The sequence below is a fragment of the Alteromonas sp. a30 genome (assembly GCF_026788005.1).
Taxonomy (GTDB): Bacteria; Pseudomonadota; Gammaproteobacteria; order Enterobacterales; family Alteromonadaceae; genus Paraneptunicella.
In genome coordinates, this window is sequence record NZ_JABEPE010000010.1 from 57,672 (window position 1) to 115,342 (window position 57,671).

Here is a 57,671-nt window from a genome sequence, read left to right on the forward strand (position 1 = left end):
ATTGAAGAAACGGATAGCACATTTTCAACTATTAAAATAACAGACACAAAAGAACAACTCAGTAAAAAGCTAAATTGCCCCTTAGCTGGAACAGCAGAGAATTATTTGCTGGAAGAACTCGAAAACAATAAACAGCGAATAGCTAATAGCCATATTTTATTGGTAGAAGACGACAACATTAATCAGATGGTTGTTAAACACATACTCGAAGAAGCGAATATTAGCGTTAGCATCGCTAATCATGGTCAAGCAGCTATAGATATTATTCGTGCGACACCACACGCTTTTGATTTAATCCTCATGGATATTCAGATGCCGATTTTAAATGGGTATGAGGCTACTAAAGCGATTCGGCAACTATCCAATATTAGCCCAAAACTTCCCATCATCGCCATGACAGGACATACGCAAACGTGTGAAAAGAAGAAGTGTTTAGAATCAGGCATGAATGATCACATCGCTAAGCCTATTAACGCCCAGCAAATGTATTCGTCAATTGCCAAATGGGTGTCATATAAAACCTAAGCACAAATACCAAAAAGCCCACCTGACAGGGTCATATCAGATGGGAAGGATTTGCGCTTAGGGAAGTGCGCTACGCAAAACAATACAAGAATTTATTCAGCTTGGGGTTCTGCCTCTGGCTCAGCTTCCTCAGAAGCCTTTTTCTTTAACAACAATTCGGCACGTAATTTTGACTCAATATCTTGTGCTAAAGCCGTGTGCTCTTTTAGATATTTAACGACATTGGCTTTACCTTGGCCAATTCGCTCTCCACGACAGCTATACCACGCTCCCGCTTTTTCAATTAGCTTATGCTTAACACCCAAATCAATCAGTTCAGCTTCTTTGCTGATACCTTCACCATACATGATTTGGAATTCAGCTTGCTTGAATGGTGGAGCAACCTTGTTCTTCACGACTTTCACGCGGGTTTCATTACCCACGACTTCATCGCCGTCTTTAATCGCCCCAATACGTCGAATATCTAAACGAACCGATGAGTAGAACTTTAATGCGTTACCGCCTGTTGTGGTTTCTGGATTACCAAACATCACACCAATTTTCATACGAATCTGGTTGATGAAGATACAAAGCGTATTTGAACGTTTAATGTTCGCAGTTAACTTACGCAAAGCTTGTGACATCAAACGAGCTTGTAAGCCTACATGGGAGTCCCCCATTTCACCCTCGATTTCGGCTTTCGGAGTTAACGCCGCTACCGAGTCCACAATCACTACATCAACCGCACCAGAACGAACCAACATGTCGCAGATTTCCAGTGCTTGTTCACCGGTATCTGGCTGGGACACCAACAATTCATCTACATTAACCCCTAGCTTTCCAGCATAAATAGGATCAAGCGCATGTTCTGCATCGACGAAGGCACAAGTTTTGCCAATCTTCTGTGCTTCAGCAATAACTTGAAGAGTCAGCGTGGTTTTACCTGAAGATTCAGGACCGAAAATCTCGACGACGCGCCCACAAGGTAAACCACCTATACCCAATGCGACATCAATACTCAGTGATCCTGTTGATATTGCATCAATGTCCATCGCTTGGTTATCACCAAGGCGCATAATGGTACCCTTACCAAATTGCTTCTCTATCTGTCCTAATGCGGCGGAGAGTGCGCGAGATTTATTGTCATCCATTTTCGAATCCTCTAGTTATTTCAACGCCTGAATCTATGCGGCGTAAAGATAAAACATAATTAACATGCGAAGTGCTCAAAAGCGTGAATCAAAAGATATTCAACCCTCACTTTTTCTGGTAAATTCCGTCCTTCTTCAGCTCCATGAAAGTTGGAACTTCCTTAAAGCACCTTGCGTTTGATTTCTGTTGCAGGAGTATACTGTACATTCATACAGTTTCAATACTGTATCGTCACTTTTTTATTAACTACATGATTTTCTTAGTTATTTGCTATAACTCATTTTATTTCTCCGAGTTACAACGCGTCTAAACAATACTGTAACGCGAACAAAATTGCCTTTTCCCGGACTTCTTGCCTATCACCACTGAACACTTGTTTTGTTGCGGATAAATCACCATTAGCATAGCGACCAAACCACACCGTTCCCACTGGTTTGCCCTCTGTTCCTCCTCCCGGACCAGCGATACCAGTAACAGAAATAGCCATTTCAGATTCAGCTAATCTTGCCGCGCCTTCGGCCATCTGCAATGCGACGGGCTCTGAAACTGCCCCGTATTTCTCTAAATCCATTTCAACAACGGTTAAAATCGATGCTTTTGCTTCGTTGCTATAAGTAATAAAACCTTGTTCAAACCAATCTGAACTTCCAGCAACGCTAGTAATGGCAAACCCAATACCCCCTCCAGTACAAGACTCAGCGCACGTTACCTTCCACCCTTTTCGTTTCAACGTCTGGCCTAATTGACTAGACAACGCCACTATCGAGTTTGATAAGCTCATTTAGTTCCCCTCTTTAATAACTGTGATGATTGCCGCATTATGCCAATTGCATTTTAAGAAAACAGCCATGTGGTGACTTTTTTATTCACCTAAAAATAAATACCGACTTCCACCCAAATTGACGCCGAAATTCATCGTCGAAATTGTTAGAATAGTCTCTTATTTTAAAAGACAAGAAATTAACTTCTCCATCGGTATCTCTTATGTCCCGATGCTTCAAAATAAGTGATCTGAACACAGTGGCAAACGACATTTCTCAACACACTCCAATGATGCAGCAATATCTGCGAATCAAAGCTGAGTATCCAAATACCTTATTATTTTATCGTATGGGTGATTTTTACGAACTCTTTTACGATGACGCCAAAAAAGCAGCCGAGCTTTTAGAGATTTCCTTAACAGCAAGAGGCAAATCCGGCGGTAACGCCATTCCTATGGCGGGTGTACCTTATCATGCAGCCGATAACTACTTAGGTAAGTTGGTTAAACTCGGGCAATCTGTTGCTATCTGTGAGCAAATTGGCGACCCTGCCACCTGCAAAGGCCCTGTTGAAAGACAGGTTGTACGTGTTGTCACCCCCGGTACCATTACCGATGAAGCGCTGCTAAATAATAATACCGACAACCTTTTAGCCGCCGTTACCGAGTTCAAAGAACGATTCGGATACGCCACGCTGGATGTAACAAGTGGTCGCTTTAATGTTACCCAACACTTAAGCGCCTCGGAACTTGAAGCGGAGCTAGAACGCACCAAACCCGCAGAATTACTTTATCCTGACGGCTTCATGAGTGCGTATTTATTGCAAACTATCAGTGGTGCTCGCCGCCGTCCTGAGTGGGAATTTGATTTCGACACCTCCATAACGCAGTTAAACAAACAGTTTGGCACCCAAGATCTTTCTGGATTCGGCATAAAAGCGGATGCTATGCAGCACAGTATTTGTGCTGCTGGCGCCATTTTGCAATACGTAAAGGACACTCAAAAAGCCGCCCTACCCCATATTCGTTCTATTCACGCCTTGGAAAATGACAGCATTCTGCAAATGGATGCTGCAACTCGCCGAAATTTAGAACTAACCTTAAATTTGGCAGGCGGAACAGAAAACACCCTAATTGACATAGTTGATCGTTGTAAAACATCCATGGGTCAGCGTATGTTGAAACGTTGGCTACACCACCCACCCCGCAGCCGAGACATTATTCACGCGCGTCAAGATTGCGTATCTGAGTTATTGGAAACGGGTTATTCAGACATCCAAGACGAACTCAAGCATATTGGCGATGTGGAACGTATATTGGCCCGTTTAGCCCTGCGTAATGCGCGTCCTCGTGATTTTAGCCGCCTTGCCACATCCCTTGCAGTATTACCGCAATTGCAAGAAATCTTGGCGTCAGCAAACGCTCTCAGGCTGAAGCAACTAGCTGCTCAAATCGACACTTTTCCCGAGCAAGTTGCCTTGTTACAAGAAGCCATTGTCGAAAATCCTCCCGTTGTGGTGCGCGATGGTGGGGTGATCAAAGCCGGTTACAATGCTGAGCTTGATGAACTTCGAGCAATGGCAGATGGGGCTACCGACTTATTGCAAAAAATCGAGATCCGCGAGCAAGAACGAACTGGCATCAGTACGCTAAAGGTTGCTTACAACAAGGTTCACGGGTTTTATATTGAGGTGAGTAAAGGTCAATCGCATCTTGTGCCTGACGATTATGTACGTAGGCAAACACTAAAAAATAATGAACGATACATTATCCCCGAACTGAAAGTGTATGAAGAAAAAGTATTGACTAGCCAAAGCCACGCGCTCGCATTAGAAAAGCAATTATATGATGCCTTATTCGACCTACTGTTGCCCCACCTTGATGCGCTACTTGATAGTGCCTCGGCACTGTCCGAATTAGATGTATTAGCAAATTTTGCAGAGCGGGCCGAATCGTTAAACTATCAACGTCCACAGCTTACCAACGACATGGAAATTAGCTTTTCCGAAGGTCGTCACCCCGTTGTTGAACAAAAGACTGATAGTCCGTTTATTGCAAACCCCGTGTTAATCAACGACAAACGTAAAATGTTGGTTGTGACCGGCCCGAATATGGGGGGTAAATCGACGTACATGCGACAAACTGCGCTTATCGTTCTGATGGCACACATTGGTAGTTTTGTCCCTGCTGAAGCCTGTAAAATTGGTTTGATCGATAGAATATTTACCAGAATTGGGGCTTCTGATGACCTCGCTTCAGGACGCTCAACATTTATGGTTGAGATGACCGAAACCGCCACAATTTTGAACAATGCGACGCCGCACAGTTTAGTGTTAATGGATGAAATTGGTCGAGGCACAAGCACTTACGACGGTTTATCCCTAGCGTGGTCCTGTGCGGAATATCTCATCAAGCACTTACAAGCATATTGTTTGTTCGCCACACACTATTTTGAACTAACCGAACTTGCCACGCATTACTCAACCATGGCAAACATTCACTTAGATGCCGTTGAATATGACGGCGGTATTCGATTTATGCATGCGGTACAAGAAGGCGCCGCAAACCGAAGTTATGGTATTCAGGTAGCGCAACTTGCTGGAGTACCCAAAGCCGTCATTTCCGCAGCAAAACATAAATTAAGGGAATTGGAAAAAGGGGCATTGAGCGCTTCAATTGTTAGCCCTGCACCAGCGCCAACACAAATGGACTTAATCGAGGAAACCAACCCTGCGGTGCATACACTTAAGCGCACCAATCCAGATGATCTAACGCCTCGTGCTGCACTTGATTTGGTATATCAACTTATCAAACAAGTTGAAGAATAAGCAGCCGCTTCACTATTTTCTTGCGAGGTTGTCGGTATTTACACAACCTCGCCTAATCGCAAATGCTCAAGCAAGGTTAAGAAGTCTTTAATAATGATGGGTTTTTCCAAAAAACCGATTGCACCGGCGCGCTGCGCTTCCAGTTTAATATGCTGTGAAGTATTGGAAGAGCACATCACTACTTGCGTGTGGGGTGATTTTTCCCGAATCCGACGCAACACCGACATACCATTAGAACCGGGCAAGTTAATATCAAGCAACACCAGATGGTAATGTTGATGATCAATTTTATGCATCACTTCTTGACCACCGCACACACAATCAACATTTCTAAATCCAGCCCTGCCCAATACAATCTGCATAAAGCTTCGAATGGCTTCGACATCATCGACCACTAAAACATGATTTTCACTCGATAACATTACCATACAGCCTTGCTCCGCTTAAATTGAAAACAAATAAGGCACTAGTTGCTAGTCTGACCCTGTTTAACGATAGCTTAAAAATAACGTATCGACACAATTTCAAGGCGACAACCTAAGCTAACCAACGATCTTAGCGGGTCCATACCCCATATCATTCGTTTCCAATTGAACAACGCCAAGCTCATTAGGTTAGTATTTATACCCACACAAAATGCGGTATCACTTTTTGCTTAATATCATTGGAAAACAAACGAATTTCGTTTGTCGCATGACAGGCTATCGCGTATACTGTAGCGCCATCTGTTTGGGTCTTTCGACCCGCTATATTTGCAGCACTTAGTAGCAACAAATCCAACGTCTTAGGTTTCTCAATGACAAATTATATATTCGTCACAGGTGGTGTTGTTTCATCACTCGGTAAAGGTATTGCAGCCGCATCTTTGGCCGCTATTCTTGAAGCTCGTGGCCTTAACGTCACTATGTTAAAGCTCGACCCTTACATTAATGTTGATCCCGGCACAATGAGCCCAATTCAGCACGGTGAGGTATTCGTTACCGATGATGGGGCAGAAACCGATCTGGATTTAGGTCACTACGAAAGATTTATTCGTACCCGCATGACCAAAAAGAACAACTTCACTACAGGTCGTGTGTACGAAGATGTGTTGAAAAAAGAGCGTCGAGGTGACTACCTTGGTGCCACCATTCAGGTTATTCCCCACATCACTAACGAAATTAAGCGCCGTATTCAAGCAGGGGCTGAAGGTGCAGACATCGCAATTGTGGAAATTGGCGGCACGGTGGGCGATATTGAATCTCAACCCTTTATTGAAGCCATTCGTCAATTAGGTACGGAAATTGGTCGTAATCGAGCCATGTACATGCACTTAACGTTAGTGCCTTACATGCCTTCTTCTGGCGAGATTAAAACGAAGCCAACCCAACATTCCGTAAAAGAGCTTCGCTCCATCGGCATTCAACCTGATATTTTGGTTTGTCGCTCTGAAAAAGCCCTCCCCTCTAACGAAAAGAGCAAAATCGCCCTATTCACAAACGTAGCCGAAAAAGCGGTTATCTCTTTACGTGACGCAGACAGCATCTATCGTATTCCTTCCATGCTTAAAGCCCAAAACATGGACGAGCTTGTGGTTAATCATTTTGGTTTAACTTGCAAAGAAGCTGATCTCACCGAATGGGAACAAGTGCTTTATGCGGAATCCAACCCAAGTGGGGAAGTAACGATTGGCATGGTGGGCAAATACGTTGAATTGCCAGACGCTTACAAGTCAGTAAACGAAGCATTGAAACATGCAGGACTAAAAAACCGCGTCACTGTTAACATTAAATATATCGACTCACAAAACATCGAAAGTAAAGGAACACAATTACTAAACGATATCGACGCCATTCTTGTTCCCGGTGGCTTTGGGGAGCGCGGTGTTGAGGGCAAAATTATTGCTGCCCAATATGCGCGTGAAAATAAAATCCCTTACTTGGGCATTTGTTTGGGCATGCAAGTGGCATTAATTGAATTTGCCAGACACGTTGCAAACATGGAAAATGCCAATAGCACCGAATTTAATCCCGAAACCCAATATCCGGTTGTTGGATTAATTACGGAATGGCAAGACGCTTCAGGCAACGTCGAAACGCGCACAGAAACTTCCGACTTAGGCGGTACTATGCGCCTTGGTAGCCAACTGTGTCATTTAATTGAGAACAGTAAAGTTCTCGACATGTATGGTTCAAACGAAATCCATGAGCGTCATCGCCATCGCTATGAAGTCAATAATAATTTATTACCAGAACTAAAAAAGGCAGGTTTAAAGGTTACTGGGTTATCAACAGACAAAAAACTCGTAGAAATCATTGAATTAAGTGATCACCCTTGGTTTGTTGCCAGTCAGTTTCATCCTGAATTTAACTCTACACCTCGCGACGGTCATCCTTTATTTGAAGGCTTTGTTGCCGCCGCAGCGAAACATCAAAAAGAGAACGGCTAGCAAGCCGCTCTCAGATACTTTATTGCAATTTACGATAAATGGGACTGAATAAGCATGTCACAGATCACTAAAATCATTGGTAGAGAAGTTCTTGATTCTCGCGGTAATCCAACGGTAGAAGCAGAAGTCTTCTTGGATTCTGGTAAATGGGGAAGAGCGTGTGCCCCGTCAGGTGCTTCAACGGGTTCACGAGAAGCACTTGAGCTTCGCGATGGCGATACTTCACGTTACCTAGGTAAAGGTGTTGAAAAAGCCGTTGCCGCAGTAAACAACGACATTCAACAAGCATTGCTTGGTAAAAATGCACACGACCAACAAGCTATCGATCAAATCATGATTGACCTTGATGGTACTGAAAACAAAGAAAAGCTTGGCGCAAATGCCATTTTGGCAGTGTCTTTAGCAGTAGCAAAAGCCGCAGCCGAAGATAAAGGTTTACCTTTGTATGCACATATTGCAGAACTAAACGGTACCGCGGGCGAATACAGCATGCCAGTACCGATGATGAATATCCTAAACGGTGGTGAACACGCCGATAACAACGTGGATATTCAAGAGTTCATGGTTCAGCCAGTAGGTGCATCCAGCTTCAAAGAAGCGTTACGTATGGGCGCAGAAATCTTCCACAACTTGAAGAAAGTGTTGAACGCTAAAGGCTTAAATACCGCAGTTGGCGACGAAGGCGGTTTCGCACCAAATCTTAAATCCAACGAAGAAGCGCTTACCGTTATTGTAGAAGCAGTTGAAAAGGCGGGCTACAAAATGGGTGATGACATTACTCTTGCCCTTGACTGCGCCGCTTCTGAGTTCTATCACGACAACACTTACGACTTAAAAGGCGAAGGTAAACAGTTCGACTCTAATGGCTTTGGCGACTACCTTGCAGAATTGAGTAACAAATACCCTATCGTTTCCATAGAAGATGGTTTAGACGAAAGCGATTGGGATGGTTGGAGTTACTTAACCAAAATCGTTGGCGACAAAGTGCAACTTGTTGGCGATGATTTATTCGTGACCAACACCAAGATACTAAGTCGCGGAATCGAAAACAACGTCGCTAACTCGATTTTAATTAAGTTCAACCAAATCGGCTCACTAACGGAAACCTTAGCTGCTATTCGCATGGCAAAAGAAGCGGGCTACACTGCGGTTATTTCTCACCGTAGCGGTGAAACCGAAGACGCCACCATTGCCGATTTGGCCGTTGGTACTGCTGCTGGACAAATTAAAACCGGTTCACTTTGCCGTTCTGACCGCGTTGCCAAATACAACCAATTGCTTCGAATTGAAGAACAATTAGGCGACAAAGCCGTTTATCCCGGTTTAAGCGCTATTAAAGGCCAGTAACAGGCTAACGGAATTAGCCTTGTTTCAAAACAGATTGGAACAAGGCTAACCTATTCAAGGTTAAAGCCGTTAATCTGTTAAAACAGCACTCATTGAGCGTTATTTATGCCAAACTCGCCTAAGCAAACCACCATCTTTGGCACAAGAACGCCAAGGCAAGCGTTTTATGCTGAGCTTTGTAACGCACTCTATGACAAGTCCATACAAGAAGTCGCTGAAATCCAGCTTCCTCCCAAACTATTACAACAGCGGCTCGCCAGTTTGACTTATCACGTCAACCTCGCCACGGAAAAACTACTTAATTGTTATTCTCCTTTAGAACTAGATGTGCACAATGGCAGTTGGCAAGGCTCACAAGCCTCGACGTTAAAAATAGATAATGTTGATTCAGAAAAAACCCTGAAGTGGTTAGAAAAGAATGCTGCTGTTGGGCTGAACTTACCTGTTTATATTGGTCAAACTCGAGAGCAGCATATTGAGTTAGATGTGGTAGACAAAGTCGATCACGCGAACCAAAAACTTCGACTTAACAAAAATGGCTGGTTCGCTTTTAACGGCTCTCCCATTGCCAAAATCAACGAATTAGCACCTTCCCAAGAAGCAAACACCACGCTTCTGTTAAAACCGAGCAAGGCATTTTTAACCGCGGCCGTTTGCGGGCATTGCTGGAACTACACAGGAAAAACCATTCCTCGGCGCTTGCCTTTAAGAGAGTTGTTGCTAAGTACAAGCATCGACTGGAAAACCTATAAATTAACTAAATAACGATTATTCCTTGACCTCATCCTAATTTAACGTTATCAATAACACCACTTTGGTTTCAAAACGCAAAATTTCAGCAAAAATTAACATGATTATCCTCATTCTCAACCTCCTCACTCTCATGGTAGCCAAGACTACACGGGTAGGTTGTATTTAGGTTAACGCAAATAAACAACCAACAGCATTTCAAAAACCCGTGTCTTACACGGGTTTTTTCGTTTTTAAGGTTAAATAAAATCAGGTAAGTGACTATGTCTAATCAGATATTATTGTTCGACACCACGTTACGCGATGGCGAACAAGCATTAGCCGCCAGTTTAACGGTTAAAGAAAAGTTGCAAATCGCATTTGCATTGGAGCGGTTGGGCGTAGATATTATCGAAGCAGGCTTTCCAGTGTCATCTCCGGGAGACTTTGAATCAGTACGCGCCATCGCCCAACAAATAAAGCATGCTCGAGTATGTGGTTTAGCTCGCGCATTAGAAAAGGACATTGACGCTTGTGGCGAAGCATTACGTGTGGCAGAACAATTCCGCATTCACACTTTTATCGCAACTTCCGAGATCCACGTTAGTGAAAAGCTCAGAAAATCTAACGATGCCGTTCTAGAAATGGCCGTTGCCGCCGTTAAACATGCACGAAAGTACACAGATGATGTAGAGTTTTCTTGTGAAGATGCGGGGCGTACTCACATCGATTACTTATGCCGTATTACCGAAGCCGCCATTAACGCAGGCGCAAAAACCATCAACATTCCAGATACCGTCGGTTATACCACTCCTACCGAATTTGGTGGCATCATCCAAACCTTATTCAACCGAGTACCCAATATCGACAAAGCGACTATCTCCGTGCATTGTCATAACGACTTAGGCTTAGCAGTAGCCAACTCTTTAGCCGCAGTTGAACAAGGAGCTCGGCAAATTGAATGCACTATCAACGGTATTGGCGAAAGAGCGGGAAATTGTGCCCTTGAAGAAATTGCGATGATCTTGCAAACCCGCGAAGACTTGTTGGGATTGCAAACCAATATTAATAGCGGCGAAATTTCTCGTACATCAAAGTTAGTCAGTAATTTATGTAATATGCCGGTTCAATCAAACAAGGCCATTGTCGGCGCAAATGCATTCAGCCACTCTTCCGGCATTCACCAAGACGGCGTATTAAAAGCGCAAAATACCTATGAGATTATGACCCCGGAAAGCGTTGGCATTAACAAAAACAGTTTAAATCTAACCTCACGCTCTGGTCGTCACGTTATCAAACACCGAATGCATGAATTGGGCTACCAAGATGATGATTTCGATTTAACACGCTTATATGACGATTTCTTAGAATTAGCCGACAAAAAAGGCCAAGTATTCGATTACGACTTAGAAGCCTTAGTATTCTTCGACCAAATCAAGCAAGAAGAAACTCAATACGAGCTTAAATATTTACACGCAAGCGCAGGGCAAAGCGTGATCCCTAGCGCCACGGTTGAAATGCGAATTGGTCAACAAGAAATTAAACAAGTTGCTATTGGCAGCGGGCCATTAGAAGCCGCGTATAATGCCATTCTCAACGTAACTGGCATTGAAGCCTTTGAATTGGTTGACTTCAAACTCGACTCAAAAGGTGAAGGGGCTGATGCCTTAGCGCAAGTGAGTTTAATTGGCGAATATAAAGGACGAAAATTTAACGGTGTTGGGTTATCAACTGACATAGTAGAAGCGGGTGTCAACGCACTCATTTACGTATTAAATAACACTTACTTGGCCGACAAGATCGACCAACAAAAACAACAAAAGATTGCAGGTATTTAAATGGCAACACATCACATTGCAGTATTAGCAGGAGACGGGATTGGTCCAGAAGTCATGGCTCAAGCACTTCGCGTGTTAAATGTAATTAACGAGAAATTCTCTCATGACATTACAACCAGTGCTTTTGATGTAGGTGGATGCGCCATTGACAATCATGGTCACGCTTTGCCCGATGCAACACTTAAAGGCTGCGAGCGAGCGGAAGCCATTTTGTTTGGCTCCATTGGCGGCCCCAAATGGGATAACTTACCCCTCGAACAACGCCCAGAAAGAGCGGCATTATTAACACTACGTAGCCACTTCGACTTATTCGGCAATTTACGCCCAGCAAAAATATACGCAGGACTAGAGCACCTTTCACCACTTCGCGAAGACATTGCCAAACGTGGATTTAACACCTTGGTAGTACGCGAACTAACCAGCGGCATTTACTTTGGTCAACCTAAAGGTATTGAAGGCGAAGGCGAGGAGCAATTTGCCTACGACACCATGCGTTATACGCGCCCAGAAATTCGTCGCATTGCTCATGTCGCTTTTCAAGCAGCACAAAAGCGCAATAAGAAAGTCACCTCTGTAGACAAAGCCAATGTTTTGCTTTGCAGTCGTTTATGGCGCGAAATTACTGAAGAAGTGGCAAAGGAATATCCAGATGTTGCGCTTGAACACATCTACATTGATAACGCCACCATGCAGCTTATTCGCGATCCGGGGCAGTTTGATGTCATGCTTTGCTCGAATCTATTTGGCGACATTATTTCGGATGAATGCGCCATGATTACAGGCTCAATGGGACTTTTACCTTCTGCCAGTATCAATGGTTCAGGCTTTGGTATGTACGAACCTGCGGGCGGCTCCGCACCAGACATTGCAGGTAAAGGCATTGCCAATCCCATTGCACAAATTCTATCGCTAGCGATGTTGCTTCGATACAGTTTGAATTTAAATACAGAAGCGGATGCCATCGAAAACGCGGTCATGCAAACCATGAAAGCGCGTTGCTTTACTGGTGAATTGTTAGGAGCAGATGAGCGTCATCTTGCCAAGTCCACTCAAGAAGTGGGCGACCATATTGTGAACTGTATTATCGGTTCCTAAAACTTATCAAAGTGAGGATGGTAAGAACGATAAAGACAAAACTTACTTTTCATGGATGAAAAGTCAGAGCGTACAAGGATGTACTTGCAGCGTTTTTGTCATCATCGTTCTTACCAGCCTCTCTCACAACCCTATTTTTGAGGACATAAAGCATGTCGCGCACGTTATATGAGAAAATCTGGGACGCCCATATCGTTGAGCAAGTGGGCAACGACACCCTAATTTATATCGATCGTCATCTAATCCATGAAGTTACCACACCACAAGCGTTTTCCGGTTTAATCGAAAAAGGTCGCAAAGTACGCCGCCCAGACAAAACCTTCGCTACCATGGATCACAGCATTTCTACTCGCTCATTGGCTCTTGATGCTTGCGGCGAGAACAACGCATTACAGCTACAAACCCTCGCCGATAACTGCGATAAATTCGGCATTGAGCTATTTCCTGTTGGTCACAAAAAACAAGGTATCATTCATGTTATTGCACCTGAGCAAGGTTTGATTTTACCCGGAATGACAGTGGTTTGCGGCGATTCACATACGGCTACTCACGGCGCCTTTGGCGCATTGGCCTTTGGCATTGGTACCTCTCAAGTTGAACATGTTTTTGCCACACAAACACTAAAACAGTCCAAAGCCAAAACCATGAAGGTGGAAGTCACCGGCACGCTTCCTATTGGCATTACGGCCAAAGACATTATTCTTGCCATCATAGGCAAAATTGGTCACGCCGGTGCCACAGGTCATGTTATCGAATACGCAGGCTCAGCCATTGAATCACTTTCAATGGAAGAGCGTATGACCATCTGTAACATGAGTATTGAAGCCGGAGCCAAAGCAGGATTAGTTGCCCCAGATGCCACTACCATTGCCTACTTACAAAACAAAGAACGTGTACCAAAAGGGGAAGATTGGGAGAAGGCTGTCGCCTATTGGAAAACGCTATACTCAGATGCTGACGCCAGTTTCGATACACACGTTGTCTTAAAAGCCGAAGACATCGAGCCTCAAGTCACTTGGGGTACAAACCCCGGCCAAGTCGCTAGCGTAAACAGCGCCGTGCCTGCACCACATGATTTCACCGATGCCGTAGAACAAGAGTCCACGAAAAAAGCGTTAACTTACATGAACCTAAGCCCCGGTCAAAAGTTAACTGATGTGAACGTCAGTCATGTTTTTATTGGCTCATGCACTAACAGCCGGATCGAAGACTTGCGAGCCGCAGCTCATATTGCCAAGCAAGGACAAGTCGCCGATGGCGTCACTGCTATCGTTGTACCTGGCTCCGGTAACGTTAAAGCCCTAGCAGAAGCAGAAGGGCTAGACAAAACCTTCTTATCGGCGGGTTTTGAATGGCGTTTACCCGGGTGCTCAATGTGCCTTGGTATGAACGACGATATTTTAGGCCCTGGTGATCGCTGCGCATCCACCAGCAACCGCAACTTTGAGGGTCGCCAAGGTCGTGGCGCACGAACTCACTTAGTTAGCCCGGCTATGGCTGCTGCTGCCGCTATCAAAGGGCATTTTGTCGATGTCAGAAACTTTATTAAGGAGCACTAAAATGAGCCAGAATAACCAAGGTATTCAAATAGTAACAGGGACGGCTGCACCTTTAGACAGCGCCAATGTAGACACCGACCAAATCATTCCCAAGCAATTTCTGACGTCGGTTTCAAAAGCAGGTTTTGGCAAGCACTTATTTCACGATTGGCGTTACCTCGATTTACATGAACAAGAGCCAAATCCTAATTTCGTATTGAACAAGCCAGAACATGCTGGTGCCAATATTTTGTTAACGCGTGAAAACTTTGGCTGTGGGTCAAGCCGAGAACATGCACCTTGGGCCCTAATGGACTTTGGCTTTGAAGTCATTATTGCCAATAGCTATGCCGATATTTTTTACGGCAACTGCATCAATAACGGCTTGCTGCCGATAGCTTTAGAAGACGCAGCAATAGACGCCTTATTTCAAGCGGTTCAGGCATCACCAAACACCCAAATAAATATTGATTTACCCAATCAGCAAGTGAGTTGTAACGGTATCCATTATACTTTCGAGATTGAAACACACCATAAACACAATCTCATAAAAGGATTGGATGCCATTGGGCAAACGCTGGAAGCAGAGCAGGCAATTAGTCAATTTGAAGATAAGATCCCTGCTTATTTACAGTAGTTAACCAGTAATTTACTGATTCCACTCAATCTAAAACGTTATGCTGCTAAAGAAACATTGCCAATCATATCGCGATTGGCAATACTAACGAGACAGTACATCGCCCATTTTCTTAATTTTAAAGACGCGTTATGGCAGATAATCATTTTCTTCAGATCCGCATTGATGACTTAGCGCCCGGCATGTTTGTGAACAATGTTCTTGAACAAGAGGGCCAGCTGCGCATTAAAAGCAAAGGCATCGTCAAATCATGGGACATTATCGAGAAGTTGAAAGGTAAAGGCATTTCATTGCTCGAAATTGATCCTAGTCGGAGCAGCTCCAAAGCTATTCAAGCATGGCAAGATACCACAAGCGATACCCCCACCGACTCAGATCAAGATGACTTGCACCCTCCAGCGAAAAAGCTAACAGAAGGTGAAGCACTGAACGAAGCGCAGAAGCTTTACGACCAAGCTAAACTTGCTCATAAACGCTTTTTGAAAAAAATAAAAACGGGTGAAATAGGCAACCTAGATGCATTAAAAGAAAGCGGTGCCAAAATTATCGATTCCCTTTTTGCCAACCCTTATGCCTTACAATGCCTAACCTTGATCAAAGATGATCAAGAATACTTGCTCCAACACTGTTTAAACACTGCTATTTTGATGGGCGTTTTTGCCAAGCACATGGGCTTCGATAAACAATTAATTGAAGAACTTTGTTTAGCTGGCTTGCTGATGGATACAGGCATGAGCACGGTGCCACAAGAGATTTACGACAAACCAAGAAAGCTCACCGACAACGAATGGGACATTATTCATTCTCACGTTGATTTAGGCTTGGAAATGATTCAACAAATGGATAACTTGCCGGAAACCGTCAAGAGCATTATTGTCAACCACCATGAGCGTTTAGATGGTTCTGGTTATCCTGCGAACAAGTCTGGCGACAAAATAACGATTTATAGTCGTATGGCAGCCATCGTCGACACTTACGATGCATTAACCAGCGACCGACCTTGGCGCAAAGCCCACTCTCCCACAGCAGCTTTGAAAAAACTCCTCGCGGATGATTCTGGTAAACTTGACCAGTCACTTGTTCATCAATTTATTAAGTGTATTGGGGTGCATCCAGTAGGGTCATTAGTGCGACTCAAAAGCGAACGCTTGGGCATTATTGTGCAATCGAACCCTGAAGATCCATTAAAACCTGTTGTCATGACATTTTATAGTGTCACAGCAGGACACCACACGGAAATGAAGCGATTGGATTTGGCGAAATCTCAAGATGAGATTATGTCAGGCGTGAGACCGGAAGAATTCAAAATCAATTTAAACCGTTTCTTCCGCGAAGTGTTTTTATCGAAAATTGTCTAGGGCGTGTTGTTAGTAAGCGAGATAGGCTACTTCGCTATCGGCCCATGATGAGTTAAAGCAAACTCGCCTTAAAGTCATCCTTGGATTCTCCACAGCCGCTACTCTGCGGCTGAGCGACTGCTTTTAACCTAATCGTGGCAATATCGGGTTATCTGCTTCATCCCAAAAAAAGCCCCTACATTCGAATGAGCTGTTCATTTTCCTCTTTAAAGGTTTCAAAACCGATTTGACTCTTTTTCGCTAACGCAATTGCATCGGCATAAAAGTGCTGTTGTTTATCGGTCATAAAATCTGTCAGTAATACGGTTTTAAACACCATCACTTTTTGCTCGGTTTCGATGGTGACAACAAACACTTTATCGGGAAACACAACATACAGCGTTTGCCCCATTTCGAGTTTGTCTCGTTGTTCTTGGTTATAAATCAACAACATGGCAAGAGAATGCGCCACAATTTCCAATGCTGGTTTTAAACCATGTAAATTACTACGTTGGATCAAGCGAATGAAAAAGTGCGCGTGGAACATGGCGTCTGTAGCAAGATCCACTTTTAACAACTCTTCCAAATCACCTTTTATCAGTTTTTTTGAATCTAGGGTGCTCTTTTGCACCATAATCAGTTTGCCAATTCCTTCTTCATCAAATGCGGTTGGCTCCAAATAGAAAAACGTATGTTGATAATGCCACGGATGACGCGATGGCTTTTTGTATTCAAATAAAGTGACGTTTTGATGCACGTCACGAAACGCTTTAAGAAATTGCAAAACGTGTTTCTTAGAACTGAACTCATGAGGCAATTTATAAAAAGCCGAAATCGCTTCTCGGGACTTTCTTAAATCTCGTAAAAAATAGGCTTTAGCTTCACTTTCCTGCACAGTACCTTACCTTATCCTTCTACCATTCAGACAAAGCACGCATACTAAACTCATGCCCCTGAAATGTTAAAATGACATGTTGAGGCTCAATTCTTTCAACTCGCAATTGTCCATCAATCCAGTCCCCTTCCCCCAACTCTTTGCCATTCACTTTAACCCAACGGTCTGCGGGTTCGGTAGCATAAATATGGGTACTAAACGACATTTTGGGCAAGGATGACAGTACCCACTCAGGCATATCATTAATACTAGGCACATCCGGCGCTTGTTCACTTGTCTGTTGCTTTAAATCCGCATCTAAAGGCTCTTCTTGTGCATCCACTTCAGCAACAGCTTTTTGCAATTTTTTCAACAAGGCTTTTGAGGCTTCACTGTCTTTAAGATTACTGTCGTGCACATCGGTTAATACCTTACCGTTAACCTCTTCGCCGTTTTCATTTAATAGCTTTACTTTGTTTCCCGGCTGCATGCCAAGCACTAATAGCTCTTGCTCCGGCGCTTCTTCTTCACTTTCAGAAATAGCGGCTAGTGTTTGTGCAGCGTCTTGCTTGGCCTTTTTATTTTCCTGCTCTGCTTTCGCCACTTGAGCCTGTGTTTCCATAGCATCTGAGGTCTTTAACGCTGTTTCGTCATTGTTTTCGTCATTGCTGGGGACGCCTTTCTCGTCAGCTTTTGAGGCGCTTTGCGTCAGAGTTTGCGCATCAATAGGCGCAAACCAACCACCGTTTTTCAACAATGCTCCAAAAAAGCCCAAGCCAAACCCAAGCACAATCGTGCCAACAATCAACACTGCCCGTTTACCGTAAACCTGCCATGTATCAGGAATATCTTGCGCAGTTGGCAAAAATACACTGCGATTAAACTGCTCTGACAGTTGAGAGTCCTGCAATGTCGCAGCGGCACTTGCGCTTTGACTGATATTAGATTGGAGCAAAAACTGCGTTTGTGATTGTTTACTAACCGAAACCCCAGCGGCCACAGGGGCCATAGGAGCGTTATCCAGTTCAACGGTTTGTTCGGGGTCGATCGCTAACTCTTGAACCCCCATTTCACGCAGCCCGGCAACCATGGCATCACTTGTTACCAAGCCCGACTTTCGAATGCGTACCGGCCCATTTTGCTGAGTGATTTGCAGTATCACCATGCCCGGTTTTAAATCTTCAATGGCTACTCTATGCGCCATAACCACTCCCACTCACAAAACCAACCACTAAGGACACCACAAACAACGCCACCACACCGAATACCCAAGCACGAGATTGACGCTGAGCAACCACATCTTCTCCAAGAATTTGGCTCGCTGCTGCCAAGAAAATATGCGGTTTCACCGCTAACATTTGCTTGCTCGCCGTGAGTGTTAAAGCTCTATCGCACAACAAATTAATCACTCGAGGAATACCGCCGGAAATACGATGCACCGCTTGTAATGTAGGATGAGTAAAAATGTTGCGACTGCCATTGGCCACCTGTAAACGATGAGCAACGTACTCCTTTACTTCCGGGGCAGTTAAGGGAAGTAAGTGATAACGTGCAGTGATGCGTTGTGCCAACTGTCTCAGTTCATTACGCTTCAATAGTTGTTGTAATTCTGGCTGACCAATCAGCACCACTTTTAATAGCTTCTCACGATTGGTTTCAAGGTTGGTCAGTAAACGCAGCTGCTCTAGCACTTCTGGCATTAAATGCTGCGCTTCATCAATTATCAAGACGGTATTCATGCCTGCTTGATGATTTTGCGTCAACTTACTAAGAATTTTGTCGGTGTAGTATTTCAGGCTGGATTCTTGTTGTTTGTATTCAATATCAAGCTCATCGCAAATCGTTGCTAACAGCTCCATTGCCGACAATGTGGGGTTGAGGATCATGGCAACTTGAGTTGATTCCGGTAGCTCTTGAAGCAACTTACGCGATACGGTTGTTTTACCTGTTCCCACTTCGCCAGTTAACATCACAAAACCACCGCTTTCCTTTAACCCAAAGGTTAAATGCGCCAACGCTTCTCGGTGCCGAGGGCTCATATACAGGTAATCGGGGTTTGGTGCTATTGAGAAAGGATTGTCTTTCAGACCAAAATAATTGAGATACATAACTTATTATTACCTTTACGGTTTCTTCGACCAGAATCTCACACGAGAGCGCAATTATATCTAGATTGAGGCATAATACACCTATCACTTATGAATGACTAAATAACCGTGTTCTGGTTTTTATCATCTGTAGAAATTAACGCAGACTCGCTGTAAATCCATCCATGGACGCTCCGCAACTGCTTCTCTGCGGCTGAGGGTCTAGAGTTAATTTTCCATAGATAATCGAAATACGAATCCAGCAATCATGGCAGACGCTTTCTGAATCCATTATGACAATGCAAATATTTCTTGTTGGTGGTGCAGTTCGGGATCAACTGTTACAGCGCCCCGTTTACGATAAAGATTGGGTCGTCGTTGGCGCTTCCCCAAAAGACATGCTCACCCAAGGCTTTCAACAGGTAGGTAAAGACTTCCCTGTTTTTCTACATCCTGAAACAAAAGAGGAGTATGCCCTCGCACGTACTGAGCGCAAAACTGGGTCAGGCTACACGGGGTTTGTGTGCGACTTTTCCACGGACATTACCTTGGAACAAGACCTACTACGGCGAGATCTCACTATCAACGCCATGGCGCTAGATGCAAACAATAAGCTCATCGACCCGTACAACGGCAAACAAGATTTAGACAAGCGCATTTTGAGGCATGTTTCTCCCGCTTTTGTAGAAGACCCATTACGCGTTTTGCGTGTCGCACGTTTTGCCGCGCGTTATCATCAATATGGTTTTACGCTAGCACCTGAAACCCTCGAACTTATGCAAGAACTATCGCATTCTGGTGAACTAGAGAGCCTTGCCGCCGAGCGTGTATGGAAAGAAACCGAACGAAGTTTATTGGGCGATGACCCTCAACAATATTTTGCTGTGCTAAAAGAGGCTCACGCGCTCAGCTACTGGTTTAAAGAAATAGATTGTTTATGGGGAGTGCCGAATCCACCTAAACATCACCCAGAAATTGATACTGGCGTTCATACCTTGATGGTATTAGAACAAGCGGCGAAATTATCTGATGAGCTTGAAGTGCGTTACGCCGCACTAACCCACGATTTGGGCAAAGGCATTACCGATCCGACAATTTGGCCGAGTCATACTGCACACGATGTACGGGGCGTACCGTTAGTTGAAGCCTTAAGTGAACGCTTAAAGTGCCCCACAAAAGCAAAAGACATCGCAAAGTTGGTCGCCGAGCTGCATATTCGTGTACACACCTCGTTAACGCTGAAGCCCAGCACTATCGTCAAGTTATTCGACAAAATGGACGTGTGGCGCAGAGCCGAACGCTTCGAACAAATATTATTAGCCTGTGAAGCCGATGCGCGTGGCAGAACCGGTTTTGAAGACCGAAGCTATCCGCAAGCTAATTATCTGCGTGAATGCTTTAACGCCGCTCAAAATGTGGATGTCAAAGCCATCGTTGATTCTGGTGTTAAAGGCCCAGACATCAAAGAAGCTGTGAGGCAAAAACGTATTGAGCTTGTTGCTAGCGTGACAAAACCGCAATAAAACACAATGTACAAGGGGTTTCGCTATCCCTTGTACTACAATTCTTTTATAATCCTGCCCCTTTCCTAGACCTCGACGAGTATCCAACTGTGGCAAGTGTGTTTGAGCAATTTTTATTAGACGAGAATATCTGCAAAGCGTTAGCAGAAATGGGCTTTAAAGAGCCAACCAGTATTCAAAAAGCCGCCGTCCCTGTGGCGTTAGAAGGCCGAGACTTACTGGCAAGCGCTCCCACAGGCACAGGAAAAACCGCCGCCTTTTTACTACCTGTATGCCAAATGCTATTGGATTTCCCGCGCCGCGAACCCGGCTCAGCGCGAGTGCTTATTCTTACCCCTACTCGCGAGCTAGCGATACAAGTTGCTGAGCAATGTAAACAAATTTGTCAGTACACCAATCTTACCTGTGGTGTTATTACCGGCGGCATAAACTACGGTACGGATAATAGCTTGTTGGAACAAAGTGTTGATATTCTGGTTGCCACGCCGGGGCGCTTGTTCGAACACATCAATAACGAGCGCTTTGATTGTCGAGAAATTGAAAGCCTGATTCTAGATGAAGCCGACCGGATGCTAGATATGGGGTTTGGCGGCATTGTAAATCAAATCAGCGCAGAAGCGCGCTGGCGTCGCCAAAGTATGTTGTTCTCTGCCACACTTGAAGGTAATGGCGTTAAAACCTTTGCAGAAAACATTCTCAATGAGCCAGAAGTCGTTATCGCCGAACCATCGCGCAAAGAAAGACCCAAAATTCTGCAATGGATCCACTACGCCGATACTTATGATCACAAAGTGCAACTGCTAACGCACATTTTACAGAACGACACCACTTCTGTAATTGTGTTCGTTAAAACTCGAGAACGAGTGCAACAACTGCAAAGCCAACTGCAAGGCCAGAAAATCCATAGCCTTTATTTACAAGGAGAAATGGCGCAGGATAAACGCATGAGCACGCTGGAAAAATTCAAAAAAGGCGAGTGCCAAATTCTACTTGCCACGGATGTTGCAGCCCGAGGTATCGACATCCCAAATGTGAGCCACGTTATCAACTTTGATATGCCAAGAACTGCGGATGTTTACGTGCACCGTATTGGACGCACAGGTCGCTCAGGACAAAAAGGTATTGCCATATCACTAATTGAAGCCCACGACATGGCCATGCTCAGCAAGATAGAACGTTACACAGAGCAAAAGCTGAAGCCGCAATTCATTGAAGGCTTGCGTCCTAAGCACAAAGTGGCGAGCACTAAGAAAAAGCCTAAAAAGAAAAAAGATGACAAAAAGAAGAAAAGCGCGCCTAAGGTAAACAAAAAATCTAAATAAATGCCTCTGACGACCCGTTACTTTGGTTTGTTGAGTCATCAGTAAGAAAAGTGAATTCGTATAAAAGCAAAGGTTATGACACAGATAAAACAACAAATCGTGCTTGCCACCGGAAATCAAGGCAAAGTGAAAGAACTGCAATCCATGCTTGAGCCCCTTGGCATTGAAGTATTGCCGCAATCTCAATTCGACGTGCCAGAAGCAGAAGAAACTGGCACCACATTTGTCGAAAATGCCATTATCAAAGCGCGTAATGCAGCAAAATACACTGGGCTTGCAGCCATTGCAGACGATTCCGGTTTATCGGTTGATGCTTTAGGTGGCGCGCCGGGAGTGTATTCAGCTCGCTACGCAGGCGTCGATGCATCTGACCAAGCAAATATTCAGCACTTGCTTACTCAGCTAGCTTCGACGACAGACGAAGCGCGAAGCGCGCACTTTAACTGTGTGCTGGTGTTCATGCAAAGTGAGCGAGACCCTACTCCCCTTATTAGTCATGGAAAATGGGAAGGTAAGATTCTAACCTCACCCCAAGGTGATGCAGGGTTTGGTTACGACCCCGTATTCTGGGTAGAAGATAAGCAATGCTCAGCAGCGGAATTAAGTAAAGCGGATAAAAACGCCATGAGCCATCGTGGAAAAGCATTGCAACAATTACTTCAGCAACTAAAAACACGCGCTATTTAAGCCTATGCAGTCGCCTCCTCTTTCGTTGTATATCCATATCCCTTGGTGCGTGCAAAAGTGTCCCTATTGCGACTTTAACTCTCATGGGCTGAAACAAGATATTCCTGAAGACGAGTATATTTCTCACTTGCTCGCAGATTTGGAAGAAGAGGCAAAACTGGTAGGCGACAGAGAAGTGAAAAGCCTCTTTTTTGGTGGTGGTACGCCAAGCCTATTTTCCGCGGCGGGCATTCAGCGAATCCTTCAAGGCGTGCGACAACGCGTTAACGTTAGCCAACAGGCAGAAATCACTTTAGAGGCTAATCCCGGAACCGTTGAGGCAGGCAAATTTCTAGGTTTCAAACAAGCTGGCGTTAACCGCATTTCAGTTGGTGTGCAAAGTTTTCAGGCACACCACTTATTAATTTTGGGCCGTATTCACGATCCTCATCAAGCCATCGAAGCCATTAAACAAGCCAACCAAATTGGCTTAAACAGTTTTAACATTGATTTAATGCATGGGTTGCCGAAACAAAATGCACACTTAGCTTTGGACGATTTGCAACAAGCTATTGCGCTTAATGCCCCCCATATTAGTTGGTATCAGCTTACCATTGAGCCAAACACCTTGTTCCATTCCAAACCGCCATTATTGCCAGAAGATGAAATGTTATGGGATATTCAAGAAGCGGGACAAGCGCTGCTTCAAGAAGCAGGTTATCAGCAATATGAGATTTCAGGCTATAGTAAACCAGAGCATCGTTGCCAACATAACCTTAATTATTGGCGCTTTGGTGACTACATTGGCATTGGTTGCGGTGCCCACGGGAAAATCACACAAGCGAGTCATGGTAGCATTCAACGACGAGTAAAAGTGAAACATCCAAAAGGCTACATGGATACTAAGAAAGCCTATCTGGACCAAGCATGGTTGGTAGAAGCCGACGACCTTCCCTTCGAATTTTTCATGAATCAATTCCGTTTGTTCGAAGCTTGCCCAAAGGAAAGATTGGCCGCTCATACCGGGCTTAATTCCACCACACCGGTTATTCAACAAGGTTTGCAAAAGGCCATAGATGCAGGCTGGTTAGCGGAAACCCACACACACTGGGAAACAACCGAACTCGGAAAGCGGTTTTTAAATGAGTTGCTGACGTTGTTTTTAGATTGCTAAGTTTGGCTAGAGATTTAGGATTTATTTACGACTAAGGCTTAAGGCCCAACCACAATTGCATCATAGGGTTGAAGCTGTGGGATGGACTCTCGAAGGCGCTCTTCAATATCATTCAGGCTTTCAATGCGCTCACAAAACCATTGTGCTTTTTTGCGTAAAGATCCCGTTCTTGGCTCAATGTTGCGCTCAATGTGCGCCCCCATCAATTCAAGGCGTTCATATAACTCATTGACCCGTCTTTCCATATCGGCGTCTGAGCCTGATGTTAAGCCTGCAATAGCAGATAAAATTCCGCCTAAAGAAGTATCAATGGCTTGCTCGATTTCTTCTTCTAGTTGTTGATCCACCAACTCATCAACATTTTCCAGACTTCCCGGTCCAACATAGTAGTTATCACCAGAATGGATAAATTTCTTATCAACTTTCTTCTTTACTCGTTCCAGCGCTGAGGTTAATTTTTCATAACTTTTATGATCAGTGCCCACTAAACCAATGTACACCTGCTGTACCGTATCCACGGCAAGTTTAACACCATCAACCGCCATAAGAGTCATTTGTGGCATCACCTCATGCACACTTTCTGCCAAAGCACGCACATCTTCGCGTTGTTTCTCACTTAAAGTAATCCAGTGACCGCCAACAATCAGCTGATTAAAGTCATTGATTTGATAACGTGTAATATGACCGTCAACCACACGGATGCGATTGTGATCGATAATAAATCCGTATTTTAGATCTACATTACAATCTAATGCCGCACTCACGGTTGCACTAAATAGACACGATAAAATGGTAAAAACACGTAGCAAGGCAAATAGTCTCAACTCGTTAAAAATGTAATAAAAAGTTTTCCCGAAGTATTCGGCTGGAGCATTTTGCCTTAAACAGAAGTAAATCACACCCGTTTTAAGATAAGAAGATAGAATTTTAGGATAATCAACCGAATATTAGACACAGATTTTTCCCGCTACTACACGACTTTTTCACCGGCTTTCGCCAACTTTTCGCGCAATTCATTTAGCGTCACCTCTAATGCTTCGCCACGTTTCTTATTCGTTGCCACATCGGTCATGTCATATATCATCATGCACACATAATCCACCTTTCCAACTACGTTACTAATAGGTGATATGGTTATATTTTGATACATAAAATCTTCAACCCCTGTAATAGGGCGATAATTAGGAAATTTAAAAACATAAGGGCGTTGTTCCCAAGTAATAAATGCTCGCCCCTTAAAATCAAACACCGGACGACATTTATTTCTAAACCAATTCTCTTGCAGTTCTGGAAACAAACTAAAAATGCTTTTGTCTCTTACATCACTTGGCAATTTACTACTGTGGCTTTCCATAAAGGCATTCCACACTCTAACTTTAAATTCACGATCTAGGACAACAATGCCAACATCAACGACTTGAAGCATGTCCATCATCCAATGAAACTCTGCAATATCAGACAATTGTAAATTGGTACTCATCGTGGCCTAATCCTCAAGTAAGTGAGAAAGCTTATAATTCAACACTTGCATTGATTCCTCTGTTAATAAAAGAATCAAATCACAACGCACATTGTAACCTTCAAGTCCATAACTTAACTCAATGGCAAGGGTTTTACGCCAGCGTACTTTATTGTCTGAAATTAACTCAGAAATACTTCGATGCTGACCCAAAACAATGGGATGCCCTTGGCTAAAATTTAAATCAAGCTGCCCAGATAATCCCGTTAAACAAGTACCAATTAAAATATTGGCTGCGTCCATCAACAACTCAAGTTGCAGTTGATCATCCACTTCACCTTCCACACCCAAAATGTTGGCAACATCCTCAAAGCTAGAGTCGCTTAACATAAACAGCGCTTCCCCGCATACTCCGGGGCCTATAAATCCCTGACAAATACCGGATACCTGATCTTTGAGTTCAATATCCTGCAACATCATATGCAGTTCAGAGACTTCAATTAGGTTAACGTTTGGAATAGGTAAACGCACAAACACATTTAAAATGCGGGCAAGATGGTCTCCAGCCTGTCCCATGGCAATGTTAGCCACTTCTTGATAGCAATCTCGAATATCAGTATCAAGTTTATCCACCTGAAGCGGTTCAGGGGTTTCAGGCTCTTTCGTTTGTATAATACCGTACTGACGAAGCAACTTTCGTAAAGAGCCGGCGCTTATGGGTTTTTCAATAAAATCGAGTGCACCTAGCCGCTTAACACGTTCATGTGCTTCAGGTTGTATATCTCCGCTAATGACAATGACTTTGGGAGAGAGTTCGGACTGATGAATGAACTCCAAGGTTTGGTATCCATCCATAATGGGCATATTAAGATCGAGCAGTAACAGGTCGCCTTTTCCTGCCTGCATGGCTTCAATGGCTTCTTTTCCATGTTTAGCGAAATGAACCGCCACTTCCCAATCTTCTGGAAGACATTTTGCGGCTTGTTTCCTCGCGACCATGGAATCATCACATATCAATACTGATAACATATACCAACGCTTCTTAATCAGTTAAGTTGTTGTATTAAGCTATCCCGCTCGTTTTGAAAATGACTCGTATTTGCATAACGCAGTCTATGCAAACAGTTGTTCAATAACTTTACGATTGCGATCGTCTTTTTTCACGACTTAATCCGAAGTAGAGAAAAAAGTTAGGCGTTTAGATACAGCCGCGCCTGTTTCTGTAAGGGTAGCACCATTTTTGACCATATGCTTAGCAGGATCAGTGTTATAGGATAAAAAAGACATGACATCAGAGCAGAAAATTACGTTCTTCTGTACAATAAAAATTTTCGCATGAAATGGGAAGATGTGTGTACCTGTAATGAAGTAGGCACACACAAAAAGAATATTAGGTAGTTAGGTTAGTACAGGCTTATATAACGCTGTCTTGATGGATCTTAATAAATAGGTCGCTACCAGCTTTACTGTAATCAATACGGTATTCTTTACCGTTAAGCATCTGTACAAACAATAATGTTTTTTCATCACCGAAAACATCAGCTAAAGTTGTATCAATCAACTCCATATCTAAGCGTTTCGCATCACGCTTAGTTTCTGGAATCGGACCCGTATACAACTTAATTCCTCGGTGAGTTACGATAACAACAGGATTCTCTTCACCATTTACGATAAGCAGATCCAGTTTACGCATTTTATGAATAATTGTATTTCTGCCACTCAGCAGATAGGGCTTTTCAGTCATTTATCACTCCGCCACACAAACCTATATTCTTGTTTTTGGCTATTTTTATCACTAATCTGGGGGGAAACCTAGCAAATTATTCACTTTTTATCCTGAACACAGCGACATGTATAATATTTAGCCGAAGAACACCGCTATTATGGGCATATTGTACTTACAGCTTGATACGACTTGATACATTAGGGTAAGTTTACATAACTAATTACGGCACAGTGAGAGCCCAATATCATGCTTTTTTTCCGTTTTATCAGCTTGAGCTTTACACTCGTCGCCTTGCTATTCCCATTCAATGCGCATTCACAAAGTTCCCTGCCATATAATATGACCTTAGTTGACTTCAATTCACAGCAACCTGTGCCACTGGCTCAACACCGCGGACAAGTCGTTTATATAGATTTTTGGGCTTCGCGGTGTCTGCCCTGCCGAGATGCCTTTCAATTTACGAATGAGCTCACACACACTTTCAAAAATGAAGACCTAGTAATTATTGGCGTTAATTTAGACACCGAAAGAGACAGAAGCAAAGCGTTAACATTTTTAAAAGACTATCCAGCCGAGTTTAGTCTCGTTTCTGACCCGCAGAAGCAGTTTGCCCAAAGCCTTAACGTTAATGTCATGCCAACTTCACTTATTTTTGACAAGGAAGGCCAGTTAGTTATGCGTATGGTGGGGTTTAATCGCTCCAAAGCAGAGAGAGTAAAAGACCAAATTCATCAACTCATCCACCCTGCCCCTTCTGTAACCTCCTCTTCAAAAAACGCACAACAATAGTGATTTTCTGGCACGACAACAGTCTATTAATGCCAACACGGCGGAGCTAACTTATCAACGCCTCTTGAAAGCACTGATGGCTGCCATTAGTGTCAACAAATTCACTTTCTTAATAAATTGTAACAAGCGTTCTTTTGCAGGTTAATTAACACCTATCAACATTTTCATAAGCAGGGAAATCAAGTAGGATTAAGTTATCTAAGAAGATAAGAGACCGCATCTTGTTAAATACATATAGTAAAGCCTTCCGCCTCGTATTTCCGTTATCATTTTTACTGCTTCCAAGCATGGCTTCGGCAGCTATCACTGTTGAAAAAGCGCTTACCGAAGACGAGTTCAAAGCTTGCCGTAGCGAGTTACAAAGTAAAGCGCGCAATGCTGGGGTAAAGGAAAATATCGTAAAAGACGTACTCGGACAAAGTCAGTACACGGCTAAAGTTGTAAAGTATGATCGGAACCAACCTGAATTTGTACAAACATTCCCAAGTTATTTTGGCAAGCGTGTAACCGACTGGCGAGTCAATAAAGGACGTCAGCTATACCACGAGCACAAACCGATGCTCGATAAACTCACCGAACAATATGGTGTACCAGCACATTATCTTGTGGCATTTTGGGGTCTCGAGACTAATTTCGGTAGTTACAAAGGCAAAATGCCTATTATCGATTCATTAACCACCCTAGCTTGCGATCCAAGACGCTCCAGCTTCTTTACCAAAGAATTAATACAAGCTCTGCATCTCATTGACCGAGAAAGCATTGTAGTTGAAGACATGGTTGGATCTTGGGCAGGTGCAATGGGCCATACTCAGTTTATGCCTTCAGCCTATATGAAGTATGCTGTTGATGGTGATGGTGACGGCAAAGCCGACTTGTGGAACAGCATTCCCGATGCCTTAACATCCGCTGCCAATTTCTTGAATAATTTAGGTTGGCACACGGGTTATCGTTGGGGAAGAGAAGTCATGCTTCCTGAAAATTTCGATTATCAATTTACCGGAAAGGATCAGCTTTATCCCTTAACCTTCTGGGATGAAAAAGGCTTATTAAAAATAGACGGTTCTGCACTTGGTCAATCGGATATTAAAGCGTCACTACTTGTACCTGCGGGACACAAAGGACCAGCCTTTTTGGTGTACGACAATTTCGATGTCATTATGAAGTGGAATCGCTCTGAATTTTACGCCATTGCCGTTGGCCACTTAGCCGATAGAATTGCTGGGCAAACCAAGCTCAGTAAGCCACTGCCTGAATTACCCACTTACACTCGTAGCCAGCTAAAAGGCTTACAAAGTGACTTAAACGAGCTGGGCTTTAACGTGGGCAAACCGGATGGCATTATGGGCCCCGCCACACGTAAAGGTATTCGCAACTTTCAAACGTCAGTCAATTTAACTGCGGATGGTTTCCCGTATTCTGATGTTCTTCAAGCGGTAAAAAAGGCGGTTGAAGTTAAAGCAACGGCCTCGAATTCAGGGTCCGACGCTGAGTAATTATCGTCACTAATGCGCTAACGTAAAAAGCCAGCAATCGTCGCTGGCTTTTTACGTTTATACAACCAATCTTATTACTAGAAACTGTAAACGATGGCTTTATCTAACAAGCTTTCTGGTTTTACTTTCCCATTGACACAAGATTGAATATCTTTCACTGAGAATACGTAAATTCGATCACTACTCGCTTTTTCGCCTCGATGCTCTGAATGACCAAGCCCCTCAACAATCACATTCACTTTTTCATCATTTGCTAACGCATTTAAACCGGAGCCGTAACGACAAAAAGTATCCACTAAATTCGCCTCCAGACTAGATAAGAAGCGCGTTCTCGCAGCATCTTTTTGCGCTTTCCGTTGTTCCAATCTACGCGCCTTTTCTTGGCGCACTTTAGCGGTTTTTGCCTCAAGTTCTTGTTGTTCCGCGAGGATTTTCTCTAACGCTTGATCTAACTTTGCTAATTCAGCCTGCAACTCTTTTTTCCTGTCGGCATCCGCTCGCTTAAGTTCAAACTCAATATCCCTTTGGCGTCTTACTACTTCACGTTTTTCATAGCTAATATCATGTCGTTCCAATTGCAATTCATGAAGCCGCTCTCGCAGTGACACTGGCTCAGCAACCTCAAGGTCTTCAGCATCATTTTCCGCATCAAACCCCTTACCTAAGTAAATAAACTCCCGGAGCGACTCGGGAGAGTCCAGATCGAAACCTAAATCAACACCCAGCTCACCTAAAAATCCCGTTCCTGGAATGCGCATTTTATGCCCTGTATTAATACTAAAAACCACGCCTTGGGCTTTTAAGTAAGTAGTTTCAATGCTTTTTACTTTGGTTTTCGAGTCTTTTATCGTTTGCGATAATGACGTGTTGAGTACGGTTCCCATAATATTAAGATCTTGGCTTAGCCTGTCGAGATCATTTGGCGCCGCCATTGCTGATGCGAAGAATAAGCTGCTACAGGTCATTACTAACTGTTTTTTCATGATTTTCTACTCCTTAAAAGCGCCTTGACTTAGATTTGCTTCTAATAGGTTGAGTTGGCGGGCATAATAAATTTGATCATCATTACGCTGTTGATTGACGTATTTTATCAGTTCTGCAAAATCTTCTTTCCTTTCAGTTCGATTCGAACTCAGAATGTAATCTGCCAACTGCGTACTAAACTGCTGCTGTTGCTGCTGTAACTGTTGTTGATACAAAGCCAATTGCTGCAAGTTTTCTTGATTGATGTCTTGTACTTTTGTCTCAACCAATTCTGCAATTTGTGCTTCGGTGTAGCGGTTCGCCAATCCAATTAAAACGCCATCATCTTTCAATTGAACCTGGACGTTAAGCGAAACCATACAAATGGCGGTCACGGAAGCTGCCAGCGATAACCAAGAAATGCCTGCACCTTTCCACCAAGCTCGAGGGGGCTTCTCTGTGGTAAGGGCAACATCCATTGTGGCCTCACGATCCCACTGTGGCACATCGTAATCCTGATACTGCTGTTCTAGTGTTTGCATCCGCTCATAAGTAGCCACGCGTTTGGCAAACTCGGCATCGTTTAAACATAAACGTTGAAACGTCACTTTTTGCTCTGCGTTAAGTTCACCCTCTACCCAATGGGCAAACAGAAGACTTTTATCTTGCGCTTGCATGACTGTCCTCCAAAATAATCTTTAGTTTATCAAGTGCCGTGTACAATCTGGACTTCACAGTATTGGTCGAAATATCCAACTGTTCTGCAATTTCTGCAAAAGTGAAATGTCCAAAAAATTTCAATTCAACGACCGCTTTTTGATTAATAGGTAATCCTTGCATCGCTTCTATTAATTCACGATTTTGCTGCTGGCTAATTAAGAAACTCTCCGGTAGCACCGCCTCACAAACGGGTTCATCGGTACTTGAAAGCTCCTGCATCGGTCGTTTTCTCCGGTAAAACTCAACACAACGAAAGCTCGCAATTCGAAACAACCATGCTCTGAAAGTGCCTTCCCCGCTATAATTCAAAAGACTCTTATGAACAGAAATAAACACTTCCTGCATTAGATCCAGAGCGTCATCCTTATTGCTGGTCATTCTTAAGCCGTAGTTAAACACGGACTTTTCGTATCGTTTCACCAAATTTAGCCACGCAGTCTTGTTGCCTTTAAGGGCTTTTTTTATGAGTTGTTCATCGCTTTGCTCAAACACGCTGCGTCCACCACATATCCATTTAATGGAATGAATTTTTTAATCTTGATTTATATGTCGAGACAGGATGAAGAAAAGTTTTGGAAATGTTGAGAAAAATTTAATAAAAGTGTTGGCCCCCATCAAATGACTGCATTTAAAGGGGGCTCGAATGATAAGAAAAGTAGCGCGAGGAATTAGTCCAAAACAGGAATCGGTGTAAGTGGACTAATGATTTCAGCCAATTGACGGAACAAGCGCATTCGGGTTGTGCCGTTACGCCACACTAAGCCAATCTCTCTATAGGCATTTTCTTCTGTTGGTAATGCCACTAAGTCAGAATCTTGCAATATATTGTCGTTCAGCGCTAACTCGGGCAAGAAGGTTAGTCCCATTTTGCTTGCGGCTAGTTTGACCAATGTATGCAAGCTACTTGCCGCCAGACTACTCACTTGCTCTTGATGCCTCAAACCACATGCACTCACAGCATGATCCGTCATACAGTGTTCCGATTGCAGCAAAAATACACTTTCATGAGGCAAACGCGATATATCAGGAATACCTTTTTCCAAACCACCATTTAGGTTATCCAACACCTTTTGGTTCGCAACGAGGTGAAAAGGGTCATGCCCTATAATCAATTGCTTACACCCTGGAGTTGGCATTGGAAGTGCTAACAAAAGCAAATCCAACGTCCCCTCATTGAGTTGTTTCAATAGGTTGTTGGTTGTATCTTCCTGAAGTTGTAAGTTTAACTTAGGTAGCTTCTCAGTAATTTCCCGAATCATAGGCTCGAATAAAAAAGGAGCTATAGTTGGGATCACGCCGATTTTTACCGAGCCCGCTTGCCAATCCCCCGCGTTTTGAGCAAAGTCCATTAACTCATTTGCCTGTGCAAGAAGCTGTTTGCTTCGTTCTACGACTTCTAAACCAAAAGCAGTAAATATAAAGGTCTTATGATCCCTTTCTAACAATTGCCCATTAAGCTGCTCTTCAAGATTTTGAATCGCGGTACTTAAGGTGGATTGACTCACATGGCAGTGTTGAGCTGCACGATTGAAATGCTGTTCCCTATGCAAGGTAACAAGGTAATGCAAATGCTTTAAATTTGGCCACTTCATATATGAATCCTGAAATCGATTGAACTTGAATTCTTAATTCGTATTTCCTAATCGTCAAGGAAGTAAAAGCGATTCGATTAATTAAATTTTTTGATATAGAGGTGGAGAGATATAAGCGGTAAGCATAATTACCTCAAGTGACACTATTGCATCATTTTTAATGATAAAAAATTCACCCAAACAAAAAACACTCACTGATCCGATTCGCTTATTTTGCATTCAAAACAATTATTTCCACGTTTGAACGCTTTTCCATGACGACAACTAACCGTACCAGATTTTTGTGAAATCGATAAAAAAACGGCTTCTTTTCAGAAGCCGTTTTTATTCAATTATGTATCTTTTGGATAACAAAAAGTATTGCTACAAGGTAAATATTGAACGGATGATAGTAAAGAATATGTAAGACAAAATCGCCCCTGCCGGCAATGTCACCATCCACGACAAAATAATTCGACGAATCGTGCTCATATTGAGTGCAGCAATGCCTCGAGCCATACCTACGCCCATTACCGCGCCAACCAACGTTTGTGTTGTGGATATAGGCAACCCTGTACCCGACGCAAGCACAACGGTGCTAGCTGCGGCAAGTTCAGCTGCAAAGCCACGACTGGGCGTTAAATGAGTGATGCCTTGGCCAATGGTACCAATAACACGCTGCCCAAATAATGCGAGTCCTAACACAATTCCTACAGCACCTAATGGCAAAATCCACCAGTCAAGCGCCGCTGACTGATTAATTTGCCCTTCACTGTTAACAATACTCACAACCGCAGCCAAAGGACCAATGGCATTCGCTACATCGTTTGAACCATGAGCAAAGGCCATACAACATGCTGTTACGACCATAAGTACTGCAAAAATCTTTTCTACGTTATTAAAGTTAGAAGAGCCTTTAGTTTGTTCATCAAACTGAATGCGTTTAATCGCCACTTTGCCAATGGCAAATACGATTATGGCAATCATAACGCTAATTAAGAATCCTACCTCTGGGTCTAAACCAAGGCCCACATGTTTTAAGCCTTTTTTGATTGTTACCATAGCCAAAACTAGACCTGCTAGGCCCATATAGTACGGTACATAACGCTTCGCCGCTTCAAGGGGGTCTTTTTTATCAAAGATTAACCGCTGCGCACTCATAAAAATAAGATACGCAATCACACCGGCTATGGCGGGTGTCACAATCCAAGAAGCGAAAATCCCGCCAACTTTACCCCAAGAGACAGAATCAATACCTGCACTGGTTAAGGCAAAACCGAGGATACCGCCAATAATGGAATGAGTGGTTGAGACAGGCCATCCACGGTAAGAAGCAAGGGCTAACCAGAGCCCTGCGGCTAATAACGATGAGATCATCCCAAATACCAATAATTCGGGACTGTTAGTAAAGTAGTCTCCGTCGATAATGCCTTTACGAATAGTTGCAGTTACCTCTCCACCAGCCAAATAGGCTCCTGCAAATTCAAATACCATGGCAATAATGACAGCTTGTTTAATAGTTAACGCTTTGGAACCAACAGATGTTCCCATCGCATTTGCTACGTCATTTGCTCCTACTCCCCAAGCCATTAAAAAGCCAACAACGGCAGCGAACAGAATTAACGTCGGTCCGTAAGTAGAAATAATTTCCATGTTGCTCCCTTATTCTGACAACATTACTTCGATTTTCGCGCCACATTGTTCTGCCAGCTCCGCTAGCTTACTTAATCGGCTTAATACGTCGTATAGGAATACAGCACTAACGGGAGACAATTGGTCTTCGATTTGACGCACTTGGCTCATCAATTCGATTTTTTTGTCTTCTGTCAAATCCAAAGAAACATCAAGATCACGAATCATTTTTTCAACTAATTGTGCTTCGCGGCCTTTAAATCCTGTTTCTAACAACTCATCTAATTCATTCACTACTGATTGTGCACGCTCAGTAATCACAACACACTCAGATACGAAACTAGTGAAATTTTCAATAATCTCTTTAGGAATCTCCATTTCTCGGAAGGTCACTGCCGTGGCGATTTCTCTGACACAGCGAATGCTTTGTCCTTGTTTACTCAGTAGCTCGGTAAAGTGAGTTTTACTCACGGGTAGCAAAACATTCTGCGCCAACGTGCAACGCACATCTCGTTTCACACTATCTGCGGTTTTCTTAAGAGTCGAAATCTCGCTATACAATTCTTTTGCTCTTTCCCAATCCGATGCTGACGCTGCATCAAAAAGTGGAATAAGCAATTTGCAGCCTTTTGTCACCGCCGCCATATGCTCTTTAATGGGGTTAATCGGTGATCTCGCAAACATTGCCAAAATCGGGTTCATCGTCATTTTTAAAACTCTTTACGTTTTTTACTTCGATACGTTTTTATAATGGATTACTGCTTTATGTTGCCGAGCGCTCAGAGAGCTCCCCAAACGGGTTTTCTATGTGGCGAACATTAATTCCTTCAACAGAATAAATCAGGTACTCACATATATTTTTACATCTATCTCCTATCCGTTCCATTGCGCGAAGAGCCCAAAGTACATCAAGCCAACCAGGTAAAATTTCGGCTTCTTGTTGCATGTCACTCAGCACTTGGATCAAGAGTTTCTTATACTCCTGATCAATTTTTGCATCATCTTGGTGAATTGCTTTCGCAGCATCCACATCCATCCGAGCAAAGGCATCTAAAGTGGCGCGGATCATATCTAAAATTAAGTGTCCTGTGTTAAACATTCCCGCTTTTATTATTTCCGATGAGGGTAGACTCTTAACTAAAACCATGTTAGCGATTCGTTCTACTTCATCTCCCATACGTTCCACATCAGTGTTAATTTTGACGATGGTCAAGACTAAACGCAGATCGCCAGCGATGGGATTACGCCTCGCAATAATGCGCATACATTCCTTATCAATCTGTACCTCCATATCGTTGACATGCCCATCCTCAATGACCACTTGCTCTGCAATGCGCTTATCATCATCTCTGAGCGCTTTTAATGTATTCGCTAGTTGCTGCTCAACAATGCCTCCCATTGCCAGTACCGCGTTTTTTAAATTTTCCAATTCTTGATTAAAGCGCCCGGAAATATGCGGGCTTTGACTCATTTCTTGCATCGTTGTTGTCCTAACCGTATCGGCCCGTAATATAGGCTTCGGTTTGTTGCTGTGCAGGCAAGGTGAAAATCGTATCTGTATCCGAATATTCGATCAGCTCGCCTTGGTGCAAAAATGCAGTGTAATCAGAAACCCGCGCGGCTTGCTGCAAATTGTGCGTCACAATAATCACCGTAAACTGACTTCGCAAGTCATTAATTAATTCTTCAATAAGCAGGGTCGAGATTGGATCCAATGCTGAGGTGGGCTCATCCAAAATAAGAATTTCAGGTTCGAGAGCAAGCGCCCGAGCAATGACTAAGCGTTGTTGTTGCCCAGTGGATAACAGTAATGCGGAATCAAATAAATTATCTTTAACTTCATCCCAAAGGGCTGCTTTTATCAACGCATTTTCGACGACATTGTCTAATAAACGCCGGTCAGATATGCCTTTAATTCGCAGCCCGTAAACCACATTTTCGTAGACTGAGACCGGAAATGGGTTAGGACGTTGGAATACCATGCCTACTTTCGTTCTAAGTTCGGGCACATTTTGCTTATGATGGAAGATATTCCTTTCGCCAATTATCACTTGCCCTTCGATTCGACAATCTTGATGCAAATCATTTAAACGATTAAAACAACCGATAAGTGTGGATTTCCCACAACCGCTTGGGCCAATAATAGCGGTCACTTTATTTTTGGGAATACGCATACTGATTTCATGTAGCACTTTGCGTTGACCAAAATACAGCGCCAAGTCGTTCACTTCTATCGCAATATCCGATTTCGCTAAACTGTTTAGCTTAGGCACAGTGAAAAGCGGGGAATCTAACGCATCCATAAGAAATACTCGTTAACCATTAAAAATTTGATACTGATTCCGCAATCTGTTGCGTATTCGAACCGCGATTGTATTCAATACAAGGACAACAACCAAGAGCAACATACAAGCAGCAAACATTAAGCCTGCTTCCCCGCCACCAAATTGACTGTGAAATGCGCCATCGTATATTAGTACACCTAAATGCATAAATTGGCGTTCAAGGTGGATATAAGGAAATTCAGCGTCAATAGGAAGCAATAAAGCGAACTTGACCGCTCCTAACATAAGCAAAGGGGCAACTTCTCCGGCGCCACGAGCTATCGCTAAAATCACCCCTGTCATAATCCCCGGGGTCGCCATTGGTAAGACAATCAAACGAATGGTTTCAAATTTAGTCGCTCCCAGCGCATAGCTGCCCTGTCGCAATGTCCTAGGTACACGCCTCAACCCTTCTTCCGTTGACACAATCACTACCGGCAATGTGAGTAACGCCATCGTTAACGACGCCCAAAGTAAGCCGGGCGCTCCAAACACTGCAACATCGGATTTTTCAGGGAAAATGAGGCTGTCGAGATGCCCACCGACGGTGTAAACAAAAAAGCCGAGTCCAAAAACACCATAGACAATAGACGGCACTCCCGCCAAGTTACTTACGGCGATACGGATAATAGAAACCACAGAGTTATTGGGCGCATATTCGGCCAAATAAATTGCGGCCAATACACCTAAAGGCGTTACCATTATTGTCATTAACATGACCATTAGCACCGTGCCAAATAAGGCAGGAAATACGCCGCCCGCAGTAATCGCTTGTTTAGGTGAGTCGCTAACAAATAACCAAATTTGGCTGATAAAATAGTAGAGTTTTTCGAAGATATTGGCGGCATTTGGATATTGCATATAGTGTGTATCTGCCAAAGGCACCGACATCTCTCGTCCATCTGCCAAAGACACAACCAGAGAATAACGAGATAAAGCTTGTTGTAACTCCGTCAGCCGGGAGTCCCAATGTTGATAAGCCTGAACCGCTTTGATATAAGCTGGAGCGGTTGCTTCCACTTCCCGAATACGCATTTCCGCTAATAATTCATGCAGCGGAGACAAATGCTGAACTTGAATCTCTACCACTTGCTCTCTTAATTGCTCGATCTGTTCTTGGATAACGTGAAATTCACTCGCAGATGCCATACTTGCCGGCGTTTGTATTTGTTTAGGTATCGCCAATAAAAACGACCCATCTGTCATACCAATTTTGGCTAACCTTTCAGGTTTATCCAGATAGGTGATCTGCGACTTTTCAACGACCGTCGGCTTGCCGCTATTCGCTTCCATATAGGTACTTTCTTGGAGCCAAACCCGTTTAACTTTATCACTAGCAACATCCCGATTTTGAATAATTGCATATTGCTTTCGGCCCACTAAAAACTGTTCAGCATTAGAACCTGTTTGGCCTTGTACTGATTCATTGATATTCACAAAGTAAGCAGGCTGCACCCAAAAGTGTGCTAATCCACGACTCACAATTAAAGCCACTATAGATAACAAGGCAATAATCACCAAACACACCAGCGACCCTGAAAGTATTATCGCAAAATGTTCTTTTTCTTGATCAGCCCAGAACGCTTTAATCATGACGGTATTTCTTCTTCAAACGCAAACGTAATAACTCCGCTACCGTATTGATGCCCATTGTAAACACCAACAACAACAAGGCAGTGAAAAACAACACCTGATAATGCATCCCGCCAACTTCAGACTCGGGCAATTCAATGGCTAAATTCGCGGTTAATGAGCGCATTCCTTCCATCAAATCCCATTCGGCAATTGGCGTATTTCCTGTGACCATAAGCAAAATCATGGTTTCACCGAGCGCTCGGGAAAAACCAAGCATCAGCGCAGAAACAATCCCCGGATAAGCAACTTTTAACACCACATTTAGCAACGTCTGTAATCGAGTTGCACCAAGCGCATACGATGCCCGCTTTAAAGAAACAGGCACCTCATAAATTGCATCTTCCGCAAGACTATAGATACTAGGCGCGATGGCAACCCCAAGCGCTAAGGCAATCACTACTGTGTTTTTACTATGGGTGTCTTGTTCTTCAACAAAAAATAACGATGGCACAGAGAGCGCAGTTAACGTCTGCATTAACCAAGGAACAACAAGACTAAGCAGCACAGCAAAGCCAAGTAAATAAACGAAAAAGGCAGGCAAACTGATGGGGATCGATTTGCCTGTTGTGCTAAGAATAATACGGTGAAGTAGAACCATTCCAACGGCATAAAGAGGCAAAAGAAGAATAAAACCGACAACCCCCGCTAAACTTTCTGCACCAAGAGGAAGTAACCAAATCGCCGCAATAAACCCAATGACAACGGATGGAATGGCTTCCAGCATCTCAATAGAAGGCTTTAACCATTTACGCGATTTAGACGACGCAAAATACGCTGTATAAACCGCCGCTCCCAATCCTAAAGGCAAAGCCACAAGAATAGCCAATACCGCTGCTTTTATACTGCCAATAATAAGAGGAACGACACTGAATTTGGTTTGATAGTTATCGGCTCCTGCCGAACTTTGCCATACGTAGTCTGGCTTGGCGTACCCTTCGTACCAGAGTTTAGAAAACAGATTCAATAGCGTGACACTGGATTTTGCTTTGGACACATCAAATAACCGCAACGCATGATGGTCTCTGGCAGCAAGTTGATTACCATGCCAATACAATCGAACAGAATCAGAATTCACACCTAATGATGCCCACGACTGCTGATGTAATATCTCGGCAGTCGTAAAATTCATTAACGTAATTCCCTGTTGCGACACCAAGATGCTTAAATGCATGGGCGAAATAAAGAAGACTTGATACACCTTACCAATAGCCGCTGCATCACCAGTAAATTGGTAGGCCAACTCAAACTTTACCTTATCTTCAGAGTGAGTAAACACCCACTTTTCGAATGCCTTTTCAGCTCGTTGCAGAAAGAATCCCTTGCCAGAAGGTGTCGGTGCCAAAAACACCTTTTCAGTATCAGCAACCATTGCATTATCTTCCCAGATAACCTGATTTTGCCAATTTAACAAACGTAATGAGTTGCCTTGGTGCAACATAATTTCAGCATTATCCGGCAACAAAAATATCTGCTTTACGTTTGCATAATAATGATAAACCGGTTTTTGTTGATGTTGAGGGTCAAGCCAATAAACTTGACTCGAAACGGGGTCCGAGAGCAGCAATCCCCATTTGTGCTTTTGCTGCACCAATTGCCACTGGGTTTCATCGGTTAGGATAAGGTTAGGTAAGCGCTCACTAAACACCTGTTCGAGGAAAACCGAATCCTCCATGAAAGTGATTTCTTTAACTCTCAGAATGTGGTCGCTATTTATTTGTGATAAGTAGTGATACCCCTGATATTCATGAATGACACTTCGGGTATCACACGCCGTAGGAAAACGCTGCAATTGCGTTGGATGAATATCATGTACAGCTTGCCTATAAAATACCAAACTGCAATCATCTTGGCGTAACACAAATAGGTGTTCACTTTGTGTTTGTGTTGCGTATAACCAATCTCCAGCGAAAGGCATTGTGCGTTTATCAGAAGCGACAATCTCTGGATGGCTCGCCATAGGAGATACAACGGAAATCAGATGCCACAGCAAAACCAACAATGCCGCTAGCACTAGCCACCCACCAAAATGGATCAGCCAAGAAGCATTCCTATCGCGTTTTAATCTGCGTTGCAGCTGTTTGTTAAGAGCGTGTTGTTGCAAAACGGAAACTCTAAGCTCTAATCACTGGGCGCACATTTTACTTTTGTCTGTTTTCAAATAGCCAGCAAAAATAAAACTTTTATTATTATTACCGTAGATTTATCTTTAACCTTGTTTATCCTCAAGTGATTCAATCTTTCATTTATGCTTAACGAGGAAGCTTCAATCCCTATGAAATCTTTCATCATTACCCTAGTAGGAAAAGATAAGCCCGGCTTATTGGGCGCACTGGCAGACACCGTCTATCAATTCAAAGGCAATTGGCTAGGCAGTAACTTTGCGCTGATGGCGGGGCGATTTGCTGGCTTTGCCGAAATTGAATTACCCGAAGAAAATCTCACACCATTAGAAAAAGCACTTAAACAACGAGATGATGTCGACATTACCATTAGTTCTGGCGATGAAAACCCGCCACCACCCATGCGCGAAGCTATCATAAATATTGTTGGTAACGACAAAACCGGCATTGTTCACGAAATTACTGCCGTGCTAAACAAACACAAAGTCAATATCATTGGCTTTAAATCAGAGCGTGCCAGCGCCCCTAGCTCTGGTACCCCGCTATTCAAAGCAACGGCGAATTGCTGTGTTACTGAAACTGAATCCCTTGATGATTTAGTTGATGCGCTGGAATACTTAGCAAATGATTTAATGATTGATGTCGATTTTGCTGACAAATAGCCTGTGAATTGAATGTCATTTTTTTGTCAAAAGAATTTCATATTCTTGCGACGCGTTTAAACTTAGGTTACTGATAAAACTCAATGCAAGAAATACAGCTTTACTATCCCAAAGAACTTAGTTGGTTATCCTTTAATGAGCGGGTACTGCAAGAGGCCGCAGATAAACAAAATCCGATTGTAGAGCGGATGCGCTTTTTAGGTATTTATTCCAACAATATGGACGAGTTTTATCGTGTTCGTGTAGCGGAAGTGAGACGACAAATCACCATTCATCTCAACAATGAAGATGAACAAAAAGCAGATGAAACCAAGCTGCTGCTAAACAAAATCCAAACCCGTGTTCTTTCTATGACAAAGGATTTTGACCGCATCTTCAAAGAAGTGGTTAAGCGTCTTTCCTACTACAACATTTGGCTGATCAACGCCAACGACGTGACCGAATTCCAAAAAACTTGGCTTAACAATTTTTTTAAAAACAAAGTATTACGCCATATCGCGCCGATTTTGATCGACAAAAAAACCGATTTAGTCGCACGTTTGCAAGACTCCAAAACTTATTTGATTGTACAAATTCAGCGCCATGGTAAAGCTAACCGTTATGCCGTCATTGAAGTACCAACAAGTAATGTTCCTCGGTTTATTCAAATTCCACCGGAAAAAAGCAAAAAGCGTAAACACATTATTTTGCTAGATGACATTATCAAGCTGAATCTAGAACGTTTATTCAGAGGCTTCGTTAACTTTGATGGGTTTGCGTGCCATTCCTTCAAAATGACGCGTGATGCGGAATATGAAATTCACGACGAACTAGACGAAAGCTATTTGGAGCAAATGTCTGAGAGCATGAAACAGCGCCTAATTGCCGAGCCTGTGCGCTTTACCTATGACGCTAACATGCCTGAAGAAATGATTAACTTCTTACGGAAAAAGTTAAACATTTCATCATTAGACAGTTTAATTGCCAGCGGACCTCATCGAAACTTCCGTGACTTTATCGCCTTCCCCAATGTAGGCAGAGAATATTTAGAAAACCCACCGTTGCCAGCCATTCATACGCAAGAGTTTTCTGATTACGACACCGTGTTTCAAGCTATTTCCGAAAAAGACCGTTTACTCTACTACCCATACCATCGCTTCTTACATTTAACCGAATTTGTGCGTCAAGCAGCAATCGACCCAAGTGTGCGCCACATACGCATAAACTTGTATCGCTTAGCCAGCAAGTCTCGCATTATTAACTCCTTAATTGATGCGGTTGAAAACGGTAAAAAAGTCACGGTCGTGATGGAACTCAAAGCTCGATTTGATGAAGAAGCCAACATTGAGTGGTCAAAAATCATGCGAGAAGCAAGTATCAAAGTGCTACTTGGTATTCCATCATTAAAGATCCACTCCAAACTTTGTATTGTAACGCGTGAAGAAAAAGGGCAACTCGTTCACTACTCACACATTGGAACAGGAAATTTCAACGAAAAAACCGCTAAAATCTATACCGATTTCAGCTTATTCACGCGCAATCAGGAAATTTCTCAAGAAGCGGTTAGTGTATTTGACCTTATCCAATACCCTTACAAGAGCTTTAAGTTTAAGCATTTGCAAGTATCACCACTGAATTCACGCACTAAAATCCAAAGCCTGATCCGCCAAGAAATTCAACATGTTAACGAAGGTAAAAAAGGCCGAATTTACCTAAAAGTGAATAACTTGGTAGACAAAGAACTCATTGACGATTTGTATAAGGCCAGCCAAGCCGGTGTAAAAATCAAAGCCATTATTCGTGGCATGTGTAGCTTAATCCCCGGAATCAAAGGCATTAGCGACAATATCAGCATTATTAGCATTGTTGACCGTTTCTTAGAACATCCGCGCGTTGCCGTTTTCGACAATGGTGGCGACCCTAAAGTCATTATTTCATCGGCAGATTGGATGACACGTAATATGGATAACCGCATTGAAGTAGGCTGCCCAATTTACGATGAAGATTTAAAACGTCGAATTATTGATATTTTTGATATTCAGTTTAAAGACACCATGAAAGCTCGCATCATCGATCAGGAGCAATCGAATAAATACGTGCCTCGGGGTAATCGTAAGAAACTTCGCTCTCAAATGGAAATATACAATTACCTGAAAGAGTTGGAGGATGAAGCGGATACCTCAGATGATGAATTGCATGAAGTGTAAAATGCGTTATAGTGCGCCACATGTTAGATCATAATTCGGCGCTATGACTGAATTCGAAAATGCCCTAGAAAGCGTACCGAGCCGCGAGATTTCCAAAGTAGCGGCTCTAGACATAGGCTCTAATAGTTTTCACCTTGTTATTGCGCGAATCGTTGCGGGTTCCGTACAAATCCTGCATCGGGTTAAACAAAAAGTAAGGCTTGCGGACGGACTCACTGAAAATAACCAGCTCAGCGAAGAAGCCATTCAACGTGGTTTAAGCGCGCTAGAAGCGTGCAAAGAAAGCATGCAAGGCTTTGAGCCAGACACCGTTCGTATTGTTGCTACTCACACGTTACGACTTGCCAAAAATGCGCGAGAATTTATCAACGCCGCTAGAGCAATCCTTCCCTATCCGGTCGAAATTATTTCAGGCGTGGAAGAAGCTAGGCTCATTTATCAAGGCGTGGCCCACACTCTGGTCTCTGAAGGAAAACGCTTAGTCATTGATATAGGCGGCGGCTCTACAGAGTTTATTATTGGCGAAGGTTTTGAACCTATTCTCACCCGTAGCGTACAAATGGGCTGTGTAAATTACACCAACCAATTTTTTTCCAGCGGAGAATTAACCGACGCGAGCTTTGCCTCGGCAATATTAGCGGCGCAGCAACATATTGAACTGCTCACCGATAAATATTGTGCGCTCGGCTGGACCCACGCCTTCGGCAGTTCCGGCACCATCCGCACTATCGCGTCTTTGCAAGCCGAGGTAATGGAAAATAGTGAGGGTGAACATCTTCCTGACATAACCCGCGAAGGCTTAGAGGAACTCATTAAACGCTGTTGCGAATATAAAAAGATAAAGAAATTAGGATTTGAGCAACTCAGTGATGACAGAAAACCCGTTTTAGCCGCAGGACTGGCCATCTTGATGGGGATTTTCAAAAGCCTGAAACTTAAGTCGCTAACATACTCACCCGCCGCTTTGCGTGAAGGCGTCATTTATGAAATGGAAGAGCGCTTACAACACCACGATATTCGCCAACGCACAGCACATAGCATTGCAACTCGCTATGACGTCGACACAGAACAAGCTATTCGTGTACTCAACACCACAAGGTATTTGTACGAGCAATGCAAATCACCGTGGGACATCAAAAACGCCGAATTGAAAAGTTTGTTAGGCTGGGCTTCGTTATTACATGAAGTAGGGCTGCAAATTAACTCGAGAAGTGTGCAAAAGCATTCTGCTTACATTCTCAGAAATGCAGACTTACCGGGCTTTAATCAAGAACAACAGGCTCTTCTAGCGACCCTGGTAGCTTGTCACAGAAAGAAAATTCGTTCAGAAGAAATTCCACATTTTCAACAATTCAGTAAAGACGAAACGTACAAACTTATCGCACTATTACGCATAGGCGTTTTACTTAATCTACATCGGCAGGATGATTTCTTACCTGAATTTCAGTGCCAAGCAAAAGCGGAAGCATTAACCTTACACTTTCCAAAAGATTGGTTATCCGATTCTGGTCTGCTTGCTGCCAACCTTGAAACCGAAGCGCAACGTTTAAAGAGCATCGATATTCAATTGTTTTTGAACTAGCACTGTTCCCTCCATGAGCAGTGTATAGTGTATCTTTATCGATTCAATTTCCTTCAATTACTCAATCTCGTTATTTTGCGCTTCAGCGATTACTTTTCGCAAATTAACGCTCTAAAGACTATTGTTTACCTTCTCTATATACACTGTTTTTAACGTTATTTTTCTAGTCTCTGCTGCTTTCTCGAGAGCGCCCACATTTCGACCGTTTCTATCCGTTCAGAAATGTGAAGTAAAATAATCACTATTGTCAGATAAAAAATAAATATTACAAATACTGAAGAATACTAGATTAAATATCCTAATGAACATTCTAATCGATGTTTTTTGGACTAAAACGTTTTAATGACCATATAAAATGAAAACGGTTCACTTTTTTTACCAACTCATTAAAAAATCGTTGTTTTTTGTTAGCGTTAAAACTATAAAGATCACCTGTCCAAATGAGAGTTTGGGCAGACACCAAGGAATTCACAAAAAATGCCGAGAAATTTCTTTCTTGCTAAACGCCCAAATGGCGAGATGATCTTTTCATCAAAGCGGCTAGAAAATTAAGTAATGAAAACCATTGGGGACACACAATGAAAATGCAACTATCAAGATTGTCTAAAGGCATTCGACTGGTCACTGCTGCCTCTTTAACAGCATCCATGACCTTAGCGCTTCCAGCAATGGCACAAGAGCCTAGTGCGGAAGATAACTCTGTGGAGAAAATTGCTGTTGTTGGTACACGTTCAGCACCAAGATCAATTGGTGACTCACCTGTACCTGTAGACATCATCTCAGAGGAAGAGTTCCGTAACCAAGGTTCTACCGATTTAGTATCCATGATGCAGTCGGCGGTTCCTTCTTTTAACGTTAATGATCAACCTATCAACGATGCTTCAACGCTGGTTCGCCCTGCCAACTTACGTGGTATGGCTTCCGACCACACGTTAGTATTGGTCAACGGCAAGCGTCGTCACCGTTCAGCCGTTATCACCTTCTTAGGTGGTGGCTTGTCTGACGGTGCCCAAGGCCCTGATATTTCAACTATCCCTTCTATTGCACTTAAGCAAGTTGAAGTGCTTCGTGATGGTGCTGCGGCACAATATGGTTCAGATGCCATCGCGGGTGTTGTTAACTTCGTATTGAAAGATGACGCAGAAGGTGGTTCTTTCGAAGCACGCTACGGCTCTTACTATGAAGGTGACGGCGATACTCAACAGTATTCAGGTAATATCGGTTTACCTTTTACTAACAACGGTTTCGCTAACTTCAGTTTTGAGTATCGCGAAGCCGATGACACGGTGCGCTCTGTGCAACGTGATGACGCCGCTGACTTAATTGCTGGTGGCAACCAATTCGTTAGCGACCCAGCTCAAATATGGGGTAATCCAAAAGTTGACGATGACATTAAGTTTTTCGCTAACCTTGGTTTAGAACTTAACAACAACAGCGAAGCTTACTTATTTGGTAACTATGCAACTCGCGACGTTGATGGTGGTTTCTACTATCGTAACCCTCACACACGTGGTGGTGTATATGACGGTGGATTCTTATCCGAAGACACAAATGGCGATGGTGTTGTTAGCGAAGGCGAAGGCTCAGCATTGTTACTTGTTGGCGACTTAGATGGCGTTGGTACTGGTGTAGAATGTCCGTTTGTTCGTATTACAGATAACAACGTGCTGGACGATGCAGATTACGGCCTAATTTCTGACGGCTCTACTGCCGTTGGTCAAAACTGTTTTGCATTTAACGAATTATTCCCTGGCGGCTTCACACCTCGTTTCGGCGGTACAGTTGAAGATATGTCATTAGTATTCGGTACACGAGGTGTGCTAGATAACGAAGTGTCTTACGACATCAGTTTCTCATTCGGTGAGAACGAAGTTGATTTTTCAATCCGTAACACCGTAAACCCATCTTTAGGTCCAAATACGCCAACTGAATTTAGCCCTGGTCGCTATACTCAGGAAGAAAAAAGCTTCAACTTAGACCTATCAAAACCATTTGATGTAGGGCTTTCTGAGCCACTATTCCTAGCCGGTGGTTTCGAATATCGTCGTGAATCGTACGAGTCAGTTGCTGGCGATCCGCAGTCTTATGAGGTTGGTCCATTAGCTTCTCAAGGTTTCGGTATCGGCTCAAACGGCTTCCCTGGACTAAGTGCTCGCTTCCAAGGCGATAACTCTCGTCGCAGTTATGCTTTCTATCTAGACTCTGAAATTTACATTGCGGAAAACTTCCTACTAGGCGCAGCAATTCGTTATGAAGACTTCTCAGACTTTGGTAACACAACCAAAGGTAAATTGTCCGCACACTGGCAGTTAACTGATAGCTATGCATTGCGTGGGGCTTACTCAACGGGCTTTAAAGCACCGACCATTGGTCAGAGTAATGTACGTAACGTAACAACGGCATTTAGCCCTACAGGCTTAGTTGACCGCGCCACGTTACCGCCTACCGATCCTATTGCGATTCAAAAAGGTGCTACGCCGCTTGAACCAGAAGAATCCACTAACTGGAGTCTTGGTTTCGTAGCGGAATTCGATAGCGGCTTATTCGTGACTGTCGATTACTTCAACATTGAACTAGAAGACCGTATCAGTACCACATCAGGTATTCGCTTAACGCAAGAAGATATTGATACGTTACTAGCCAATGGCGTAACGGATGCTTCCAGCTTTGGCGAAGTAAGCTTCTTTACCAACGACTTTACCACCACAACCGAAGGTGTAGACGTTGTAGCCAACTACAACATGGAAATGTTTGGTGGTGATACTCGCTTCGCACTTGCCTACAACTGGACAAACACTGAAGTTGATGAAGTTAAAACGTTTGAAGTGAATGGCGAAACCGTCAGAAACATCTCTGACGAGCGTATTCGTATGTTGGAGGATAACCTACCACCAGTGCGTTACAGCTTAACAGCGAACCACACAAACGGTGACTGGCGCTTCTTAACGCGCGTTAACTACTTCGGTAGCATTTTCGAAGATCACTTGGATTCAGCCCTACCAATCGACAAAATTGGTTCTGAATTTACTGTTGATTTAGAAGTTGGCTACACCTTCAACGACAGCCTAACGTTTGTTGTTGGTGCGAAGAACGCATTTGATGAAGAGCCGGATCGCAATGAACTATATGACACAGAAGTGGCTGGTTCATTGTACCCAACAACTTCACCGATTGGCATTAACGGTGGCTTCTATTATGTTAGAGGCATTTACACCTTCTAACTTAAAAACGATTTGAAAAGGGGCGAAAGCCCCTTTTTTTTACCTCAAACCTCACAAACAAATTTACTGACGCCGCTTTTTTCTATACCTTACCTATATCCATTTATTTTACCTATTGTGTAAATTGCTTCTCTGTGATTAAACTAAGGTTCCGCAACCTCAATAAATACGTTATGGCTAAAAAATCAGAACTAGTGGATGTGTTTCTGAACTACCGCACTCAATTAAGAAGAGCGGTAAGCGGTATTGTTAAAAGCGACGATATTGATGATATAGTGCAGGAAACATTCATTAAAAGTTACGAAGCTGACTTAAAACAAAAAATTGAATTCGAGCGTACTTATATGTTGAGAACCGCTCGTAACCTTGCAATAAACCATGTTTCCAAAGCGTCTGAACGTAGCAACATCTCCATGGAAGATTGTCACGAATACGACACAAACTTGATGGGAACACAATTAGAAACGCTTTTTGAAAGCAAAGAAAGATTCTTCCATTTTTGCCGTGCAACCGACATGCTTTCCAATGAAGTGAAAAGAGTCTTCATACTTAAGAAAGTTTACGGAATGAGCCAAAAAGAAATTGCAGCGCATATCGGCATTAGTGAAAGCATGGTTGAAAAGCACGTCGCTAAAGGGCTACAAAAATGCTCCAATATCTTAGAACGGTTAAATTTGCTATCATCTAAGCGACAACGCAAAGCCTCAAAAAACCCAAATTGTACCGAGGCAACACCTATACCAACGCCATAAACCCAAAACAACATGAACAATAGCTCATTAATAGAGACTAAAGAAAAGATACGAGAATTAGCGAGCTTATGGATAAGCAGGATGGATAGAGGGTTGAGTCAAGAAGAACAACTCGCTTTGGATAAATGGTTAAATGAATCAGAAACTCACACACAAGAGCTGATAAATCTTGCCGTACTATGGGACAACCTAAGTTCATTAAGCCGGTTCCGATAATGCCCCTCTTTGCACCCTATTAAAAAACCGCCTTTCAGCGGTTTTTTGTTCTATCCGTCACCAGCAAGCTGAACCTAGGAAGAAAGCTCTGCTTCTAAACGTGCCTGCGTTTGCTTTTCGCCGTTAACAAACTGCTTCCACTGCTGCGCCATTTTCCTACTGGATTTATGCTTTTCTGCTTCTGCCAGTGCGTTTAGCGCGGCGTTGTATTCTTTCTTATTGTACAACGCCATACCAATCACCAAATGCGATACACCGGGATTACGCAACCCTCCTTTATCAAGGGCTTTTTGCGCGCGAACAATGGCTTGGTCCCACTTCTCTTCATTTAAGAAGATTTGGCTAAGTTGTGCATCTAGCTCTCCATCAACAGACAGGTCCGCCGCCGACAACATTACAGGTACGGCTTTCTCACTTTCCTTCGCCGCAGCCCAGCACTGAGACAAGAAGCGTAAATTACGTAAGTTCTTATCAAGCTTGCCACTATCCATTGCGTCCACCATTAAACGAGCGGCTTTGTAAGGCACTTGGTGATAGTAATAAAGCTGAGCGAGGTTAAACATGTCCGACCCCGTTTCAATAAAGCCTTGCTGATACGCCGACTCCATTACCGCAAGCTGCTTCTTCTCTTCACCAATTTCGCCATACATGCCACCTAACTGAATCCAGTATTTAGGTTCATTGTAGTGACGCACTAGTTTTACTAAAATCTCAGTCACCTTTTTAGGCTGCTTTAGCTCGTAATAAATGGCGCGTTGTAAAATGTACCAGTTTTCTTCGGCGACACCTCTTTCAGGGTCCGCTTCAACCAGTTCAACGGCTTTATTAATATGTGCTAACGCTTCCTTATAGTCCTTTTGTTGGTAACGTGCTTGCGCTTTTAGCAGATAATTCTTAGGTGGAATATCGCCCGCGTTAATGGATTCCCAGCGCTCAAGATACTCAATGCTCTTATCATAGTTGCCACGCATCAAGTTAAGCTGCGACAAACTAAACAATGTGCTTTGTTCAAACGACTCTGGGATCGGCTGCTGTTCAACTACCAACGCAAAAGAGTCGATGGCTTTATCGTAATCTTCTGCGTTGTAGTAAATAAAACCATAGAAGTTATACATCATGGCTTTTTCGTAGCTGTTCATCGATGCGCTTTTGTCTTTGACTTTATTCAGTACATCAATCGCCGCGGCAGTATCACCTCCGTCTCCTAATTTTTGTGCTCGAGCTAACTGCTCATACACTCGAGCCCGCAGAGCAGGCGTGCGACGCACTTTGCGCTTTGGCTTTGCGTCTTCTTCCTGAGCGAAAGCGTATCCTGCATCCCCTAAAGGAATTACTGCTGGGGAAATAGATAGCGCCAACACCGCGCTAACCACTGACATTGCCGGTAATAGGAATTTCATTTCTGATTAACCTCCCATCTCAAACACAATACGGTTTTGGACACCCGACACATCTGTTGGCTCACCATTCACCACCCGCGGCTTATATTTGAACTTCAAAGCTGCATCAATTGCTGCTCGCTCAAAAATGCCTTCGGGATTGGCTTCAACCACAAAAGGATCTTTTACTGAGCCCTGTTTGCTTACGGTAAATTCTACAATGACGTAACCTTCAATTCCGCGCTGTTGCGCACGTCGAGGATACACAGGGGCAACTTTAACGATAGGCAGATACTCGCCATCGCCGGACTCAAGAGCCAAGCCACCATCCAATGAGACATCCGCGCCAACATCGGCAGAAAAGTCGACCGAGTTGCCTTCTGAGTTAGGTGATGCAGAATCGAGCTGAGGTTGATTCATTTGTGGTGGCGGCTCTTTCGGTGGAGGCGGCTTACGCGGTTTACGTTCTTTCTTCTGAACCGCTTCTTCCTTCTTCACGCGAACAAAATCCAGCACACTGCCTCTCGGTGGATCGGTCAATGCGCTATCACCACTTTTGATCAACGACTGCATTACATAAAAGAGTGCTAGGGTAATCCCTAAACTTAACACTAACGCAATCAATATACGGACCATAATTACTGCTCTGCTGCTGCGATTGAAACATCGTAGGCACCGGCTGCACGAGACGCATCCATTACCTTAATTAGCGTGTTAACATCGGCTTTCTTATCCGCTTGAATCACCACAGAACCTTGTGGGTTTTCTGCTTTCAAACGCTCGATGTTAGCCTGAACCGCGCGCTGGTCGATTTTACGCTTGTTGATCCAAATTTCGCCTTTATCTGAAATCGCCACCAAAATAGTTGCTCTTGGTTTTGATACGGCGGTAGACGCTTCTGGCCGGTTAACATCAATACCCGCTTCTTTTACAAATGAGGCGGTTACAATGAAGAAGATCAACATGATGAATACAACGTCCAACATTGGCGTCATATCAATGGTTGCTTCCTCTTCTTCCATCAGGTTTTGAAAATGCTGTTTCATTTTGTATCACCTACCCTTTTGGGTGTATGGCTCGCCTAGCGCAATGCAGGCGAGGAAATAAACTGTGCTTAACTTTCTCTGTCTAATTGCAGCGCATCTTCTAAATGCATGCGTTCAGACTTACTGGTACGTGTTAACCATGTTGAGGCAAACACGCCGGACAAAGCGCCGACCATTCCCGCCATCGTTGGGACAGTCGCTTTTGACACACCTGCCGCCATTGAGCGCGCATTGCCTGACCCTGAAATCGCCATGACATCAAATACTTCTATCATGCCGGTCACAGTTCCCATCAACCCCAGCAGCGGACAAAGCGCCACCATCGCTTGAATAACAGGAATCGAATTTTTCAGTTGTAAGTCCAGTCGAGAGATAAACAGTTGACGAATTTGCTCTGCGTTCCAAGAGCTTCTGTCTTTGCGGGCGTACCAGTTGGCAATCGTTTGCTCTTTCAGCTTGCGATGCCATACAAAAAAGTACATTGCCCGCTCTAAAATGAGTAACCACATGATGAAGATTAAGACACCGATGGCCAGTAGTACCTGACCACCTGTTTCGGTAAAATCTCGTATGGCTTCTAAAAACTCAATGAAGAACATGGCTTTTCTCCTTCGGCTTACGCGTTTTGCTCAGCACGTTCGGCGATAACTCCAGCAGATTGTTCTTGTAAGATGCCAACAATAGCTTTACTACGTGTGCTTAATAAGGCGTACAACAAGGTAGTAGGTATAGCCACAACCAAGCCAAGTACGGTTGTTACCAAGGCAGTTGAAATACCACCCGCCATTAATTTCGGGTCGCCCGTACCAAACAAGGTAATCGCTTGGAAGGTTTTGATCATCCCCGTTACCGTACCTAATAAGCCCATCAACGGCGCAACAACAGAGATGATTTTCACCACGGTGAGAGAGCGCGTGAGTTTTGGCATTTCGCCTAAAATGGCTTCGGTTAAATGTAGCTCTAATGCTTCTACGTCGGCTTCTGGGTGCTTGTCACGCACTTGCATAACTCGGCCAAGCGGGTTGTCTGATGTAAAAGTAGTTGATTTTAACTGACGGTCTACTTTGAGCTTGATAAGTGTCAGCGAGATTAAACGCTCAAGAGCTAATAACAAGCCAATTGCGCCCACTGCTAGGATGATGTAACCCACTGTGCCGCCTTGCTCTACACGCTCTTGCAATGTTGGAGCTTGTACCAACAAACCAAGAATGGAGCCACCTGTTGGGTCTAAGCCAAATTTTACAAACTCGCCGTTAGACGCTTGTAACTCAGCCGCGCTGTCGCCGTAGCGAGCCGCAGGTTGACGAATCAATTCAGCAATCGTACCTGTTGCGCCGTTGAAGTCGAGGTATTTACCATCGGCAACCAAAGCGAATGGACCAACACGAACAATGTCTTTTTGAACCTTGTTACCACCCGCTTCTACTACGTCAGTTGTGAATCGAGAGATTTTGCCGGATTCGGTCATTTCACGTTGAATTTCAAACCAAACGCGCTCAATTTCTTCAATTGAAGCCAGCTTTGAACTTGTTCCCATTGACTGTGCAAGCTCATCTAGGAATACATCACGTCCGGGTAATTCTGCGGAAATTAATGAATTGTGGAATTTGTTTTTAGTGTCGCCAGATACTTGCTGAAGCACACCAAACAATTCTTTTAATGAACCCAAGCGCTTGGTTAACGACTCATTTAAGTCGGCAATTTTGAACTCATTTTCTTCGAATTGCGTTTCCAAACGCTCACTACGATTTAATTCGTTGTTACGCGTTTGTGCCGCTTCTGCCAACATGCGATCTTGCTCGGAAACCTTCTGAGCAAACTCTTTTTCGCGTGCTGCGTTTTGTTTATTTTGCTGGTATTGACCTTCTTCCAATTGCTTAAGCAAGCTATCAAGGTCTAGGGCGGTGTTTTCTGCCATTGCGCTTGTTGTGACAACCGCACCAAACACTGTCGCTGTAATTAATTTAAACAAGTTTTTCATGATGCTGGTTCCTTACTCGGTAATCGCCACAGGCAACGTCAACAAATCTGGGGCCATTTGCTTCTTCGCCATACGTAAGCCTTTAGTGACTTGCGTACGATAGCTAGAAGAAAGCTCTTCCCACTGTTTGGTTTGTTTGTTCCAAACACCTTGTTTGCTGGCATCACGAGTTTGATAAAGCAAAATAGTGCGACCAACACGCAAGAAGTCGACTTCACGCTCTTGGCCTTCAACGGTTAACAAACCTGAGTAAGCTTCCATTGAACGCCCATAATCCATCTCAACTTGGTAGGCTTCCATCACACGACGGAATTTTTCAGACACAGAGACATCGGCGCGATCCATCATGTCGCGTAAATCCGCAATACGCTTGCTGCGTTCTTCTGGTAAGAAAGGTATGTCTAACGAAACGAATTGCGCTAAACCGTCGATCATTCGCAACATTAAAGGCGTGATTTGTCTTTCGATGACACTGACTTCATCAATTGACTTGTTAAGGTCTGCCATTTCTTGAACTTGGTTGCGGATTTGCTTTTCAAGCTGACCGTTATAAACGCGCAAACCATCGGTTTCTTTGTTGATGGTTTTAAACTTCTGGATCTTACTTTCGATAGTATCCGTTAACCCGTTGATTTTTTGTTGTGAGCTTGCGGCGGATTCGTTGATCTTTGACGCAGCTTTAACAACAGGCTTCAGATACCCATCTTCTTGTGCGATCCCTGTATTCGCAAACGCTAAGCTAGCAGCGAGTACAGCAACTGGGAATGTCTTGGAAAGCTTCATATACCTTACCCTAAACGTGATGTTTACATGGCAGAACGCCTAAAATTTCTGGGCGCAGTTTAGGGGGGCTCTGTGACAGTTTTATTACATTTAGATAAGCAGTTAGTGAAAACTCAAGAGCCTTAACTTATAGGCCTTTGAGCGCAAGCGCTATAGCGAATATTACACTTTTGTGTCAAATACAAAGCCCTGCGAAAATTGCAGGGCTTGTGATATGTGAAGGGATTCTGGTCAACGCCTTTCGTTAAAGAAAGTCTTGAACCGTTATGCCGATTTTAAGCCTTTCGCAATTGCGGTTTAGAATTGGCGTTTGTAAGACACACTGAATCCAATACCGCGCGTTTCAGAACGTAAAGTCACGCCTTCGAATTGCAATTCTTTATCTTCATCAAGAATATTTTGCACCTTAAACTTCAACGTAGAATTGAAATCGGGGTAGTAGGTGTAAACCAAATCTAATGAATGGAACGGTTGCTCAAAGCTGTCATCGAAAAAGTCGATGCCCGGTATGATAATACGCTCACCAAACACGTTATACACCAATGAAGCAGAGTGGTTGCCATCGTCAGAATCGTAACCTACGTTCATGTTCAATACGTATTCAGAGTGACCTGTTAAGCGACGCTCTAAGTTAGTGATAGAAGCAGAAACACCGGTTTGCTCAACAATGTTTTGTCTGTCTAAAGTAATTTCAGAATCGCTTAAGGTTAAGTTACCGCTAACAAACAAGTTATCCCAAATACCGTCATTGCTGATAAAGGTTAAATCCTGTAAGAATTCCACTTCCACACCATACACTTCACCGGTTTCTGCGTTCGCGATACGCACTAATGGCGGGCCATCCTGTGCTGGAGACTGAACCGATTCGATGGGGTCTATCATATCCTTGTAGAATAAAGCCACAGATAAGTTGTTACCTGTATCGGAGTACCATTCCCAACGAATATCGTAGTTTTTAATAGACGTGGTTCTTAGGCCCGGCGTTCCCCCGACTGGGAAGTCGGTCAATGGGTCGATATACGTAGCCGCAGACACTTCACGAATATCCGGGCGCACAACAGTTTCACCATAGCCAAAACGCAACTGCATTTCTGGGTTGATGGTGTACGTTAACGCCAATGATGGGTAGAAGTCGTCTTCCACAAATACCAAGCTTTCTAATTCGCCGTCTGCAACATCAAATTGATTGGTGCGCGGATCGAACGGCGCAACCGCTTGACGATAGTCTTCCCAACGTACACCACCACTGAATCGCCACTTATTGTTAAAGAACAAATCGGCTTCAAAGTAATACGCATCAATTTTCTGGCCTGAAGCGTAATCATCGCCGGGGATTGTGGTATCGGTTAGCAATGGCACAGTAGAAAGTTCTGCGTTATCAAGGAACGAATCACTGAAAATATCACCGAAACGATGGCCTTCTAGGTCAGATGAATTTGCGATACCACGGGTGTTGACGTCGAAGCGGCGGTTTTCCGCTTTACGTGATTTGGTGACAAAATCAGCACCGACTTTAAACTCCATTTCCCAGTTTTCGATTGAAACAGGGTAGTTAAGATTCCAGCCGTAGTTTTCAACACGGTCGTGCAATACTTGGAATTGATAACGCGCAGCAGTACGCGCATTAGTCAACGAGCTTTCGTTAACGCGATCGTAAATGCCATCTAGGTTTTCATCATCAAGTAAGAAACGCACGGTAACATTACCCGGCGCTCGACGGCTTGAGCGGCCTAGCGAGTAGTACCAGTCAAATCCGGCAAAATTGAAATCGGTAAAAGTGTGTTGACCGCGCACTTGGTTGGTAAATAACTGACGTTCTTCGTAAACCACTTCGTATTCACGAATTCGTTGGTTATCAATCAACTGAATATTATTGGTATTACCAATTTTGTCTTTTAGACGATCATTAGTATCGTTAAGAGCAACGGTACTGAAATCGATGCGGTGATGGCGCTTGTAATCGATACCAAAGTTCGCCATGCCTGACCATTTAACCGAATGTTCGGTGTTATCAACTTCATCGAAGAAACGCACTAAAACGATTTCATCACCGTTACGTTGTGGTTGCTCACCTAAATATTCTTCGGAAACCGTCCAAGTATTATCGTAACCACCCGCAATCAGAAAGCCATAACGAATGTCGTCATTGAAATCAAAACGGTTACCCGCTGAAAAGCCAAAGCCGTAATCTGGGTCAACGCTTTGCAATTCTGGATCGTAGTTACGGTTCACATCTTTTAAAATGCTTCTTGCCTCTTCAACCGACACGTTATCTAAAAACTGTAAGCTGTCCCAACGATCAACGATGGACTGTGGCGCAGCGCGTGTGCCATCATCTTCACCGTTAAAATCACTGCCGCCGTCATATTGAATCGCGTCACCGAAGTTATCGGAATTACCACCTAACTTTGCGCTCAAATTAAAAACGAAGTCATCTGGGATGGTTTTCAAGCGAATATCAACGTTACCGCCACCAAATGCCGCAGGCATGGAGGGTGAGTAAGATTTTTGAACCGATAAGCTTTCGATAATGTCGGACGGGAATAAATCCAACGGAATAACCGAGCGTGTCGGGTCAGGACTTGGTACAGAACTGCCATTTAATTGGGTACTTGAATAACGCTCACCCAGTCCACGAACGTAAATAAATTTTCCATCAACCAATGTTAAACCAGTTACACGACGCAAGGCTGCTGCCGCATCGCTGTCACCCGTACGAGAGATTTGCTCAGCGCCTAAAATATCTGCAACAAACGCTTGTTCTTTACGTTCTTGCAAAACCGCCGTTGCGCTGCCTTTTAGTCTTGTACCTACTGCGACAACTTCTTCAAGAATTTGGTCTTCCTCTTGCGCCTGCAAAGCCACAGGTTGAGAGCCTATGCCTGCAATAATGGCCAAAGTAATCTTAGCGAGAGGGTACCTTTTCACACGCGTAGTCATTTGTTACCTCATGAGAAATCGAATACTAAAAATTTCAGGCGCTTTTTACGACAAGTGCGCTGCAACCGCAACGCACTTTTGTCTTTTATTTGAAAGCGCTCTGAGGCTTACTCAAGACCGACTGTCCAACCAGCTGTCCAGTTATTACCCGCTTCAACCGCACCAACGAAGGTTACGTCGTCGAAGAAAGTGTCGCCAGAGAAGTCTTTCGCTGTGCCTTGATAAATGGTGAAGATACCGTCTAACACTGCGGCGCGATCTGCGGCGACAGCATTGTTAGTTTGGGTATTCAAGAACCAGCTTTCTAGGTCAACTGCGCCCGTTGCATTCTTGAAGTTTTCGCCGTTTTCACAGGCGATAACAGAGTTAGTGAAAGTAATCGTACCGTCACCTAAGTTCGCTTGGCTTTCTGCAATGTTTTCCACTTCGAAACATTCACCCATGCCCGCAGGACCCGTAATCACGAAGTTAGCGAGTTGTGCGCCTGTACCTTCACGAAGGTAAACACCCTCTGAATCGTCTTCACCGTCGAAGTTGTTACCAATGATAGTCATGTTGGCAATTGACGGGTTAGATTGAGGTTGAATGTCTGGTGTTGAGCCATCGTTATCCGCTTCGATAGCACGGTTTGCATCAGAGTCATCAGATGCTT

Annotated in this window: 49 protein-coding genes (2 of these 49 cut by a window edge); 21 read left to right on the plus strand and 28 right to left on the minus strand. The window is 43.6% G+C overall.

All coding sequences use genetic code 11. From position 1 onward, the window contains the following. Nucleotides 1-525, plus strand: the 3' portion of a protein-coding gene (locus tag HJG39_RS11275; protein WP_268409250.1) for a response regulator. It extends 240 nt beyond the left edge of the window; only the last 525 of its 765 coding nucleotides appear in the window; its start codon lies off the left edge, out of view; it ends in the stop codon at nt 523-525. Between the two features lie 92 nt (nt 526-617). Here the strand turns inward: HJG39_RS11275 and recA are convergent, their stop codons facing one another. Beyond that, a complete protein-coding gene (recA, locus tag HJG39_RS11280) occupies nt 618-1,655 on the minus strand; it encodes a recombinase RecA (protein WP_268409251.1) in 1,038 nt (345 codons plus the stop codon). 296 nt (nt 1,656-1,951) lie between these two features. Next, nucleotides 1,952-2,437: a CinA family protein gene (locus tag HJG39_RS11285; protein ID WP_268409252.1), complete on the minus strand. Its 486-nt coding sequence runs from the start codon at nt 2,435-2,437 to the stop codon at nt 1,952-1,954. 203 nt (nt 2,438-2,640) lie between these two features. Here HJG39_RS11285 and mutS point away from each other — a divergent pair, with 203 nt between their 5' ends. Beyond that, a complete protein-coding gene (mutS, locus tag HJG39_RS11290; protein WP_268409254.1) occupies nt 2,641-5,244 on the plus strand; it encodes a DNA mismatch repair protein MutS in 2,604 nt (867 codons plus the stop codon). 38 nt (nt 5,245-5,282) lie between these two features. Here the strand turns inward: mutS and HJG39_RS11295 are convergent, their stop codons facing one another. Next, complete coding sequence (locus HJG39_RS11295) at nt 5,283-5,672, minus strand: response regulator (RefSeq protein ID WP_268409256.1); 390 nt, start codon at nt 5,670-5,672, stop codon at nt 5,283-5,285. Nucleotides 5,673-6,040: 368 nt separating this feature from the next. Here HJG39_RS11295 and HJG39_RS11300 point away from each other — a divergent pair, with 368 nt between their 5' ends. The 8 genes from HJG39_RS11300 (at nt 6,041) to HJG39_RS11335 (ending at nt 16,214) form a co-directional block, all read left to right on the plus strand. Continuing rightward, entirely contained in the window at nt 6,041-7,672 is a 1,632-nt protein-coding gene (locus HJG39_RS11300) for a CTP synthase (RefSeq protein ID WP_268409258.1), read from the plus strand. A gap of 54 nt (nt 7,673-7,726) precedes the next feature. Continuing rightward, nucleotides 7,727-9,019 carry a phosphopyruvate hydratase gene (gene eno / locus HJG39_RS11305; RefSeq protein WP_268409260.1) on the plus strand — a complete coding sequence of 431 codons (1,293 nt, stop codon included), beginning with the start codon at nt 7,727-7,729 and terminating at the stop codon, nt 9,017-9,019. 105 nt (nt 9,020-9,124) lie between these two features. Further along, on the plus strand, nt 9,125-9,784 hold the full coding sequence (locus HJG39_RS11310; RefSeq protein ID WP_268409262.1) for a hypothetical protein: 660 nt from the start codon (nt 9,125-9,127) through the stop codon (nt 9,782-9,784). 248 nt (nt 9,785-10,032) lie between these two features. After that, a complete protein-coding gene (gene leuA / locus HJG39_RS11315; RefSeq protein ID WP_268409263.1) occupies nt 10,033-11,586 on the plus strand; it encodes a 2-isopropylmalate synthase in 1,554 nt (517 codons plus the stop codon). Next, nucleotides 11,587-12,681: a 3-isopropylmalate dehydrogenase gene (gene leuB / locus HJG39_RS11320; RefSeq protein WP_268409265.1), complete on the plus strand. Its 1,095-nt coding sequence runs from the start codon at nt 11,587-11,589 to the stop codon at nt 12,679-12,681. 152 nt (nt 12,682-12,833) lie between these two features. Then, complete coding sequence (gene leuC / locus HJG39_RS11325; protein WP_268409267.1) at nt 12,834-14,240, plus strand: 3-isopropylmalate dehydratase large subunit; 1,407 nt, start codon at nt 12,834-12,836, stop codon at nt 14,238-14,240. Between the two features lies 1 nt (nt 14,241). After that, nucleotides 14,242-14,856: a 3-isopropylmalate dehydratase small subunit gene (gene leuD, locus HJG39_RS11330; protein WP_268409269.1), complete on the plus strand. Its 615-nt coding sequence runs from the start codon at nt 14,242-14,244 to the stop codon at nt 14,854-14,856. A 131-nt stretch (nt 14,857-14,987) separates the two neighbouring features. Next, on the plus strand, nt 14,988-16,214 hold the full coding sequence (locus tag HJG39_RS11335) for an HD-GYP domain-containing protein (RefSeq protein ID WP_268409271.1): 1,227 nt from the start codon (nt 14,988-14,990) through the stop codon (nt 16,212-16,214). 175 nt (nt 16,215-16,389) lie between these two features. Here HJG39_RS11335 and HJG39_RS11340 read toward each other — a convergent pair whose 3' ends face one another. The 3 genes from HJG39_RS11340 to HJG39_RS11350 are packed head-to-tail and all read right to left on the minus strand — an operon-like array spanning nt 16,390 to nt 19,175. Continuing rightward, entirely contained in the window at nt 16,390-17,088 is a 699-nt protein-coding gene (locus HJG39_RS11340) for a hypothetical protein (protein ID WP_268409273.1), read from the minus strand. A 19-nt stretch (nt 17,089-17,107) separates the two neighbouring features. Beyond that, the gene (locus HJG39_RS11345) at nt 17,108-18,271 is read right to left on the minus strand and encodes a general secretion pathway protein GspB (RefSeq protein WP_268409275.1); all 1,164 of its coding nucleotides are present in this window, start codon (nt 18,269-18,271) and stop codon (nt 17,108-17,110) included. Beyond that, nucleotides 18,261-19,175: an ExeA family protein gene (locus HJG39_RS11350; RefSeq protein WP_268409276.1), complete on the minus strand. Its 915-nt coding sequence runs from the start codon at nt 19,173-19,175 to the stop codon at nt 18,261-18,263. The genes HJG39_RS11345 and HJG39_RS11350 overlap by 11 nt, the downstream gene beginning before the upstream one ends. Nucleotides 19,176-19,453: 278 nt before the next feature. Between HJG39_RS11350 and HJG39_RS11355 the strand changes: the two genes are divergently transcribed. The 4 genes from HJG39_RS11355 (at nt 19,454) to hemW (ending at nt 23,839) form a co-directional block, all read left to right on the plus strand. Beyond that, a complete protein-coding gene (locus tag HJG39_RS11355) occupies nt 19,454-20,677 on the plus strand; it encodes a multifunctional CCA addition/repair protein (protein WP_268409409.1) in 1,224 nt (407 codons plus the stop codon). A gap of 98 nt (nt 20,678-20,775) precedes the next feature. After that, the gene (gene srmB, locus HJG39_RS11360) at nt 20,776-21,999 is read left to right on the plus strand and encodes an ATP-dependent RNA helicase SrmB (protein WP_268409410.1); all 1,224 of its coding nucleotides are present in this window, start codon (nt 20,776-20,778) and stop codon (nt 21,997-21,999) included. Between the two features lie 84 nt (nt 22,000-22,083). Then, nucleotides 22,084-22,686 (plus strand): XTP/dITP diphosphatase, encoded by a 603-nt coding sequence (locus tag HJG39_RS11365; protein ID WP_268409412.1) that lies wholly within the window; start codon nt 22,084-22,086, stop codon nt 22,684-22,686. A 4-nt stretch (nt 22,687-22,690) separates the two neighbouring features. Then, entirely contained in the window at nt 22,691-23,839 is a 1,149-nt protein-coding gene (hemW, locus tag HJG39_RS11370; protein ID WP_268409278.1) for a radical SAM family heme chaperone HemW, read from the plus strand. 38 nt (nt 23,840-23,877) lie between these two features. Here hemW and HJG39_RS11375 read toward each other — a convergent pair whose 3' ends face one another. From HJG39_RS11375 to HJG39_RS11390, 4 genes are all read right to left on the minus strand, one after another. Then, nucleotides 23,878-24,603, minus strand: coding sequence for a YggN family protein (locus HJG39_RS11375; RefSeq protein ID WP_268409280.1), 726 nt, complete (start codon nt 24,601-24,603; stop codon nt 23,878-23,880). A gap of 206 nt (nt 24,604-24,809) precedes the next feature. Continuing rightward, a complete protein-coding gene (locus HJG39_RS11380) occupies nt 24,810-25,319 on the minus strand; it encodes a PAS domain-containing protein (RefSeq protein WP_268409281.1) in 510 nt (169 codons plus the stop codon). A gap of 6 nt (nt 25,320-25,325) precedes the next feature. After that, nucleotides 25,326-26,327 (minus strand): response regulator, encoded by a 1,002-nt coding sequence (locus HJG39_RS11385; protein WP_268409282.1) that lies wholly within the window; start codon nt 26,325-26,327, stop codon nt 25,326-25,328. Nucleotides 26,328-26,712: 385 nt separating this feature from the next. Further along, nucleotides 26,713-27,042, minus strand: coding sequence for a hypothetical protein (locus HJG39_RS11390; protein ID WP_268409284.1), 330 nt, complete (start codon nt 27,040-27,042; stop codon nt 26,713-26,715). Between the two features lie 228 nt (nt 27,043-27,270). Here HJG39_RS11390 and HJG39_RS11395 point away from each other — a divergent pair, with 228 nt between their 5' ends. After that, nucleotides 27,271-27,813, plus strand: a complete 543-nt coding sequence (locus HJG39_RS11395) for a TlpA disulfide reductase family protein (protein WP_268409286.1) — start codon at nt 27,271-27,273, stop codon at nt 27,811-27,813. A gap of 287 nt (nt 27,814-28,100) precedes the next feature. Continuing rightward, nucleotides 28,101-29,306 carry a lytic murein transglycosylase gene (locus HJG39_RS11400; RefSeq protein ID WP_268409414.1) on the plus strand — a complete coding sequence of 402 codons (1,206 nt, stop codon included), beginning with the start codon at nt 28,101-28,103 and terminating at the stop codon, nt 29,304-29,306. Between the two features lie 77 nt (nt 29,307-29,383). On the opposite strand, the gene HJG39_RS11405 is transcribed toward HJG39_RS11400, so the two are convergent. From HJG39_RS11405 to HJG39_RS11450, 10 genes are all read right to left on the minus strand, one after another. Beyond that, on the minus strand, nt 29,384-30,289 hold the full coding sequence (locus HJG39_RS11405) for a hypothetical protein (protein WP_268409288.1): 906 nt from the start codon (nt 30,287-30,289) through the stop codon (nt 29,384-29,386). Nucleotides 30,290-30,295: 6 nt separating this feature from the next. Further along, a complete protein-coding gene (locus HJG39_RS11410) occupies nt 30,296-30,946 on the minus strand; it encodes a hypothetical protein (protein WP_268409290.1) in 651 nt (216 codons plus the stop codon). Next, complete coding sequence (locus tag HJG39_RS11415; RefSeq protein WP_268409292.1) at nt 30,930-31,481, minus strand: RNA polymerase sigma factor; 552 nt, start codon at nt 31,479-31,481, stop codon at nt 30,930-30,932. Before HJG39_RS11415 ends, HJG39_RS11410 begins: the two co-directional genes overlap by 17 nt. A gap of 176 nt (nt 31,482-31,657) precedes the next feature. Further along, the gene (locus tag HJG39_RS11420) at nt 31,658-32,581 is read right to left on the minus strand and encodes a hydrogen peroxide-inducible genes activator (protein ID WP_268409293.1); all 924 of its coding nucleotides are present in this window, start codon (nt 32,579-32,581) and stop codon (nt 31,658-31,660) included. Nucleotides 32,582-32,944: 363 nt separating this feature from the next. Further along, nucleotides 32,945-34,213, minus strand: a complete 1,269-nt coding sequence (locus tag HJG39_RS11425; RefSeq protein WP_268409294.1) for an inorganic phosphate transporter — start codon at nt 34,211-34,213, stop codon at nt 32,945-32,947. Nucleotides 34,214-34,222: 9 nt separating this feature from the next. Continuing rightward, a complete protein-coding gene (locus tag HJG39_RS11430; RefSeq protein WP_268409296.1) occupies nt 34,223-34,900 on the minus strand; it encodes a TIGR00153 family protein in 678 nt (225 codons plus the stop codon). 55 nt (nt 34,901-34,955) lie between these two features. Beyond that, nucleotides 34,956-35,672 (minus strand): phosphate signaling complex protein PhoU, encoded by a 717-nt coding sequence (phoU, locus tag HJG39_RS11435; protein WP_268409298.1) that lies wholly within the window; start codon nt 35,670-35,672, stop codon nt 34,956-34,958. A gap of 10 nt (nt 35,673-35,682) precedes the next feature. Further along, the gene (gene pstB, locus HJG39_RS11440) at nt 35,683-36,495 is read right to left on the minus strand and encodes a phosphate ABC transporter ATP-binding protein PstB (RefSeq protein WP_268409300.1); all 813 of its coding nucleotides are present in this window, start codon (nt 36,493-36,495) and stop codon (nt 35,683-35,685) included. Nucleotides 36,496-36,507: 12 nt separating this feature from the next. Then, nucleotides 36,508-38,109: a phosphate ABC transporter permease PstA gene (pstA, locus tag HJG39_RS11445; protein WP_268409302.1), complete on the minus strand. Its 1,602-nt coding sequence runs from the start codon at nt 38,107-38,109 to the stop codon at nt 36,508-36,510. Next, the gene (locus HJG39_RS11450) at nt 38,102-40,252 is read right to left on the minus strand and encodes an ABC transporter permease subunit (protein WP_268409304.1); all 2,151 of its coding nucleotides are present in this window, start codon (nt 40,250-40,252) and stop codon (nt 38,102-38,104) included. Before HJG39_RS11450 ends, pstA begins: the two co-directional genes overlap by 8 nt. 171 nt (nt 40,253-40,423) lie before the next feature. Between HJG39_RS11450 and HJG39_RS11455 the strand changes: the two genes are divergently transcribed. The 5 genes from HJG39_RS11455 (at nt 40,424) to HJG39_RS11475 (ending at nt 48,674) form a co-directional block, all read left to right on the plus strand. Beyond that, complete coding sequence (locus HJG39_RS11455) at nt 40,424-40,933, plus strand: glycine cleavage system protein R (RefSeq protein WP_268409305.1); 510 nt, start codon at nt 40,424-40,426, stop codon at nt 40,931-40,933. Nucleotides 40,934-41,016: 83 nt separating this feature from the next. After that, nucleotides 41,017-43,119, plus strand: a complete 2,103-nt coding sequence (ppk1, locus tag HJG39_RS11460; protein ID WP_268409306.1) for a polyphosphate kinase 1 — start codon at nt 41,017-41,019, stop codon at nt 43,117-43,119. 43 nt (nt 43,120-43,162) lie between these two features. Beyond that, nucleotides 43,163-44,701, plus strand: coding sequence for an exopolyphosphatase (ppx, locus tag HJG39_RS11465; protein ID WP_268409308.1), 1,539 nt, complete (start codon nt 43,163-43,165; stop codon nt 44,699-44,701). Between the two features lie 578 nt (nt 44,702-45,279). After that, nucleotides 45,280-47,922 (plus strand): TonB-dependent receptor plug domain-containing protein, encoded by a 2,643-nt coding sequence (locus HJG39_RS11470; protein ID WP_268409310.1) that lies wholly within the window; start codon nt 45,280-45,282, stop codon nt 47,920-47,922. A gap of 173 nt (nt 47,923-48,095) precedes the next feature. Further along, a complete protein-coding gene (locus HJG39_RS11475) occupies nt 48,096-48,674 on the plus strand; it encodes an RNA polymerase sigma factor (RefSeq protein WP_268409312.1) in 579 nt (192 codons plus the stop codon). A gap of 290 nt (nt 48,675-48,964) precedes the next feature. Here the strand turns inward: HJG39_RS11475 and HJG39_RS11480 are convergent, their stop codons facing one another. From HJG39_RS11480 to HJG39_RS11515, 8 genes are all read right to left on the minus strand, one after another. Further along, nucleotides 48,965-50,290, minus strand: coding sequence for a tetratricopeptide repeat protein (locus tag HJG39_RS11480; protein WP_268409313.1), 1,326 nt, complete (start codon nt 50,288-50,290; stop codon nt 48,965-48,967). Nucleotides 50,291-50,296: 6 nt separating this feature from the next. Beyond that, a complete protein-coding gene (locus HJG39_RS11485) occupies nt 50,297-50,905 on the minus strand; it encodes an energy transducer TonB (protein ID WP_268409315.1) in 609 nt (202 codons plus the stop codon). A gap of 2 nt (nt 50,906-50,907) precedes the next feature. Further along, nucleotides 50,908-51,315 (minus strand): ExbD/TolR family protein, encoded by a 408-nt coding sequence (locus HJG39_RS11490; protein WP_268409316.1) that lies wholly within the window; start codon nt 51,313-51,315, stop codon nt 50,908-50,910. Between the two features lie 68 nt (nt 51,316-51,383). Continuing rightward, nucleotides 51,384-51,914: a MotA/TolQ/ExbB proton channel family protein gene (locus tag HJG39_RS11495; protein ID WP_268409318.1), complete on the minus strand. Its 531-nt coding sequence runs from the start codon at nt 51,912-51,914 to the stop codon at nt 51,384-51,386. Nucleotides 51,915-51,931: 17 nt separating this feature from the next. Next, nucleotides 51,932-53,296 carry a MotA/TolQ/ExbB proton channel family protein gene (locus tag HJG39_RS11500; protein ID WP_268409320.1) on the minus strand — a complete coding sequence of 455 codons (1,365 nt, stop codon included), beginning with the start codon at nt 53,294-53,296 and terminating at the stop codon, nt 51,932-51,934. Nucleotides 53,297-53,308: 12 nt separating this feature from the next. Then, nucleotides 53,309-54,079, minus strand: a complete 771-nt coding sequence (locus tag HJG39_RS11505; protein WP_268409322.1) for a DUF3450 domain-containing protein — start codon at nt 54,077-54,079, stop codon at nt 53,309-53,311. Between the two features lie 297 nt (nt 54,080-54,376). Next, nucleotides 54,377-57,019, minus strand: coding sequence for a TonB-dependent receptor domain-containing protein (locus HJG39_RS11510; RefSeq protein ID WP_268409324.1), 2,643 nt, complete (start codon nt 57,017-57,019; stop codon nt 54,377-54,379). A gap of 107 nt (nt 57,020-57,126) precedes the next feature. After that, nucleotides 57,127-57,671 carry the final stretch of a hypothetical protein gene (locus HJG39_RS11515; RefSeq protein WP_268409326.1) on the minus strand. Its footprint extends 2,197 nt past the window's final position, so only the last 545 of its 2,742 coding nucleotides appear in the window; its start codon lies beyond the right edge, outside the window — the gene reads right to left on this strand; the stop codon is at nt 57,127-57,129.

Excerpts from the sequence above, each read along its gene's own strand:
- HJG39_RS11345 (WP_268409275.1), bottom strand. The coding sequence starts at position 18,271 with ATGGCGCATAGAGTAGCCATTGAAGATTTAAAACCGGGCATGGTGATA.
- HJG39_RS11510 (WP_268409324.1), bottom strand. The coding sequence starts at position 57,019 with ATGACTACGCGTGTGAAAAGGTACCCTCTCGCTAAGATTACTTTGGCC.
- HJG39_RS11500 (WP_268409320.1), bottom strand. The coding sequence starts at position 53,296 with ATGAAAAACTTGTTTAAATTAATTACAGCGACAGTGTTTGGTGCGGTT.
- HJG39_RS11295 (WP_268409256.1), bottom strand. The coding sequence starts at position 5,672 with ATGGTAATGTTATCGAGTGAAAATCATGTTTTAGTGGTCGATGATGTC.
- HJG39_RS11405 (WP_268409288.1), bottom strand. The coding sequence starts at position 30,289 with ATGAAAAAACAGTTAGTAATGACCTGTAGCAGCTTATTCTTCGCATCA.
- leuC (WP_268409267.1), top strand. The coding sequence starts at position 12,834 with ATGTCGCGCACGTTATATGAGAAAATCTGGGACGCCCATATCGTTGAG.
- hemW (WP_268409278.1), top strand. The coding sequence starts at position 22,691 with ATGCAGTCGCCTCCTCTTTCGTTGTATATCCATATCCCTTGGTGCGTG.
- leuD (WP_268409269.1), top strand. The coding sequence starts at position 14,242 with ATGAGCCAGAATAACCAAGGTATTCAAATAGTAACAGGGACGGCTGCA.
- HJG39_RS11480 (WP_268409313.1), bottom strand. The coding sequence starts at position 50,290 with ATGAAATTCCTATTACCGGCAATGTCAGTGGTTAGCGCGGTGTTGGCG.
- ppx (WP_268409308.1), top strand. The coding sequence starts at position 43,163 with ATGACTGAATTCGAAAATGCCCTAGAAAGCGTACCGAGCCGCGAGATT.
- leuB (WP_268409265.1), top strand. The coding sequence starts at position 11,587 with ATGGCAACACATCACATTGCAGTATTAGCAGGAGACGGGATTGGTCCA.
- HJG39_RS11430 (WP_268409296.1), bottom strand. The coding sequence starts at position 34,900 with ATGACGATGAACCCGATTTTGGCAATGTTTGCGAGATCACCGATTAAC.
- HJG39_RS11300 (WP_268409258.1), top strand. The coding sequence starts at position 6,041 with ATGACAAATTATATATTCGTCACAGGTGGTGTTGTTTCATCACTCGGT.
- leuA (WP_268409263.1), top strand. The coding sequence starts at position 10,033 with ATGTCTAATCAGATATTATTGTTCGACACCACGTTACGCGATGGCGAA.
- HJG39_RS11455 (WP_268409305.1), top strand. The coding sequence starts at position 40,424 with ATGAAATCTTTCATCATTACCCTAGTAGGAAAAGATAAGCCCGGCTTA.
- HJG39_RS11355 (WP_268409409.1), top strand. The coding sequence starts at position 19,454 with ATGCAAATATTTCTTGTTGGTGGTGCAGTTCGGGATCAACTGTTACAG.
- pstB (WP_268409300.1), bottom strand. The coding sequence starts at position 36,495 with ATGGATGCGTTAGATTCCCCGCTTTTCACTGTGCCTAAGCTAAACAGT.
- HJG39_RS11410 (WP_268409290.1), bottom strand. The coding sequence starts at position 30,946 with ATGCAAGCGCAAGATAAAAGTCTTCTGTTTGCCCATTGGGTAGAGGGT.
- HJG39_RS11505 (WP_268409322.1), bottom strand. The coding sequence starts at position 54,079 with ATGAAGCTTTCCAAGACATTCCCAGTTGCTGTACTCGCTGCTAGCTTA.
- HJG39_RS11495 (WP_268409318.1), bottom strand. The coding sequence starts at position 51,914 with ATGTTCTTCATTGAGTTTTTAGAAGCCATACGAGATTTTACCGAAACA.
- HJG39_RS11475 (WP_268409312.1), top strand. The coding sequence starts at position 48,096 with ATGGCTAAAAAATCAGAACTAGTGGATGTGTTTCTGAACTACCGCACT.
- HJG39_RS11395 (WP_268409286.1), top strand. The coding sequence starts at position 27,271 with ATGCTTTTTTTCCGTTTTATCAGCTTGAGCTTTACACTCGTCGCCTTG.
- HJG39_RS11425 (WP_268409294.1), bottom strand. The coding sequence starts at position 34,213 with ATGGAAATTATTTCTACTTACGGACCGACGTTAATTCTGTTCGCTGCC.
- HJG39_RS11490 (WP_268409316.1), bottom strand. The coding sequence starts at position 51,315 with ATGAAACAGCATTTTCAAAACCTGATGGAAGAAGAGGAAGCAACCATT.
- eno (WP_268409260.1), top strand. The coding sequence starts at position 7,727 with ATGTCACAGATCACTAAAATCATTGGTAGAGAAGTTCTTGATTCTCGC.
- HJG39_RS11380 (WP_268409281.1), bottom strand. The coding sequence starts at position 25,319 with ATGAGTACCAATTTACAATTGTCTGATATTGCAGAGTTTCATTGGATG.
- mutS (WP_268409254.1), top strand. The coding sequence starts at position 2,641 with ATGTCCCGATGCTTCAAAATAAGTGATCTGAACACAGTGGCAAACGAC.
- HJG39_RS11310 (WP_268409262.1), top strand. The coding sequence starts at position 9,125 with ATGCCAAACTCGCCTAAGCAAACCACCATCTTTGGCACAAGAACGCCA.
- HJG39_RS11400 (WP_268409414.1), top strand. The coding sequence starts at position 28,101 with ATGGCTTCGGCAGCTATCACTGTTGAAAAAGCGCTTACCGAAGACGAG.
- HJG39_RS11390 (WP_268409284.1), bottom strand. The coding sequence starts at position 27,042 with ATGACTGAAAAGCCCTATCTGCTGAGTGGCAGAAATACAATTATTCAT.
- phoU (WP_268409298.1), bottom strand. The coding sequence starts at position 35,672 with ATGCAAGAAATGAGTCAAAGCCCGCATATTTCCGGGCGCTTTAATCAA.
- recA (WP_268409251.1), bottom strand. The coding sequence starts at position 1,655 with ATGGATGACAATAAATCTCGCGCACTCTCCGCCGCATTAGGACAGATA.
- HJG39_RS11420 (WP_268409293.1), bottom strand. The coding sequence starts at position 32,581 with ATGAAGTGGCCAAATTTAAAGCATTTGCATTACCTTGTTACCTTGCAT.
- HJG39_RS11285 (WP_268409252.1), bottom strand. The coding sequence starts at position 2,437 with ATGAGCTTATCAAACTCGATAGTGGCGTTGTCTAGTCAATTAGGCCAG.
- ppk1 (WP_268409306.1), top strand. The coding sequence starts at position 41,017 with ATGCAAGAAATACAGCTTTACTATCCCAAAGAACTTAGTTGGTTATCC.
- HJG39_RS11385 (WP_268409282.1), bottom strand. The coding sequence starts at position 26,327 with ATGTTATCAGTATTGATATGTGATGATTCCATGGTCGCGAGGAAACAA.
- HJG39_RS11335 (WP_268409271.1), top strand. The coding sequence starts at position 14,988 with ATGGCAGATAATCATTTTCTTCAGATCCGCATTGATGACTTAGCGCCC.
- pstA (WP_268409302.1), bottom strand. The coding sequence starts at position 38,109 with ATGATTAAAGCGTTCTGGGCTGATCAAGAAAAAGAACATTTTGCGATA.
- HJG39_RS11350 (WP_268409276.1), bottom strand. The coding sequence starts at position 19,175 with ATGTATCTCAATTATTTTGGTCTGAAAGACAATCCTTTCTCAATAGCA.
- HJG39_RS11470 (WP_268409310.1), top strand. The coding sequence starts at position 45,280 with ATGAAAATGCAACTATCAAGATTGTCTAAAGGCATTCGACTGGTCACT.
- HJG39_RS11485 (WP_268409315.1), bottom strand. The coding sequence starts at position 50,905 with ATGGTCCGTATATTGATTGCGTTAGTGTTAAGTTTAGGGATTACCCTA.